Origin of the sequence: Polynucleobacter wuianus, from assembly GCF_001659725.1 — a bacterium.
GTDB lineage: Bacteria > Pseudomonadota > Gammaproteobacteria > Burkholderiales > Burkholderiaceae > Polynucleobacter > Polynucleobacter wuianus.
Map to the genome: position 1 here is coordinate 226,445 of NZ_CP015922.1, position 56,384 is coordinate 282,828.

Sequence of the window (56,384 nt, forward strand, 5' to 3'; positions counted from 1 at the left end):
GACGTGGGTAATGTGAAGTTGGTTACTTCGGGCGCTGGGGCAGCCGCTTTGGCTTGCTTGGATCTATTGGTTGATCTGGGCATTCCCCGTAAAAACATTTGGGTAACTGACTTAGCAGGTGTTGCATACAAAGGCCGTAAAGAATTGATGGATCCAGAGAAGGAGCCATTCTGCCAAGAGACTGATTTGCGTACTTTGGATGATGTAATTGCTGGCGCCGATATTTTCTTGGGCCTTTCTGCTGGTGGTGTATTAAAGCAAGACATGGTCAAGAAGATGGCGGATAAGCCATTGATCTACGCCTTGGCAAATCCAACCCCAGAAATTTTGCCAGAAGAAGTAAAAGCGGTTCGTCCTGATGCAGTGATGGCTACTGGCCGTACTGATTATCCAAACCAAGTCAACAACGTTCTGTGTTTCCCATTTATTTTCCGTGGTGCGCTTGACGTTGGTGCAACCACCATTACACGCGGCATGGAAGTAGCAGCCGTTAAAGCCGTTGCTGAACTTGCGCAAGCTGAGCAGAGTGAAGTGGTGACTTCGGTTTACGGTATTGAGAACCTATCTTTTGGTCCTGAGTATTTAATTCCAAAACCCTTTGATCCACGATTAATTACAGTAATTGCGCCAGCAGTTGCTAAGGCGGCGATGGATGATGGCGTTGCATCTCGTCCAATTAAAGATTTCGATGCCTATCGCAATCAGTTGCAGCAATTTGTTTATCACTCTGGTACTTTGATGAAGCCCCTCTTCAGTATTGCAAAGAGGGTGCCTGCAAATCAGAAACGCATTGTCTTTGCTGAAGGCGAAGATGAGCGTGTATTGCGTGCAGTACAAATCATTCTTGATGAGCACTTGGCAACCCCAATCCTAATTGGACGCCCAGCGGTTATTGAGCATCGCATTGAGAAGTTTGGCTTGCGCATGAAAACGGGCGATGACTTTGAAATTGTGAACCCAGAGAATGATTCGCGCTTCCGTGATTTCTGGCAAACCTACCTGGCTCTCACTGAGCGCAAGGGAGTAACACAGTCATTTGCCAAACTAGAAGTGCGTCGTCGCAATAGCTTAATTGGTAGCTTGTTAATCCAAAAGGGTATGGCAGACGGCATGATTTCTGGCACGGTAGGCAACATCGCTACCCATCTGAAATACGTTGATGAAGTAATCGGTCCAGAACCTGGCGCCAATGTTTATGGTGCAATGTCTGGATTGATTCTTCCGGGCCGCCAGGTTTTCTTGGTTGATACCCATATCAATATTGATCCAAGCGCATGCGAATTAGCGGAGTTAACTTTAATGGCTGCTAGTGAAATGCGTAAGTTGGGATTGGTTCCAAAAGTGGCTTTACTGTCTCATTCCAATTTCGGTTCTAGCAATGCTCCTTCTGCGGTGAAGATGCGCGAAGTATTGGCCCTTCTCCAAAAAGCGGATCCAACCTTAGAGGTTGATGGCGAGATGCATGGAGACAGTGCCTTAGATGCAAGTATTCGTGAGGGTGCAGTTTCTTCATCAACATTGAAGGGTGATGCCAATCTCTTGGTGCTCCCAAATATTGATGCGGCTAACATTTCCTACAACTTGTTAAAAACTGCCGCAGGCAATGGGATTGCGATTGGGCCACTGCTGTTGGGTGTAGCTAAGCCAATTCATATTCTGACTCCAGCTGCTACGGTCCGTAGGATTGTGAATGTGACCACTTTGGCGGTAGTTGAGGCTGCTAGCAACGCAAGAGGCATTTCCTAGACCCCTATAATTTATGTAAGTTAGCAATAGCTTACATAAATTAATATTATATAAATCAATGGTTTATATAATTAGCGCTGTATTTGGGCTTGATTTGATGGCGTGTTAAGGGTAACCTAGCACCCATCATGAATAATCGCTCTGAAAACACCAATACAGCCAGTTTCGAAGAACATAGCCGCGCTGAAAGTTGGGATAGCAATGATCGACTGGAAACAGAATCGTCTGCTGCCAATGTTTATGCTCAGGGCGGTTTATCTCGTTTACAAACCTATGCAGCAAATCAAGTTTCGGGGAAAAAAGTGACAGCTTCTTGGCGTGCCGCTTTGGCCGTTCGTGATGCCGGACCACCGGCCATGTTGCGCAGCGTGCGCACTAACATCGTGCAATCTATTCGTGCTTTCCGAACACCAGATTTACAGGAAGCAGCTACTGAACTCGGTCAACATTTTATCTACGCCAATTGCACCAACGCAATGACTAAAGGTGAAGTTCTCGAGGCGATTGCTATTGCTTATTCTTTTACTAAGCAGCAAGCAAAAAACTTTGATCCTTTATTGGATGCTTTGACTACAACTACAGATAAAGCAGGTCAACAACCTGGATTTGTAGTGGTGCTCGAAGGCTTGCCTTGCACGCAAAAATTTGACAAAGAAGCTCGTGAGACCTTGTTAGATGTCTTCCGTGATGCTGTTGACTATTGGGCCGAGCGTCGCACACCCTATCGTGTGTTCTACTCTTTTGCTTAATCGCAAAACACACTGAAGTTCCTGAAATCGCTTCTATTTGAGGCGATTTTGCATTTCAGGGTTCCATACGCTGTGTACGGCCGTGATGGCCACAACACCTGCTGTTTCGGTGCGAAGCACCCGCTCCCCTAGTGAGACTATTTGATAGCCTGCAGCCTCTGCTTGTGCTTCCTCTGCAGGCGAATGACCTCCTTCAGGTCCAATCATTAAGACAATATCTTGTGGGTCACTTTCTATTAAAACTGAATACATGCTTTTAGTAGCATCTGGACTTAGCAGTAATTTCAGTGCTGGTTTTGGCTTCGCTTTTAGGTAGTCCTCAAAAGTTTGGATGGGCTCAAGCTTCGCCAGTACTGTTCTGTCACATTGCTCGCATGCGGCTTGAATGATTCCTTCCCAATGAACTAGACGCTTTTGGGCACGCTCTTGATCGCTTGAACGTGTGAGTTTGATGATGGAGCGTTCGCATTGCATTGGCGCAATAATTTGAGCGCCTGTTTCAACTGCTTTTTCAACAATCCAATCCATTTTGTCGCCACCGGCCAAACTCTGAGCCAAGGTAATGGCATAAGTGGTCTCTCGGTGGGTATCCCTGCGAATGTCGCTAAGTTGCGCTAAACCGCTTTTTCCGCTCAAAGAAAGCAGCTCCGCTATAGCAATTTGCCCATTTCCGTCAAATACTGGGAAAGACTCTCCAGTCTGAATGCGCCTGACACGCAGATGGTGGGCAACCTCTGGGGTGAGGGAGGTGGGCTTTTGGGATTCCCATGGTCCGGGAAGATAAAATTGAGGCATTACTGAAATATAGCCAATTTATTTTCTTCGAGACCACTTTTACGATGTCAAACCTTCAAATTCGCATGGCCAATGCCATTCGCGCCTTATCCATGGATGCAGTTCAGCTGGCAAACTCAGGTCACCCTGGTATGCCGATGGGAATGGCTGACATCGCTGTTGGATTATGGAATGAACATTTAAAGCACAACCCTACAGATCCACATTGGATTGATCGTGATCGTTTTGTTTTATCTAATGGTCATGGATCAATGTTGTTGTATTCACTCTTGCATCTTTCTGGCTATGACTTGCCGATTGAAGAGTTAAAAAATTTCCGTCAATTACATAGCAAAACTCCAGGACATCCTGAGTACGGAATTACGCCTGGTGTAGAAACAACTACTGGCCCACTTGGTCAAGGTATTTCTAATGCAGTCGGTATGGCACTCGCAGAGAAATTACTTGCTGAAGAATTTAATCGTCCTGGCTTCAATATTATTGATCACTACACCTATGTATTTTTAGGTGATGGTTGCTTGATGGAAGGTATTAGCCATGAAGTGTGCTCATTGGCTGGCACATTAAAACTGAATAAGTTAATTGCACTATGGGATGACAACGGCATCTCTATCGATGGCAAAGTGGTTTCTTGGTTTAATGAAGATACTCCGAAGCGTTTTGAAGCTTATGGCTGGAATGTCATTCGCGATGTCGACGGTCATGATGCCGAAGCTGTATCTAAGGCGATTACTAAAGCTAAAAAAAGCGATAAACCAACGCTGATCTGCTGTAAAACCGCTATTGGCCAGGGTTCGCCAAATATGGCTGGTAGCGATAAAGTTCATGGTTCACCATTGGGTGCCGCTGAAATTGCAGCAACTCGTGTTGCATTAAATTGGCCATATGCCCCATTTGAAATTCCGAAAGATATTTACTCTGCTTGGGATTTTAAAAAGCGCGGCCAAGCTGCTGAGCATGAGTGGAACAAAGAATTCCAGAAGTATAAAAACAAGTTCCCGGAGCTTGCTTCAGAATTGCAGCGTCGTATGAGGGGTGACTTGTCAAATGATTTTTCATCCACACTAAATGCCTATCTAAAAGCTTGCCAATCAAAAGCAGAAACTATTGCTACTCGCAAAGCAAGTCAAAATGCGATTGAAGCATTAGCACCAGCTTTGCCAGAATTTATGGGGGGCTCTGCAGACTTAACGGGTTCAAACCTGACCAATTGGTCGACCTGCAAACCTGTGCGCGGTGATCAGTGGGGTAATCATATCAATTACGGTGTGCGTGAATTTGGTATGAGCGCCATCATGAATGGAATTGCTTTGCATGGTGGATACATCCCATTTGGCGGCACTTTCTTAACTTTCTCTGATTACAGTCGCAATGCTATTCGTATGGCTGCATTGATGAAGTTGCGTAGCATTTTTGTCTTTACCCACGACTCTATTGGTCTGGGTGAAGATGGCCCCACCCACCAGTCTGTAGAGCATGTAGCTAGCTTACGCCTGATCCCAAATCTCATGGTCTGGCGTCCTTGCGATACAACTGAGAGCGCTGTTGCTTGGGGCGCAGCGCTTGAGCGCAAAAATGGCCCAAGCGCTTTAATCTTCAGTCGTCAAAATTGCCCGTTTGTTTCTCGTAATAGCCAACAAATTAAAGATATTGCTCGCGGTGGCTACGTCTTGCGTGATCCAAAGTCTGGGAAGATTGATGCAGTCATTATTGCCACTGGCTCTGAAATTGCACTAGCATTACAGACAGCAGAACGTTTAGAAAAAGAGAGCTCAGGCAAGATTGGTATTCGTGTTGTATCAATGCCTTCGACTACGGTATTTGATCAGCAAGATGCCACCTACAAAGCAAAAGTATTGCCAGCCAATATTCCACGTGTTGCCATTGAAGCGGGCGTGAGTGATTTCTGGTGGAAGTATGGCTGTGCAGCTGTTCATGGCGTGGATACCTTCGGTGAGTCTGCGCCTGCTGGGCAGCTGTATGAATACTTTGGTTTAACGGTCGACCAAATTGCAAAGACTGTTAAGCAATGCATCGCTCAGAAGTGATAAGTCATTCGAATGCGAAATAAATTCAATATTAGTAAGGGGAAATAAATGACAATTCGTGTCGCAATTAATGGTTATGGACGTATTGGCCGCATGGTATTGCGTGCCTTGTATGAAGATCAAGTCAATGGCAAGCCACGCCGTGATATCAAGATCGTCGCGATTAATGCAATGGGCGATATTGCTATCAATGCCCATCTAACCCAATATGACTCTGCCCACGGGCGTTTCCCTGCAGAAGTCTCTGTGGATGGCGATTGCATGGTTGTTAATGGCGACCGTATCAAAATGTTTAGCACACGCAATCCAGCGGAAACTCCTTGGGGCGAGCTTGGCGTGGATTTGGTTTTAGAGTGCACTGGCAAGTTCACCTCTAAAGAAAAAGCGATGATTCATATTCAACAGGGTGCCAAGAAGGTATTGATTTCTGCCCCGGGTGAAAAAGATGTAGATGCAACGATTGTTTATGGCGTGAACCAAAATGTTCTTAAGCCAACTGATGTAGTTGTTTCTAACGCAAGTTGCACCACAAACTGTTTGGCGCCACTGGTCAAGCCACTGCTGGAAAAAATTGGTATTGAGTCTGGATTAATGACAACCATCCATGCATTTACTAATGACCAAGTATTGACTGATGTGTATCACAAGGATATGCGTCGTGCACGTTCCGCTGTAACCAGCATGATTCCGACAAAGACTGGAGCAGCAAAAGCTGTTGGACTAGTTTTGCCAGCATTGGCGGGACGCTTTGATGGTTTCGCTATGCGCGTTCCAGTAATCAATGTTTCTGTAGTTGACCTCACATTTGCAGCTAGCCGTGAAACTAGTGTTGATGAAGTAAATTCGATTCTGAAGACCGCCAGTGAGGGCGAGCTTAAAGGTATCTTGGGCTTTAACACTCTACCTTTGGTTTCGATCGACTTTAACCATGATCCACGTCCAAGTATTTATGACGCGTCCCAAACTCGTGTTTCTGCTGACGGTAAATTGGTCAAGGTATTGGCTTGGTATGACAACGAATGGGGTTATTCGGTCCAGATGCTCAATGCAGCCGAAGCATTAATGGCGGTAAAGTGATTAAAAGTCGCTAACTGTTGTTAAAAAACAGTAAAAAACAAAAAAGACCTCAAATTAAGGTCTTTTTTCTTGTCTGGAGCCCTAAAAGGTGGCTTAAAAGCTTAGAAAAGCGCTTATTTTTGCTTATTTCGGCAGTTTTTCTTCTGACAATGCCCATACATGGCCAAAGAGTGCTCTTGGAGCTTAAATCCAAGGTTTTTAGCAATATCGCGCTGACGCTTCTCGATAGCCTCATCCACAAACTCCTCGACATGCCCACAGTCTAAGCAAACCAAGTGGTCATGGTGGCGACCTTCGTTGAGCTCGTAGATAGCACGGCTATCACCCTTGCTGGACTCAAAATGACTACGCAGCAAAAGGCCTGCCTGCTCAAACTGGGTGAGCACCCTGTAAACAGTAGCCAGGCCGATTTCTTGATCATCCTTGGCAAGAGCCATAAAGACGTCTTCAGCGCTAAAGTGGGTACCTCCATTTTGATGAAAAAAATCAAGGATTTTCATACGCGGACCGGTGGCTTTTAGGCCAATATCGCGCAAATTTTCAGGAGTGGGGTTTTGGTTCGTATTCATGGCTTTGCGAGCTAAAATCAATGTCTTAATGATACGGCCAGCCATGCAAAATTGCCTTGAACTTTTTAGTCGCTTTTTGAACCCGCTTTTGAGGGGTATTTGTACATTCTCCCGTGGGGGATTACTGGCAGTTGCTTTAATTAGCCTACTTGGAGTTGCTGGGTGCTCTACTGCAGTTGATGAAACTCAGCGCGCCTGGATGAACAAAATCTTCCAGCCATATGTTCCCGACATTGTTCAGGGAAACTTTATCTCCAGTGAGCAATACGCCAAATTGCAGTTAGGGATGACACGTGAACAAGTTCGTCAAATATTAGGTACCCCATTGCTAGCAAGTTACTTCCATGCCAATCGTTGGGATTATGTATTTGAATTTAAACGTGCTGGCCAACGTGTAGGCAAAGAGCGTCATGTCACAGTATTTTTTGACGGCGATAAAGTGGTGAAGTTTGAGGGCGATGCTTTGCCGACAGATGTCGAGTTGGTTGCCGAGATTGATAATTACGCTAAAACAAAACGTTCATTTTGGGATGTGATGACTGGCTCAAACAAGCCGCCAGTCACACCACCTTTGCAGCAACCCGAATTAATGGTGCCAAGTCCAACGGATAACTTATCTAAGGGCGCCGCTGTTCCGCCGGTTCCCGCTGCAAGTACAGGCTCCTTCTGGGACTACTTTACTTTTTCAAAGTCGGCAGATGGTCAGGTGGTGCAGCCCGAACCTTTGGGGCCTGGCGCCATCAATGCTGCGCCGGCAACTGAAAAAAAGCAGTAGAAATTTTTGTCAGCAATGACCTAAGGTCTGGCATTGCTAGTAACTTTTAATAAGAAGCGAAGAAACACATGATGAAGATTGCAATTGCTGGAGCAACTGGGCGTATGGGTAAGATGTTGATTGAGGCAGTCCTCAATACATCAGATGCTCAGCTCGTTGGTGCACTTGAACATACATCTTGCCCGCAACTGGGTGAAGATGCTGGATCATTCTTGGGTAAGAAGACGGGCGTGCAAATTTCATCAGATGTGGCTGCTGTATTGGCAAATGCTGAGTTTCTGATTGACTTCACAAGACCAGAGGGCACCATGGCACATTTAGCTATGGCTGAAAAAACGGGCACCAAGATGATTATTGGTACCACTGGCTTAAGCGCAGACCAAATCACTAATCTGAAAAAAGCTTCTTCAAAATTAGCGATTGTGTTTGCACCCAATATGAGCGTGGGCGTTAATGCCACATTCAAATTGCTGGAGATTGCAGCCAAAATGCTTAATCAAGGATATGACATTGAAATTATTGAAGCCCACCATCGTCATAAGGTAGATGCGCCATCTGGTACTGCTTTGAAAATGGGTGAAGTCATAGCCGATGCTCTTGGTGAGAGGCTAGATGACGTTGCTGTGTATGCACGCGAAGGTCATACTGGCGAGCGTAAAGAAGGGTCTATAGGTTTTGCGACTATTCGCGGCGGCGATATTGTAGGCGACCACACTGTGCTCTTTGCTGGAGATGGTGAGCGCATTGAAATTAGTCATAAATCTTCAAGCCGCCAGTCTTATGCTCAGGGATCTTTACGCGCAGCTCGCTTCTTACAAACCCAAAGCTCAGGGCTTTATGACATGCAAGATGTTCTTGGCTTGCGCAAATAAATATATTAATAAAAGTTAAATCAGAAAAGAGTTGTTTTGAATGAGTAAGGATTACGACTACCGCAGTATTGAAGCGGCAGCGCAAGCTGATTGGGAAAGTGCGCAAGTCTATCAAGTTGCTGAAAACGCAGTGGGCGCAGACGGCAAGAAAAAACCAAAGTATTACGCTTGCTCAATGTTGCCTTACCCATCGGGTAAGTTACATATGGGTCACGTACGCAACTACACCATCAATGATGTGATGGCTCGACAGCTCCGCATGCAGGGCTATAACGTTTTGATGCCAATGGGCTGGGATGCTTTCGGTATGCCCGCTGAAAATGCGGCGATTCAGAATAAAGTACCGCCAGCCAAATGGACCTACGACAATATTGCTTATATGAAAAAGCAGATGGCGGCGATGGGTTTGGCAATTGATTGGTCAAGAGAAGTGGCGACTTGCAGCCCTGATTATTACCGTTGGAACCAATGGCTTTTTCTGAAGATGCTCGAAAAAGGCATTGCTTATCGCAAGACTCAAGTAGTGAACTGGGACCCAATCGATCAAACGGTTTTAGCAAATGAGCAAGTGATTGATGGTCGTGGATGGCGTTCAGGTGCCTTAGTTGAAAAGCGTGAGATACCAGGCTACTACTTCAACATCACTGCCTATGCAGAGCAATTGCTCTCTGGTTTAGATGGCTTAGGTTGGCCAGAGCGTGTCAAAACCATGCAACACAATTGGATTGGTAAAAGTCGGGGTGTCCGCTTTGCCTTTAAGCATGAGATTGCTGATGCGCACGGCAACTTTATTCAGGATGGTTTGTTATATGTATTTACGACCCGTGCTGACACCATTATGGGCGTTACTTTCTGTGCGGTTGCCGCAGAGCATCCTTTGGCTGCTAAAGCTGCAGAAAATAATGCAGCCTTGGCCGCTTTTATCGAGAAGTGCAAAACCGGTAGCGTGATTGAAGCGGACTTAGCTACTCAAGAAAAAGAGGGCATGTTTACTGGTTTGTATGTCATTCATCCATTGACGAATGAGTCGGTGCCAGTTTGGGTCGGCAATTATGTTCTGATGTCATACGGTGATGGCGCTGTGATGGGTGTGCCCGCCCATGATGAGAGAGATTTTGCTTTCGCTCTTAAATATGACCTTTCAATCAAACAAGTGATTGCACTTAAAGGTGAATCGCCGATGTTTAATGCGACGCATTGGCAAGATTGGTACGCTCAAAAAGAAGACGTTGTTTGTTTCAATAGTGGCAAATACGATGGGCTCTCGCATGAGGAAGCCGTGAGTGCTGTTGCTCAAGATTTAGAGAAGATGGGTATCGGAGAAATCAAGACGACCTATCGTTTGCGCGACTGGGGTATTTCACGTCAGCGCTATTGGGGTACGCCGATTCCGATCATTCATTGTGGCGATGAGGCTCATCCTGGTTGCGGCGCAATTCCGGTACCTGAGACAGACTTGCCAGTAGTGTTGCCAGAAGACTGCGTGCCAGATGGGAGTGGCAATCCTTTAAATAAGCGTGCCGACTTTTTAAATGTGAAGTGTCCGAAGTGTGGCAAGCCCGCACGACGTGAGACTGACACGATGGATACCTTTGTAGATTCTTCTTGGTATTTCATGCGCTACACCGGTCCTGATGCGAAGACGATGGTTGATAAGCGCAATGAATATTGGATGCCAATGGATCAATATATTGGCGGCATTGAGCATGCAATCTTGCATTTGCTATATGCGCGTTTTTGGACCAAGGTCATGCGTGATCTAAATCTGATTTCGTTTGATGAACCATTTCAGAATCTATTGACACAAGGAATGGTTCTCAATGAGACCTATTACTCAGAAGAAGCTTCGGGGAAGAAAACTTGGCTTAATCCTTTAGATGTTGAGTTAGACCTTGATGAAAAAGGTCGCCCACAAGGTGCAAAGTTAAAGGGCGATTCCTCTGGTACACCAGTCATTATTGGTGGCGTTGAGAAGATGTCAAAGAGTAAGAACAATGGCGTAGATCCACAGGCTCTGATTGATCAATACGGCGCTGATACCGCTCGTTTATTTGTGATGTTTGCAGCCCCGCCAGAGCAGCAGTTGGAATGGTCTGGTGCTGGCGTAGACGGCGCCTCTCGCTTTTTGCGTCGCGTATGGATGTATTCAAGTGGTCAGGCAAATGCTGTTCGCGAGGCGCCAGATGTTATCCCGAGTAATTTGAACGATGCCGAGAAAGAGTTGCGTCGTGAAGTGCATTCCATTTTGAAGCAAGCTAATTTTGACTATCAACGTCGTCAGTACAATACGGTTGTGTCTGCAGCTATGAAGATGCTGAATGTTCTTGAACCAATCAAATTAGATCAAGGTACTACGATTAGTGCGACAGTTTTACGCGAGTGCCTCAGCATCTTATTACGTGTACTTTACCCGGTTGTACCGCACCTCACTCATGTGCTCTGGAAAGATATGGGATATGCCAAGACCTTTGGCTCCTTATTAGATGCACCATGGCCTTCTATTGATGAAGCCGCGCTGATTCAAACTGAAATTACCTTGATGTTGCAAGTCAATGGCAAATTGCGGGGAGATATTAAAGTGCCGGCAGAGGCTAACAAAGAGCAAATTGAAGCTTTGGCATTAAAGAGTGAGCCTGCATTGAAGGCGCTTAATGGTGGCGCACCCAAAAAGGTAATCGTGGTCCCCAGTCGTTTGGTTAATATCGTTGTATAGCTACAAAATTATTCGAGAATCTAAGGATATGAGCGCAAACCTATTTAGACGTGCAATGCTTGGCTTAATTGTCAGCGCGCCAGTAAGCGGTTTGATTGCTTGCGGCTACCGCTTGCGCGGCATGGTGGATTTGCCCTATAAAGCAATTGCCATTACCGGGAACCCTTCACCACCATTGCGTGCTGATATTCAAACGGCTATTTTGCAGAGTACGGATGTAAAAATTGCAATTAATCCTAAGGACGCTGATTTAATCTTAGAAATTACAAACGATCTTAGCGGGCGCGAGATTTTGGCATACAACTCTGCTGGCCAAGTTTCTGCATATCGTTTGAATATTCGTGTGGGCTTTCGTGCTTATGACGTTGCAGGAGCAGAAGTTATCCCTGATAGTGAAATCTATATGACTCGCGATATGGACTTCTCCAACACAACCGTGTTGGCAACAGATGTTCAGCAACAGCAATTTCTGTCTTTGATGCGTAAGGATCTGGCGATTCAAATATTACGCCGCGTTTCTGCTGCAGCCAAAGCACCTCGAACTAAATCCTTCTAAAGATAGATAAAGACTCGCATGGTCAAAGTTGATGCCCTGCAAGTGCACCTCAAATCCTTGAGTTCTGGAGGTGCAATGCTTCCCCTCTATGTCTTTAGTGGTGACGAGCCATTGTTGATGATGGAGGCGATGGATCAATTACGTATTGCTGCTAAGAAGCTTGGTTTTACTGAGCGCGAGGTCATGTTGCAAGAACCCGGATTTGATTGGAGTGCTCTGATGAGTGCCGGTCAAACAATGTCTTTGTTTGGGGATAAGCGTTGGGTGGAGTTGCGGATCCCCACTGGCAAGCCTGGGCGTGATGGGGCGGACGCTTTAAAACAATTTGCCACTCAAATCGAATCACAACCAAGTTCTCCTGATGGTCCCGACACTGTGGTGTGTATCGTGCTACCAAGATTAGATGCGAAAACTAAGGCTTCTGCTTGGTTTAGTGCTTTAGACGATGCGGGCATGGCAATTCAGGTTGATTCTTTAGATCGTAGTCATTTGCCTAGATGGATTGCTGGTCGACTGAGGATGCAGGGGCAAGAAGTTGAGGGTGAACCTGAAGGTCAACGTGCACTAGAGTTCATCGCTGACCAGGTGGAGGGAAACCTCATTGCTGCTCATCAAGAAATTCTGAAGTTAGGTTTGCTTTATCCCACAGGCGTTTTAACTGAAGAGCAGATACGGTCGTCAATCTTAAAAGTGGCTCGTTATAACGTATTTGAATTAACTGAAGCGATGCTTGCGGGCGATTTACCTCGGCTTAATCGGATGTTGGATGGCCTAAAAGGCGAAGGTGAGCCTTTGGTTTTGATTCTATGGAGCGTGACTGAAGAGCTTAGGCTACTATCTAAACTAAAGGTAGCTAGCGATGCTGGGGAGTCTGTGCAGCAACTGATGCGGGCGAATCGAATCTGGGGCAATAAAGAGCGTTTATATCCAGCCGCATTAAGAAGAGTGCAGCCGCTGAAGTTACGTAGGGCGATGCAGGTTGCGGCAGGCCTTGATCGACAAGTTAAAGGGCTTTCTGCAGCAGAATTACCAGGTGATCCTTGGGATGGCCTGCGTTTAGTTGGAAATTTATTGCGGTAATGGAAGAGTAGAAGAATAGTTAGACGGTTATTTAGAGAACAAAGTAAATGAGCGTAGAGATTAAAGACATGATGCAAGACATTGGTAAGCGAGCACGCAGTGCATCGCGTGCTATGGCTCGAGCATCTAGTGAGCAAAAGAACCAAGCTTTATTGCATATTGCAAATTTAGTGCGTCAAAAAGCAGGCGAGATTCAAAAGGTGAATCAAGTCGATGTCGAGCGTGCTAAAACCAATGGACAGGATCCTGCATTTATTGATCGCCTTGCAATGACCGCGAAGACTATCGAAACCATGGCATTAGGTTTAGAACAGATTGTTTCTTTAGAAGATCCTATTGGAAAAACGACCTCCTTGAAAAAGCAGGCCTCGGGTATTGAGCTCGGTCAGATGCGTGTTCCATTGGGTGTCATTGGCATCATTTATGAGTCACGGCCAAATGTCACAATTGATGCAGCAGCCTTGTGTTTAAAGTCTGGTAACGCGGTAATCTTGCGTGGCGGATCTGAGGCGATTGATTCTAATACCCTCTTGGCTCAGATTATTCAAGACGGTCTTGCAGCTGCTGGTTTGCCTAAAGATGCAGTGCAGGTTGTGACAACGACGGATCGCAGTGCCGTCGGCGAAATGATCACGATGACCGAATATATTGATGTGATTGTCCCACGTGGTGGCAAGAGCCTCATTGCTCGTCTGATGGCGGAGGCCCGTGTCCCTATGATTAAGCATTTGGACGGCATTTGTCATACCTATATAGATGCGGATGCTGACTTAGCGATGGCTATCAAGGTTTGCGATAACGCCAAGACACAGCGCTACGCACCTTGTAATGCAATGGAAACCCTTTTAGTTAATCAAGCGATTGCCTCTAAGGTTTTGCCACAGCTTTGCAAGATTTATCAAGATAAGGGTGTTGAGTTACGCGTAGATGCTTTAACACGATCAACACTCGAGGCTAGTGGATTTAAAAATTTGGTAGATGCTACAGAAGAAGATTGGCAGACAGAGTACTTGGCTCCAATTTTATCGATTAAGACGGTCGCTGATATTGATGAGGCGATGAATCATATCGAGCGCTACGGCAGTAAGCATACTGATGCCATCATCACGAATAACAAAGCACAAGCAGATCGTTTTTTACGAGAAGTGGATAGCGCTAGTGTGATGGTGAATGCCAGCACTCGTTTTGCCGATGGCTTTGAATACGGCTTAGGTGCTGAAATTGGTATTTCGAATGATAAGCTTCATGCTCGTGGCCCTGTTGGCTTGGAAGGCTTAACCTCACTGAAATATATCGTCATGGGTCATGGCGAGATCCGTAATTAGTTGAATTAAATAAACCATGATGAATGCTTACCTCTGGGTTAAAACCTTTCATATTGTGCTGATCACCTCTTGGTTTGCTGGTTTGTTTTATCTTCCGCGAATTTATGTGAATCTGGCGGATGAGAAAAATCCAGAGGCTTATGCTCGTCTCTTGGGGATGGCTGATCGCCTCTTCCGATTTATGACCATATTGGCCGTGCCAGCAGTCTTGTTGGGCTTAATACTTTGGCTAGTTTTTGGAATTGGTGCTGGCGAGGTATGGATGCACGCCAAATTATTTTTCGTGATTCTAGTTATTGGTTATCACCATGCCTGCTTTACTTTATTAAAGAAGTTTCGCGCTGGTATCAATACTAAGTCTGGTGTTTGGTATCGCTGGTTTAATGAAGCCCCAGTCATCTTATTATTGGCAGTTGTGGCATTAGTAATTTTTAAGCCATAAGCACGAAATAACTATTCTGAATTTCTTTATTTGTCTTTCCCTTATTTGAGACTGTTAGCCCCATGAGATTTTTTGTTGTTTGCCCAGGCGGTTTAGAAGTTCCGCTTGCACAGGAGCTCGCAGAGATTGCCAAGCGTCCCGATTCCAAAGCATTAGGCGCATGGGTGATTGATCCAACCCCGACCAGTCCTACTGGTGGTATCGGGCTTGCCGGACCACTCTCTGCCGCAATGGCTTTAAATCTCCACTCCAGAATTGCCAGCCGCGTGTTGTTGCAAATGGCGCAAGCCCCATACAGGCAGGAAGATGATCTCTATAAGTTAGCCAGCGGTTTAGCTTGGGAGGATTGGTTTACCTCTAAGCAAACATTACGGGTGGATGTAACGGCACATCGTTCGCCTTTAAAGAGTCTCAATTTTGCAACTCTGAAGATTAAAGACGCCATTGTGGATCGCTTACGTGATGTCACAGGGGATCGTCCGAATATTGATACTGCATTTCCGGATATTCGGGTTCAGGCGCATTTAACGGCAACGCAAGTTACTATTTATTTAGATACATCTGGTGAGGCTTTATTTAAACGCGGTTGGCGAGATGAAAAGGGTGATGCCCCTTTAAAAGAAAATTTAGCCGCTGGTATTCTGTCCATTACAGGCTGGAAGCCGGGGCAGACTTTATTTGATCCCATGTGCGGTAGCGGTACCTTCTTGATTGAGGCTGCGCAAATGGCTTTAGCTATCCCGCCTGGCGGGATACGGGCAGGAATGTATGGCGATGACGCGAAGCCGAGTAGATTAGCTTACCGCCCATTAATGACATCGGCCCATGGTTTTGGTTTTCAGAGACTAAAACCTTTTAATGAAGCTGCTGAACAAAAGCATTGGGCTGGTTTAAAAGAATCGTCTCTTAATGAAATTTTAGAGAAACGTAAGCAAAATCCTCATGCTGAATCTCTGGGTATTAGCGGAAGTGATATTAATGAAAAGTTGGTTGCTATGTTCAGGGGTAATTGGCAGCGAGCTCAATTGCCAGATCAACCGATTGTGCGCCAGATTGATGCCATGGCAAGTAAGCCGCCAACCAATAACAAAGGAGGCGTCATGCTATTGAACCCTCCTTATGGAGAGCGTTTGGTTATCAAAGGGGGCAGAGGTCAGGAAAAAGATGGGCGTGATGCTAGTTATGAAACTGCAGAACCTGAAAATCGTTTTGAACTCAATCTAGAAACGGGGCGTCAAAGCGCTAAGCGTTCAAGCCGTGAATCTCTCAAGAAGCTTCAAGCCCAGGAAGAGCAAGACCCGAAGTTTGTTGAGTTCTTGCGCCAGTTCGGACAACACCTCAAAGATGCATTTAGTGGATGGAATGTGTTTGTGTTGACTGCAGATATGGCCTTGCCAGGTCAATTGCGGATTAAAGAGTCAAAGCGGACACCTTTGTTTAATGGTCCACTGGAGTGTCGCTTATTTAAGTTTGAGATGCATGCAAAGCGGCCTGCATCCACAGAATCAGAAGATTGATTAGCGCTTTAAAATAGAAATGCGAGATACGGTGATCCGTAAGAAGAGTGGAGAATAAGACGATGGAATTTAAAACCTATATGTGTTTGATTTGCGGTTGGGTTTATGACGAAGCCGCTGGTTTGCCTGACGAAGGAATTGCTCCTGGAACTCTTTGGAAGGATGTGCCGATGAATTGGACCTGCCCAGAGTGCGGAGCGCGTAAAGACGATTTTGAAATGATGGCGATTTAATCGCCAAGCAATCCCTAGATATAGACAAAAAACGATTGAGGTAAAAGTGAGTCAAAACGATGTTTTATTTGTGCGGGCACAAAAGAGCATTCCAGGCGGAGTGAACTCTCCTGTACGCGCATTTCGTCAGGTTGGTGGCACACCTCGTTTTGTCACCAAAGCTAAAGGCCCTTATTTTTGGGATGCTGACAATAAGCGTTATATTGATTTAATTATGTCTTGGGGGCCCATGATCGTTGGTCATGCAAATCCCGAAGTAGTTGAAGCAGTCCAAAAAGCTGCTGAAACTAGCTTTAGTTATGGCGCGCCTACCGAAGGTGAAATTGAGTTAGCAGAGCGTATTTGTGCTTTGATGCCAAGCGTTGAGCAAGTACGTATGGTTTCTAGCGGTACAGAGGCAACGATGAGTGCCTTGCGCCTAGCGCGTGGTTACACCGGTCGAGACTTGATCATTAAATTCGAAGGTTGTTATCACGGCCACGCTGACAGCCTTTTGGTTAAAGCAGGCTCGGGTTTACTAACCTTTGCAGACTCCACGCAAAATGCGCCATCGTCTGGTGGTGTGCCTCAGGATTTGGTGAAGCATACTCTAGTTCTGCCCTATAACGATGTTGATGCAATCGAAGAGGTATTTAAAAAGCAGGGCGATCAAATTGCTGCAGTCATCATTGAACCGATTGCTGGCAATATGAATTTGATTCAGCCTTCAAAAGAATTTTTGGGGGCTATTCGCAATCTCACAAGTAAGCATGGCAGCGTTTTGATTTACGACGAAGTCATGACTGGTTTTAGGGTTGCGCTTGGTGGTGCCCAATCATTGCAAGGCATTGTTCCCGATTTAACTTGTCTTGGAAAAGTCATGGGTGGAGGCATGCCAATGGCAGCCTTTGGTGGCAAAAAGGAAATCATGTCTAAGTTGGCGCCCTTAGGAAATGTCTATCAAGCAGGCACCTTATCTGGTAATCCAGTTGCTGTTGCTGCTGGCCTGAAGACTCTTGAGATTATTTCAAGAGAAGGTTTCTATGAATGCTTAACAGGGCAAACAGAGAAGTTGATGAAGGGCTTAAAGCAGTCTGCAGACAAAGCCAATATCCCATTTGCAGTTGATAGTGTTGGCGGAATGTTTGGTTTCTATTTTGCAAATACGGTACCAAGCTCATATGCGGCTGTGACGAAAACTGATATTGAGGCTTTTAAGAGGTTCTTCCATTTAATGCTGGATGAAGGTGTTTACCTAGCGCCATCAGCCTACGAGGCCGGCTTCACATCTATCGCTCATGACAATGCTGTGTTGGATGCGATTATTGCCGCAGCTGATAAGTCATTTCAGAAGCTGAAATAAAACAATTTTCTTAATTACATTCTTAGCGGATGGTCATAGCCATCTACTTGAATAATCTCAGACTTCTTCAAGTCTTTGTTGGTGTCTGAAATCTGCATAGCGGTAAGTTTTCCTCCCCACACGCAGCCAGTATCTAGTCCTACAACGTTGTGCTGACGCAGTAAGCCCAGAGTGGACCAGTGGCCAAAGTAAATCAAGGTATCTCGGGTTTTCCTTTTGGGAACTTTGAACCAGGGGATATAGCCTTTTGGACCATTTTCTAGACCTTCTTTGCTTTCAAACTCCATTTGTCCGCCTGGGGTGCAAAAGCGCATTCTGGTCAATGCATTGGTAATGACTCGTAGGCGCTCGTAGCCTTTTAGGGAGTTACTCCATTTATTGGGCGTATTGCCATACATATTTCCCAGAAACTCTTTATAGGATTTGCTACGTAAAGCCTTCTCCACTTCTTGCGCACATTCGATCGCTTGCTGTAAATCCCATTGTGGGAGAACACCAGCATGCACGGCCAGTAGTTTTCCATTGCTGAGCGCCATAGGGCGCTTGCGTACCCAATTAATGAGCTCTCTGCGGTCTGGTGCTTTGAGAATTACTTCCACTGTATCAAGGCTTTTGGTTTTGCGAATTCCAGCATCAATTGCCAGAAGGTGAAGATCGTGATTGCCCAGAATGCATTCAGCTCGACCGGATTCTTGAAGTTTTTTGAGTTGACGCAACGCGCTAAGTGAGTTGGGACCGCGATTGACTAAGTCACCCAAAAAAATCATTTTCGACTGTTTGGGAAGCTTCTTAACGAGGGCTTTGAGTGATGGTGCACATCCTTGAACGTCACCAACAGCATAGATCTTGCTCATGCCCTATCTTAAAGCGGATTGATAAGTTATTAGTAGTCTTAGCCGACTTTTTTAACAACGCTATAACGTACTAAGGTCTTCTTGCGTGCCTCGTCGTGATCGACTACAGGTAGCGGATAGTCTCGCCCCAGTACGATGCCTGCAGCCTCAAGCTCAATATGACCTACTTTCCATGGGGCATGAATCGATTTCTTAGAAAGTTTTTCCAATTGCGGCAAGTAACGGCGTATAAATTTTCCTTCTGGGTCAAATTTTTCTGATTGAGTAATGGGGTTAAAGATCCGGAAGTAGGGTTGGGCATCGCAACCTGAAGAAGACGCCCATTGCCAGCCGCCATTATTGGATGAGAGCTCAAAGTCATTGAGATGTTCTGCAAAATAGGCTTCACCCCAACGCCAATCAATTCCTAAGTCTTTCGTCAAAAAGCTCGCCACTACCATGCGCAGGCGATTGTGCATATAACCACTTTGATTAAGTTGATGCATTGCTGCATCAACTAATGGGTAGCCAGTTTTACCTTCGCACCATGCCTTAAATAATTTTTTAGCATGAACACCTTCTTCCCAAACAATATTGTCATAGTCTGGTTTGAATGAGGCACCATCCACTAAGCGTGGATGATTGGCCAGAATCATGAAATAAAAATCCCGCCAAATGAGCTCACTCAGCCAAATGGTAGCGCCCATGCTGCCTGCCAACATTCTGCGATGGGCCTCGCGTACTAGGCCCCGAATCGAAAGCATGCCAAAGCGAAGATGGGTAGATAGATAGCTCACACCTTTGATAGCTGGGAAATCCCTGCCGATTTGATAGTGATCAATACGGGACAGAAAGTCTTCTAAAAAGGCCTGTCCTCCCGCTGATCCTGGCGGTAAGTAGGCTTCAATACCGGTGGGACAAAAGCCCATAGACTCAAGCGATGGAAATGGCAGATCTAATTTTTTGGGAATTGAGGCTAGTTGTCCTGGTTTAGGATTGCACTCGTAGAAAGCAAGATCTTTTTCTTGAAGTGTCTTTAGCCAATTATTTTTATAAGGCGTGAAGATGGAAAAGACGGTATTGGAGTTAGTGAGAATTTCTTTCTTCTCAAAAATTACCTGGTCCTTGAAGCTTTCGAATTGAATACCAAGTTTTTCTAATGAGGTTTGAACAATTTCATCTCTAGCAATCGCAGAGGGTTCATAGTCGTGGTTAGTGAAAACGGTTTCAACACCGAGTGCTTTAGCGATTTCTGGAATGCATTCGGTGGGCTTACCAAAGCGCGCAATCAGGCCTCCGCCCAGTTGCTTGAGTTCATCATCAATCTGCATTAGCCCTTGCCAAATGAAATCGACTCGACGGTCATGTTTTAAGCCTTTTGAATCAAGCTCGCCTTGTTTCAGGGGTGTCAGAATGTCGGTGTCAAATATGAAAGCTACCCAGATCTGCTCACTTTCTTTAAGAGCGTGATGAAGTGCCGCATTGTCATAAAGGCGGAGGTCGCGGCGGAGCCAAACTAGAGCTTTTTGCATAGCCCCTATATTAGGGCTAATTGGCAGAATTTGTTGAGGGAAGCCCCGCCCAAAAGGGTTAAGATCATTACTAATGATGGATACGATCTTTTTTATTCTTTCGAAAGCAGTGCAGTTCTTTATAGAGCCACTTAATTGGGTTATTGTTTTTATTGTCCTGAGCTTGTTATTTCTGTCGCTCAGAAAGCCCGATTTATGCAGGCGCTTTTTACTCCTTGCTTTACTTGATATGCTCGTAGTGGGGTGGTTGCCCACTTCCGAATTAGGTCTCAGAGGTCTTGAGGATGCAATTCCTAAAACATCCTTAGCAAATCTCTCCGAAGGCGATATCGGCGGAATCATCATATTGGGTGGCGCGATCGAGGGTGGTCAAATATCCGTGGATCGTGGAGAAATCTCAATTTATTCATCTGCCGAAAGGGTGACGAAAGCTTTTGAGTTAATTCGTATATATCCCGATTTACCGTATATTTTTAGTGGGTACTCAGGCCGCATCAATCCTAAGGGATTATCTGAAGCAGATGCATTTAAGCAATTGATTGCGGAGCAGGGCTTGAGCGAAAAGATGGCCCATTACGAAAATCAGTCTCGCAATACCTATGAGAATGTTCGGTATATGAAGCCAATGATTCAGGAATTCGGGCTAAAGAATGAGACTGGAGGTTCAAAACCTTGGCTTTTGATTACCTCAGCCAGCCATATGTATCGCTCAGCGAAAATATTTGAAAAACAAGGTATTGCTGTTATTCCAATACCCGTTGATTATCAGACTGCAAACCACCTCAATTGGACCTCATTTGACCTAGAGGACGGCATTCAAAACTGGAATAAATTAGTTCATGAGGTAGTCGGTATTCTTGCTTATTGGATTACTGGAAAAATCTAGATATTCGGTAAAATAGTTACATGACTTCGGCCAATCAAGCCCCCCATAATTCAGATCCAGGGTCTTTAATCTCCTATTCAGCCGATCATTTAGCAAATCAGTTCCTCATCGCCATGCCAGGCATGGTTGATCCAAATTTTGCAAACTCTGTTATCTATTTGTTTGAGCATAACGAGCGAGGGGCAATGGGTTTGGTGGTCAATAAGCCTACTGAGGTTGATTTAGTTACTCTTTTTGAAAAGATTGAACTCAAGCTCGAAATTGCTCCTTTGCTAGAGCAACCTGTTTATTTTGGTGGGCCCGTTCAGGTTGAACGTGGGTTTGTCCTTCATGAATCAAATCCTCATCTTTCCTATAGTTCATCCTTAATTATTCCCGGCGGTCTTACGATGACTACCTCTAAAGATATTCTTGAGGCTGTAGCTATTGGCAATGGCCCTAGAAAATTCTTGATGACCCTTGGTTACGCGGGTTGGGGCGCTGGTCAACTTGAAGAGGAAATTACTCTCAATGGCTGGATGAATGTTCCTCTCGCGCGCGATCAAATGATGGAGATTATTTTTAATACCCCATCAAGTCAGCGTTATGAAAAGACAATGAGTCATCTTGGCTTTGATTTGTCATCTCTCTCTGGTGAAGCAGGGCACGCCTAATATGAGCGCACTCACTGTAATGGCTTTTGATTACGGTACACGTCGCGTTGGTATTGCAGTAGGTAATTCAGTAACGCAAGCGGGGCAAGCATTAAAGACAATTGCCGCCCCTAATATTGATGTGCTTTTCCAGGAAATCCAGATTCTTGTAGATGAGTGGCAACCCAATCAACTTGTGGTGGGTCGTCCAGTTCATCCTGATGGTGAAGAACATGAAATGACTGCCAAGGCAACCCGATTTGGGAATCAATTGCGTGGAAGGCTAAATTTACCTGTTACCTGGGTCGACGAGCGCTTTACATCTGCTATTTTGGAGGCGGACCCTAAGTTGCGGGACAATCTAGATGCGCATTCTGCAGCTTTAATTTTGGAGCAGTATTTTGCAGAACGGCCGCCGGCTTAAATGGAATCGAATCGAGAAGTGTTGGAATACAAATGAACGCTGAATTGTTATACGGAAAACTAGTTGATGCATTGCGCAATAGAGCGCAGGAAGGTTCTTTTGAGCTTGCCGGTTTAGCAATGGGCGGTGCCTGGATTGCAGAGCGTTTAGCTAAAGATTTGAGCTTACCTCATTATGGCGTGATTAATGTCGCTTTTCATCGAGATGACTACGCTGAAAAAGGCATGACTGCTCTGCGAACTGCGAGCACCATGACAACATATTTACCTTTTGATGTGAATGGCGCCAACATAATTTTGATTGATGATGTTTTGCTTACTGGTAGAACAGTACGAGCAGCCCTGAATGAACTTTTTGATTTTGGTCGCCCTGCATTAGTTGAGTTGATGGTTCTTGCGGACCGTGGCAATCGTGAGCTTCCCATAGGTGCAAACTTTGTGGGTGAACAAGTGCATGTTTCCGACAACCAAATTTTAGTTTTAGAAAAGAATGAAGCGGGTAAATTTAGCTTTCAGCTTGAGGAGCGCGAATAATGGGTTCAGGGGGCAACTTAGTGAATCAATTTAATGCCGCTGGAGAGCTAACACATCTTTTGACCTTAGAGGGTTTGCCAAAAGAACAGATCCTTCATATTCTTGATACTGCTCAGCAGTTTGTGAGCGTGACCGATCCGTCCAGAGAGGTAAAGAAAGTTCCTCTATTAAGAGGCAAAAGCGTTTTCAACCTCTTTTTTGAAAACTCTACACGTACTAGAACTACTTTTGAGATTGCTGCTAAGCGCTTATCAGCTGATGTCATTAACTTAGATATCTCTACCTCTTCTACTGCTAAGGGTGAAAGCCTTCTCGATACGATTGATAACCTTGTAGCAATGCAGGCAGATATTTTTGTGGTACGCCACAGCGTATCAAAAGCCCCGATTGAAATTGCTAGTCACGTACCAGCGCATGTACACGTTGTTAATGCTGGTGATGGTAGCCATCAACATCCAACCCAAGGTTTGCTGGATATGTATACGATGCGTCACTTTAAGCAGAATTTCAAAGGCTTAAAAGTAGCAATTGTTGGCGATATTGTGCATAGTCGTGTTGCTAAATCAAATATTCATGCGCTTACCACTTTAGGCTGTGAAGACATTCGTGCAATTGGCCCCGAGAGCTTACTACCTGGCGATCTCGATATGCTGGGTGTAAAAGTCTTTCATAATATGGAAGAAGGCTTGAAAGATGTTGATGTCGTAATGACCTTACGCATTCAAAAAGAGCGCATGGAAGTAGGGCAAGTGCCAGAGGGCGATGCTTTCTTTAGGCAATATGGTTTAACAACAACACGCTTGGCACTTGCTAAATCGGATGCAATAGTAATGCACCCAGGCCCCATGAACCGGGGTGTTGAGATTGATTCTGCTGTAGCTGATGGACCTCAATCAGTGATTTTAAATCAAGTCACTTTTGGTATTGCAGTGCGCATGGCGGTAATGTCGATCGTTGCTGCTAATTAATTTAGCCTATCGGAGTCTTACGTGAGTATCTCTATTCCACGTGTAACTGAAAAAAAGCGTTGGCTGATTATTTCCCACGCTTTCAATATGGATGGCCGCGCTGCTAGTCTTACGATTACCGATAAGATCCCTTATTTTCTAGATGCTGGCGTAGAGCCAATTGTATTGAGTGCGATCACAGGCCTAAAAGATGATCGTTTTCCTCACTTTCAATACATAGCTTGGGGGCCATCAGGATTTCGATTCGATTTTCGACACTGGATTGCAAACAAGTATGGTCGCGGCTGGTTTTATAAGCTAACAACCCGAACAGTTTCAATTTTGCTTGCCCCATTGATCGCAATTGAAAAGCTTTGCTTGGGCTACTCGAGTCAATGGTCGTGGTCTCTGCCAGCTTTTTTTCATGGTTACAGGTTAATTCGTGCTGGCAAGGTGGATGTTGTGCTTTCTGTTGGTAGTGCGTGGTCCGCTCACTTAGCTGGTGTTTGGCTTAAAAAGGTAACAGGAATCGAGCTTATTTCAGAGGTTCATGATCCCTTAGTAATTCGCAAAAATCCAAACGATCAAGGCTTTAATAGGCCAAAGAATCGTGATGCTCGCTTTAGGCACTATTTAGAAAATCAACTCACACGGTTCCCAGATAAGGTCTGGTGGTTTACCGAAGGTGCCTTGCATTACGCTAAAGTACGCAACCCCAATTTAAATACCCTAAATAATGCTCATGGTTTCGTAGTGACGCCAGGTGCTCAGCCCCCTGGTAGTCTTAACAATAATCAAGCACACCAATATACGGATACATTAAATTTATGTCATTTTGGTTCGTTGGCGAATGATCGCTCCCTATCAACTATTCTTAGGGCTTTGATCCCTTTATTTCAAAAGCATCCTGAGGCGCGCGATTTAATACGAGTTCATGCTTACGGAGCACCATTAGATTCGCTAACAGTTGAGGCAATTGAAAAATTTGGATTTAGTGATGTGCTATTAGCGCATGGCCGCCTAGAGATTGACCCTCTCACTGGCAAGTCTGGTCGGCAGCGTGTGGCCGAAAAAATGCAAGAGGCCGATATATTGATATTACTGCACGGTAATGATGAGTGGTGCGCTGAATATATTCCTTCGAAGTTTTATGACTACCTATGGACGGGTAGACCTATTTGGGGAATAACCCATCGTAACCCTCAGCTTGATCAGATGCTGCTAGAGCGGGGCGCTTATTTAAGCGCTGAAGGCGATTCCGAAGGCATTGCTATGGCATTAGAGAGAATTTGGTTAGACTGGCAAGCCAAGCAATTAATTGAACCAATTTGGAAGCCGATTGGCGTAGATCAGGCAGTAAGTACTATATTGACCCATGTGCAAATTCGATAGAAATCATCACAGGAAAATCGCTTGAAAGATTTTGTTCTCTACTGTAAATCCTATGCACGAGATTTCTTGCGCCTAAAGCGGCTGCTGGAGTCTATCAATCAATTCAATTCTGATCGCTTAGATTTTTATATTTCCACCCCAAAAGCGGATAAAAATTTATTAGAGGAATCACTCGGTAAGAATGGTTACATTTGGATTGCAGATGAGGAAATTGTTGCTGCTAACCCTCACGCAGATCTAGAAAAATATAAGGCTATGCCTGGAAGCTTATCTCAGCAAATTATCAAATCAGAATTTTGGCGATTAGGTTTTTCTGAAAACTATTTATGCTTAGATTCAGATAGTTTCTTTATTCGAACCTTCTATAAGTCTGACTTCTTATCAAGCGATGGTGTACCCTATACGGTGCTGCATCAAAATAAAGAGTTGTTTCAACTTGCCGCTGATCGCGGACATGAAAAGGTTGGAAGAGATCTAAAACTAGAAGCGGAGCGTGTCAAAGCGTTATTTCATCGTAAAGGGCCAAATTTTTATTGCGCGCCAGCGCCATTTATTTGGTCGGCTAAAGTTTGGCAGTCATTAGCCGCAGAGTATCTCGAGCCTGAGGGCATTAGCTTATGGGACTTTATCAGTCCAGACCACCCAGAGACTTTAATTTATGGTGAAACGCTTCAACGGTATCGTGCCATTCCATTGATTGCAATTGAACCCTTATTTCGTACCTACCACTATGATTGGCAGTATTTCTTAATGAGGCGTTTAGGTGAAACTGAATTCAAAGTTGCTCAAAATTATTTAGGCATTATTTATCAGTCTGCTTGGGAAGCTGAGCTCAATCTTGGTCAATCGCAAAAATCCCTACCTTCACAATTGCTTAAGCGTATCAAGCGTTTTGGCCGTTACTTACAAAGCTTTATTTAATGACCCATTCTGCATCAAACCCATTGATCAGTGTTTTAATGCCAGCTTTTAATGTTGAGGACTATGTTGGACCCGCAATTGAAAGTATTCTCAATCAAACATATACCAACTTTGAGCTCATCGTCTTGGATGATGGCTCTAGCGATGGCACTGTGGGAATTATTGACGCCTATTCGGATCCGCGCTTAAAGAAAGTATTTCTCCCAGAAAACAAAGGCCTAGTGAGCGCCAGAAATGTCTTGGTGGGAATGGCACGGGGAGAATTTATTGCTTTTCTAGATTCAGATGATTTAGCGGATCCAAGGCGCCTTGAGTTGCAGTTGCAATATCTTCGATCTAATCACTTAGATCTATGTGGCACAGATCATATAGTTTTACATCAGAAGTCGGGCAAACTGAAATTCTCAAAGCAACGGCATTCGGATGCAGATATTAGGGCGATGATTACAGTGTGTAGTCCGCTGTGTAATCCATCAGTGATGGGGCGGTCAGAAGTATTGAATTTAGTACCTTATCTCCCAGGCAATGATGGTGCTGAGGATTACGTTATGTGGGTCAACCTGGCTCTAGCAGGTTGTAAGTTTGGAAATGTGCCAAAAAACTTAATCACATATCGCGTACACGACAATCAAATCAGTAAAGTGAAAAATGCTAAGGTGAATAATATTTTTGATAAACGTAGAAAGCAATATCTTAACACTCTAGGGATTAGCGATATTCTTATCCCAAGAAGGCTACCTTTGAAGGAAAGGTTAAGTTTGGCACCCCGTTTTTTATTTGCACTAAATAAAAAGATTCCAGGAATTTCTATCGGTGCCAATTATCAAATTTATTCTCGCTATCAGTTCAGGGGGAATGGTATTTGGACGCCGTTTACGCGTCTAGAGCGCGTGATTGTTGCGGCAGTTGCCTCTATTTGTGGGATGCTCACTAGTTAGACTGGTTTTAGATTCTTTGCCACTGTGGTGGCAATAGGTCATGCCAATATTTTTCGCGATCGTTCGTCCAGTGTTTCGGTGCTATCACCATAGGTGCTGGGCTATTGCTAAGCCATGCGCCCCACCAGCTCAAAGAGCTATTTGCGATCAAATGCTTTTGACAGCGGTTCATTAGAAAAAGCTCTTGTACGGGCGAACTATTTTCATTGGAGCTTTCAATAAAGCAGATTCTGTCTTGGTGAGGTAGGTTGGCTTTAGCCCAATCAAGATCGTCAGAGAAAACAAAAAATTGCGGATTGGAATCGGCAGCTAAAAGTAAATCCATACCTTTTTGGTAGTACTCTAGCCCTAAAAATCCGTGCACTTTTGCTGCATTAGGCAGATGTACATAATCGCCTCTGCGAATATGAATCATTGCAGAACGGCTACCCTCAATTTTTTCTAGATAATTTTGGTAATGGGTTGACAGAGGGGTAATAGGCTTAATCTCATCAATCAGATCTTGGCGAATTGACTCAAAGTAGTTAAAGGATTGCCAATATCCCATTAGATAGACATCTTGGCTGGCATAAGGCTTAAATGTATTAAGAGTCTGATTGAAACGAAATGGCCTATCCCTAAGCACGTATGGACTTAAAGGTAAGAATTTTTGGGCAATTCTACGCCACCTCTTTGGAGATTTAATGGCGGGACCTTGTTGTGCAATTTGGTAGTTAAGCCTGAGTTCTTGTAATAAAAAGTGCCTTGGCGTCACATCATCCCAGCCATGATTAAACCAGTCAATATCCAAAAGTAGTGACCCTTTTAATCTATTGCTAAGGGCTTTTCCAGTGGCATATTGGAAGAGTTGATTTCCAAGGCCGCCTTGAATTTGGGTTGTGATATTCATATCCCTATAATTAAAACATTAGATGGGGCATTGTTCTGGAATAGTGCTATTTAGGCCGAATTATTTTTTAAATGAATAGGTAATTTATGTTAACTGGCAGTATTTATGGGTGGGAGAACGGTCAGGACGATATTTTTAATCCACAGAGCTCTCGCAACCGTGATGATTGCCTAGAACCTATGCGTTTGATGTCTGCGGTAGCGCGTCAAAATGGCATCGAGCTTCATACTGCTGATGTAAATGCTCAAAAGCATTTAACCCCTGATTTTTCGCTTTATGTTGAATCAATCGATTTTGTTCCTTGCGGCGCCAAGAAAAACTATCTTATATTGTATGAGACACCGCTTACTATTCCCAGAAACGCTGATAGCTGGTATTTAAATCAGTTTGACCGAATCTTCACCTGGAATAAAGATCTGCTTCACAATGGTCTTCAAGATTATCATGGCGGTATGGTAATGCGCGATCGATTTGTGCAGATTCAATACCCAAATCCCATTCCCAAAGAATGTAGTGGGGATTTTCAAGGCCCTACATATACCCAGCGTCAAGATTTTGTTTGTTTGATCGGTAGCAACCGCCATGCTAATTTGGTAGATGAGCGCGAGTTATATTCCCAGAGAGTTAAGGCTATTCAATGGTTTGAAAAAAATGCGCCTTTGGACTTTAAGCTTTACGGTAATGGTTGGAAAGTTCCACAAAAAAGATTGGGTAGTTTAGGTAAGCTACGTTATCGCATGGAAAAGGCTATACCTTTTTTACTAGGAAAACCGGTTTTTAAGAGCTATCAGGGGCCTGCTAAAACAAAGTATGAAGTTCTAAGTAAAACCCGGTTTTGTATTTGCTTTGAAAATGCTCGCAATATTGATGGCTACATCACTGAAAAAATATTTGATTGTTTTTTTGCTGGATGTATTCCGGTCTACTGGGGTGATGTTGGTATTGCAAACTATATTCCAGCTGAATGCTTTATTGATTTCCGCCAATTTGCTTCTTACTCAGATCTTTATCGATATCTCAAGAGCATGACTCCAGAACGGTTTGCTCAATACCAACAGGCCGCTAGAGAATTTTTATTGAGCAATCAATTTACCCCATTTTCTTCGCAAAATTTTGCTGATACTATCATTGGCCAAATCAAGGATGATTTTGCATTGGCCTAGCGCCTTATGAAGAACCTAGTTCCGTGTAAGATGTCTTATGTCTTTAATTAATCTATTTAAAAAGTCGAGAAAACCGATTGCCGAGTCGACCATTTTGTTGGCGGGGCCGGTACGAAATGCTTCTGCTCAAATTGAGAATGATTTGCGACATTTGCTGGCTAGCTTGGGTGGGTTTAAGAAGGTCTATTGCTTTGTTGTTGAGAGCGACTCTAGTGATGACACTGTCGCTAGGCTGGAAAAATTCTCAAAAACCTTTTCGAACTTTGCTTATGTGAGCGTAGGGGAGTTAAGCAAAAAGCTATCCAAGAGAACAGATCGTATTGCTTATTGCCGTAATCTCATTATTGATGCTGTTGCCAATAATACTCAATATGCACAAGTTGATTACATTGCTATGGCCGATATGGACGGTATGAATGGATTAGTTACCCGTGAAAAGATTGCTCAGTGCTGGGAGGTTCATGAGCCATGGGATGTTATTACTGCTAATCAACTTGGCGAATACTATGATGTCTGGGCGCTAAGTCATCCCTACTGGAACCCAATGGACTGTTGGGAGCAAAAACGTAAATTGGAAAACATTCTAGGTGATAAAGCTGCACAAAAGATTGCTGTAGGTTGTAAGCAGTCTCCAATTGACCCGCGTGCAGATTTAATAGAGGTGGACTCTGCATTTGGAGGTTTGGGTATTTACTCTCGCGAGGCTTTTTTAGCGGGACGATATGCTGGAACGGATGACCAAGCGGGTGGAATTGATGTGGCTGACCACATCCCTTTTCATCGAGATCTCAAAAAAAGGGGTTACCGCATCTTTATTAACCCGGCCCTAATTAATTGCGATAAAACCCCTGGGGGTGCAACTGAGGAACTTGCGCTCCCAAAACCAATAGGCGTTTTAAAATTATTTCAGATATTAGGTATTTTCTTATTTGGGAAGAAGCGTTTTAATAAATATCTTCGAATAATGCAAACGCCATAGATTTCAATTCTTAAAAACCAATTAAATTAAAACAATGATCTTAGTAACAGGTGGAGCAGGATTTATCGGTGCAAACTTCGTTTTGGGTTGGCTTTCCTCTTCCGAGGCTGAGGGTGTTATTAATTTAGACAAATTAACTTACGCCGGTAATCTTGCCAACTTGCAAAGCCTAAAAGTAGATCCGAGGCACATGCTTGTTCATGGAGATATAGGCGATAAAGGATTGGTTAGTAACTTATTATCTAAATATCGTCCACGCGCTATAGTAAATTTTGCCGCAGAAAGTCACGTAGATCGTTCCATTCATGGTCCAGCAGAGTTTATTCAAACAAACATTATTGGAACTTTTAATTTATTGGAATGTGCGCGAGAGTATTGGGCATCCTTGCGGGATTCTGAAAAAGAGGAGTTTCGGTTTCATCATGTTTCCACTGATGAGGTCTATGGTTCACTAGCACCCTCTGATCCCGCTTTTAAAGAAAGCAATCCCTATGAACCCAATAGCCCCTATTCCGCATCAAAGGCTGCATCAGATCATTTAGTACGCGCTTGGTTTCATACCTATGGCTTCCCGGTAGTGACAACCAATTGCTCAAACAATTATGGTCCTTATCATTTCCCAGAAAAGCTGATTCCTTTAGTGATCTTGAATGCATTGAATGGTAAGCCTTTGCCTATCTATGGAGACGGGCAGCAGATTCGAGATTGGTTATTTGTTGGCGACCATTGCTCTGCGATTCGCGAAGTATTGGCCAAAGGAAGATTGGGTGAAACCTATAACATTGGTGGCTGGAATGAAAAAGCCAATCTAGAGGTAGTCAATGCAATCTGTGCAATTTTGGATGAGTTAAAACCTCGTGCTGATGGTAAGTCGTATGCTGACCAAATTACGTTTGTAAAAGATCGTCCTGGTCATGATCGTCGCTATGCTATTGATGCTAGCAAGATTGAAGAAGAATTAGGCTGGCGTCCTGCCGAAACATTTGATACCGGTATTCGTAAAACGGTCCAGTGGTATTTAGATAATCCAGATTGGGTTCAAGGTGTAGTAACAGGCTCTTATCGGGACTGGCTTGAGAAGCAGTATCACAACTAATCTTATTGACTTATGGATATCCTTGTTTTTGGAAAAGATGGTCAACTAGGAAGAGCTTTTCAGGGGCAGTTGAACAATTCATCATTCCAAGCGGGTGGCAATGTTCTTTTCGTTGGTCGAGGTGAATGTGATCTCAGTGACTTAAGCCAAGTTAACGATATATTGATTAATATTAAGCCTCAGCTGATTATTAATGCGGCTGCCTATACTGCTGTAGATAAGGCTGAAACCGAGTCAGAATTGGCATTTGCGATTAACGCAAGCGCTCCAGAAGTAATGGCCAAATATGCTGCGGAACATGATGCAACGTTGCTCCATTTTTCTACTGACTATGTATTTGATGGGTCTAAGAAGGGTGCATATTCAGAGCTAGATAAGACGAATCCATTAAGTATTTATGGAAAATCCAAAGAAGCTGGAGAGCAGGCAATATTCAAAGCTTTTGCTAGCAATAGTAATAGTAATGGCAAGTATGCGGTTCTGAGGACTAGCTGGGTTTATGGTGATGGCCGCAATTTCATTAAAACCATTTTGCGATTGGCAAAAGAGCGCTCAGCTCTTCAGGTGATTCAGGATCAATACGGTGTGCCTACTAGCGCTTCTTGGCTTGCAGAGCTCGGGATTCATTTGGTATTTGATGAGGGTCAACTAAGACCATTCGCCTCAGGTATTTATCATGCAGTTCCTCAAGGAGAAACAAACTGGCATGGCTTAGCCTGTCTAGCTGTGCAGGCTGCCTTAGATGCAGGCCAAAAGTTGCCAACTTCTCTCGCTACCATTATCCCCATTCCAGCATCGGAGTACCCTCTACCAGCCCCGAGGCCGATGAATTCTCGCCTTTCCACTCAAAAGCTCCAACTTGAGCTAAAGCGCTTGGGTCTTGTGTCAAAATTACCCCATTGGGATACATCATGGAATGAGCAAGTAATTACATACGTTAATCAATTAACTCAGAATTAACGATTTGCTTCATCCTGGCAAATAGGGATAGAGATGGCAAATAGCATTACAAAAAATCGCAAGGGAATTATCTTGGCTGGTGGGTCCGGTACTCGCCTATATCCGGTTACTCAAGCTGTTTCTAAGCAGCTCATGCCTGTCTACGATAAGCCGATGGTGTATTACCCGCTGACTACTTTAATGTTGGCAGGCATAAGGGACATCTTAGTAATCTCCACTCCACATGACACGCCACGTTTCACAGAGCTGCTAGGTGATGGGTCTCAGTGGGGTCTCAATATTCAATACTGCGTACAACCTTCGCCAGACGGCCTGGCTCAGGCATTTACTTTAGGAAAAAGCTTTATTAATAACCATCCAAGTGCGTTAGTGCTTGGGGATAATATTTTTTATGGAGATCACCTAAAGGGTAATCTAGAGCGGGCTGATGCACATGTAAATGGAGCGACAGTATTTGCCTATCATGTGACTGATCCTGAGCGCTATGGCGTTGTGGAATTTGATAAAAGCCACAGGGCAATTTCGATTGAAGAAAAGCCAAACGAGCCAAGAAGTAATTATGCAGTGACGGGCCTGTATTTTTATGATAACCAAGTATGTGATATTGCTAGCTCAATCAAGCCTAGTGCACGTGGTGAGCTAGAAATCACCGATGTTAATCGTATTTATCTAGAAAAAAATCAATTAAGTGTTGAAATTATGGGCCGTGGTTTCGCTTGGTTGGACACTGGAACGCATGATTCTTTATTGGATGCAGCTGGTTTTATTGCCACTCTACAAAAGCGCCAGGGTCTTATGGTTGCTTGTCCTGAGGAGATTGCCTATCGTCAGGGTTGGATTAACGCCGAAGCAGTTCAAAAAGTAGCTTCTCAGTTATGTAAAAATAGTTATGGTCAGTATCTCGAAAAAATTCTGAATGAAATGAAGAGTGGATCACAACCGATCTCCTTATCGCCTAAAAAAGCTAATTAATGTCAGGTTCAAATCAGCCCCTTAAGATTGCAGTAACGCCAACCGCTATTGCGGATATTCTTATTATTGAGCCGAGGGTATTTGGTGATGAGCGCGGATGGTTTACTGAGTCATTTAATTTACAAGAGTTTTCACAGGCGACGGGCCTTAATGTCAACTTTGTCCAAGATAACCACTCTTTTTCACGTCAATCTACATTGCGTGGAATGCATTATCAGTTGGAGAAAACGCAAGGCAGGTTAGTGCGAGTTGTCTCGGGAAGTGTCTTTGATGTGGCGGTAGACTTACGAAAAGACTCTCAAACTTATAGAAAATGGGTTGGGGTAGAGTTGAGCGCAGAAAATCATAAGCAAATCTGGATTCCACCGGGTTTTGCCCACGGATTTTTAGTACTTTCGCCAACGGCGGAGTTTTTATATAAAACTACTGACTACTATCACCCCCAAAGTGAAGTTTGTTTGGCCTGGGATGACCCATCAGTAGGCATTCAATGGCCACTATCGTTAGGAGTAGTGCCCAATCTCAATCCTAAAGATTCTGCTGGCCTATCTTGGGATCAAGCCCCTAAGTTTTAATGGCCAATCAAGACGCATCCCCAAAAATATTATTAGTAAAGTTATCCTCTTTGGGGGATGTACTCCATAATCTGCCTATAGTTTGGGATATTCGGGCGCGACTACCTAATGCACAAATTGACTGGGTAGTTGAGGAGGCTTACGTTCAACTCTTAATGCCACTCCTTAGTCGAGATGGTTTTAAGGGAATAGATCGTATTATTCCCTTTGGATTGCGTCGCTGGAAGAAAGCTTGGTTGATTAAAAAATCATGGCAAGAATTTTTTGCTTTTAAGGCCGAGCTACAAGAAGTAAGTTATGACATAGTCATTGAAACCCAAGGCTTATTGAAGTCTGCTTTAGTTTGTTCTCTAGCTAAAAAGAGTTCAAATGCCATAGTGTCAGGGTTTGCTAATGCTACTGAATTTTCTGGATATGAGCCAATAGCCAGAATTTTTTATAACCAGTTAGTCCAGGTTCCATTTCACTGCCATGCAGTAGATCGTTCACGTTACGTGGCTTGCTCAGCCTTAGATTTGCTGCTGATTAGTAGGGCAGACAAAGTTCAGTTTTATCCTGTAAGTTATGTTGAGTCTATTATTGATCCGAAATTAGCAGGACTGGAAAAGCCTTATATTCTGTTCTTTCATTCAACTGCGCGCGAAGCTAAGCGTTGGGCTAATATCAATTGGATCACCCTTGGCAAGAAGCTTTCAGCCCTTGGGTATCAAGTTGTTCTCCCATGGGGAAACTCAGCCGAGGAAAAGATTAGCAATGAATTGGCAGAGCAAATTCCAGGGTCTTTAGTGCCAAATGCTTTTTCTGTTCAAGAAGCATTTGCCGTGATTGCTAAATCAGCATTGGTGATTGGCGTTGATACTGGACTAACTCATTTGTCTGCGGTGTTGAACAAACCCACTATAGAGATTTACTGCGATTCCCCAAGATGGAAGACCGAGGGTTACTGGTCAGGAAGGATCCGAAATGTTGGGGACATTAAAGAGCCGCCAACAATTGATGAAGTTGCTAAAGCTTCTCTAGATCTACTTACTTGATTAAATTAACGCAACAAAGCATTAATTGCAATTAAGTCTTCATCAGTTAGTGCAGCAGCATGCGCCTTGAGTTTGATCGCATTGAGAATAGTGCTGTAACGAGCTTGCTGCAATTGTGATCTGGTGGTAATGAGGGTGTCGAGCGCAATTAAAACGTCAATATTAATCAGCGTTCCCACTTGGAATCCTAATTTGCTCGACTCCAGTGCTGAGCTAGATGAGCGCTCTGCTGCCTCATAGGCTTTTACGCTGGCTAAACCACCATAGAATCCCGTAAAGGCAGTGCGTGTGTTTTGAGCAGCAGTACGACGGGCATTATCGTAGTTAGCTTTAGCTGCATCTAGTAAGGCTGCATTTTGGCGAATAACTGAGCTGTTAAATCCACCCGACACTAGTGGAATGGTCATCAGCAATGCAACGGTATTATTGTAAACGTTGGTATTGGCAGGAGTGTAACTATTGGGTGTACCGTTTGAGGTGTTAAAGCCCGTTGTACCCACAAGATTCAGCGAAGGATAATTGAGTGCTTGAGAGGCTCGATAGGTACTCTCTGCAAGGCTGACAGTCAATTGTCCTGCAAGAACGTTAAAGTTCGCAGCTTCTGCTTGATTTATCCAATCATCTAAAGTTTGGCCTGGCGGCAATTGAGGGTTCACGCTTTCCGCAATCGGAATTCCTTTAGCATCTTTACTCTTTGAGCGTGGATCTTTTAAGACACCATCAATTTTGGCTTCTTTGACGAGTGGTCTTAGTGGGCCAACAGGTCGACCCACAAGTTGCTCTAACACTCCTCGCTTGACCACTAAGTCTGCTTGGGCACCTATTTCTTGTGAGTTCGCCAAATCCAGTGCAGCTTGTGCTGTATTGACATCAACAATCGTAGCCAACCCAGCATCAAACTTAGCCTGTGCAATTTCTAGTTGCTGCTTAATCAGACCTTTTTTGTTTCGATAAAGCTCAACATTATCTTGGCTGGTAAGAGCGTCAAAATAGGCTTGTGAGACGCGAATAATTAAATCCTGTTGCGCTAAATAAAAGCGCATATCTGCAATCTTGGTATTGAGGTCACCTTGCTTGAAAGCCTCGAGAGCACCTAAATTAAAAACAGGCTGCGTCAGTGTGACGGTGTAGCTCTTTTGGTCAAAGACTCGAGAGTTTCCGGGGCCTGCAGCAACTACTGTAGTTCCCTGGCCGTGTTGGTAGTAGCGCGTTCCGCCAGGAGTGGCATTAGCTTGCGGGAGCAATAAAGAAAGGCCTTGCCAATAAAGCTCTTTACTTGCCTGGTAATTGAAGCGGGCGGCATTTAAGACGGGGTCGCTAAAGGCAGCTTCTTGGTAGAGCTGAATCAAGTCTGTTAATTGCCCTTTTTGGTCATTAGCACTATTAACGCTAGAGGGCGCAGATGAGCTTGGTAAAGCAGTCTTGCTTGGCAGCGGGGCAATTTGAGGAGGTTGCTCTAGGCCAAGTAATGAAGATGGGCTGATGGTGGTCGGTAAAGCTGATTTTGCCGCGGCATTAGGGCTTTGAGCAAAAGCAGTCGTATTCCAAGAATTCAGCCCGAGCGCCTGGGCCAAGACTAAACCGAGGACGGTCAATCTAGAGAGGTGAAAGCGGGCTGGGTTCATCAAATTCATCTAATTTAAGGTGCATGAAGTTTAAGGCTAAATGGGTTTAGATGGGTATTTAGGCTCAATTTTGCCAAATAAGCTCGGTAATTTCAGATGCCTATAAAATTTGCCCCATGGATCTAATATTGTTACTAAAAGTAGTTATTCTCGGGGTAGTAGAGGGCTTCACAGAGTTTTTGCCTATTTCCAGTACGGGGCACCTTATTTTGGTTGGCGATTTGCTGGATTTTAATGATGAGCGAGGCAAAGCCTTTGAAGTCATTATTCAGTTTGGCGCTATTTTGGCTGTCTGCTGGGAGTTCCGAGAAAAGCTCCTTAAGGTAGTACTTTCTGCAGCGAAGAGCGCTAGCTCCCGTCGTTTCATTTTGAATCTGTTAATCGCTTCGGCCCCTGCTATGGGATTGGGTTTTGTGTTTGGCAAACATATTAAGGCGGTGCTGTTTTCACCAATTCCAGTTGCTACTGCCTTTATCGTTGGTGCGTTCATAATTTTTTGGGCCGAGCGACGTCAAGAAAAGACCAGCACCATTAGTAGTCGGATCCATACAGTGGATGACCTTTCATATTTAGATGCCTTGAAAGTAGGCATTGCTCAATGTGCTGCATTAATTCCCGGCACCTCTCGTTCAGGCGCGACAATTATTGGTGGTATGTTGTTTGGTTTGCCCCGTGCTGTAGCTACTGAGTTTTCATTCTTTCTGGCGATTCCAGTCATTGGCGGCGCAACTGCCTATGAGTTATTAAAGCTTTGGAAAAATCCGATCCCAATCTCTGGAGAATTTAGCGTTGCTATTGCGATTGGTTTTGTAGCTGCCTTTATTTCAGCCTTTGTTTGTGTGCGCTGGTTAATTCATTATGTGGCGCACCATAATTTTATTCCTTTTGCTTGGTACCGAATCGTGTTTGGATTGCTGGTTCTTATAACTTCGTATAGCGGCTTGATCGCCTGGTCACATTAATCATTCAAGGATATAGAGAGTTGAGTATGGATGTATCAATAGACGCAATTACGAACAATATTCAATTGGCTTTAGCACCAGTGTTCTTATTGACTGCTGTCGCAACCCTAATTAATGCTATCTCTGGTCGTTTGGCGAGAACGGTTGATCGGATGCGCGCAATTCAGAATGCATTGTTCGAAGGCAAAATTAAAGATGAAGAAGCTCTTAGGCATATGGAGATCGAAGCCAATGAAGCTAAGATCCGCGGCCGTCTTTGCACTGCCGCCATCTTTTTTGATGTTCTCAGTGGCGTATTCATCTCATTAACTGTCCTTGAGTTGTTCTTCTTTCAGGCGGGAGCAGTTCGTTCATTGCAAACTTCCTATGTAATTTGGACCTTCGTTCTAGGTCTGATATCCTTCATGACATCACTATCGATTGTTTTAGCTGAAGTCGTTTATGCCTATAGATCGGCTGGCTGGCGAGCCCCAAGAAACTATTAATACATCTTTGAATATAAATATATGAACAAAATTCTCATTACAGGCGGTGCCGGTTTTTTGGGTTCACATCTTACCGAAAAGTTACTCAAAGAAGGCAACGATGTATTAGTGGTGGATAATTATTTCACTGGATCTAAAGTCAATTTGGCACATTTGTTGCCTAATCCTAATCTAGAGCTGATGCGTCACGATGTGACTTTTCCGCTCTATGTAGAGACCAATCAAATCTACAACTTGGCATGCCCTGCATCACCTGTGCATTATCAGTACGACCCAGTGCAAACAACCAAGACAAGTGTGCATGGTGCCATCAATATGCTCGGCTTAGCTAAAAGAACGCGGGCGCGTATCTTGCAAGCTTCAACCAGTGAGGTCTATGGTGACCCAGAGGTGCACCCTCAGCCAGAGGAGTATTGGGGCAGGGTTAATCCAATTGGTATTCGCTCTTGCTATGACGAAGGTAAGCGCTGTGCTGAAACTTTGTTCTTTGATTACAACCGTCAACACAATTTAGATATAAAAGTCGTTCGTATCTTTAACACCTATGGTCCTCGCATGCATCCTTATGATGGTCGTGTGGTGAGTAACTTTATCGTTCAGGCCTTACAAGGTAAAGACATCACGATTTATGGTGATGGCCAGCAAACCAGAAGTTTTTGCTATGTGGATGATTTGATCGATGCCATGGTGAAGATGATGAATTCAGAACAAGGTTTTACTGGACCAGTAAACATCGGCAACCCGGGTGAGTTCACGATGCTACAGTTGGCTGAAACTGTTCTCAAGCTGTCTGGTAGTAAATCGAAGATTATCTATCAACCACTACCTTCTGATGATCCTAAGCAGCGTCAGCCCAATATTGAATTAGCAAAAGCCAAGCTTGGTTGGCAGCCAAAGGTCAATCTTGAGGATGGCCTCAAAGAGACCATTGCCTATTTTAAAAAGGTTGTGGGTTAAGTTGACCCAACAAGCGGAGAATAAAGAGGCAAAGCGATTTGAGCGCATTCGCTCATTTGTATTAAGGGCCGGAAGAACTACTGCAGGTCAGCAGCGCGCAATCGATGATTTAGGGCCACGCTTTCTGATTCCTTATCAAGAAAAGACGCTTGATTTAGTAAGTACATTTTCTGGATCTACAAAGTCCAAGATTCTGGAGATTGGTTTTGGTATGGGGGAGACCACCGCCAAAATCGCTTCTTTACGAAATGAAGATGACTTTCTGGCGATTGAAGTTCACCCTCCTGGGGTGGGGGCGCTTTTAAAGTTGATTGGCGAAAATAATCTCACCAATCTACGTCTCATTCGCCATGATGCAGTTGAGGTTCTCGAGAATATGATCGGTCTAAATTCTTTGGATGGCATTCACATTTACTTTGCAGACCCTTGGCACAAGAAGCGTCACCATAAACGCCGCCTTATTCAAGCAGAATTTGTTAGCTTGTTAGCTTCTCGATTGAAGGTCGGGGCTTATTTACATCTCGCGACTGATTGGCATAACTATGCAGAGCAAATGCTCTTAGTTCTCAATGCAGAACCGACCCTTCAAAATACCTCAAGTCAGAAAATCAAGATCGAAACTTTTACTGCTGAAGATATCAATAAGCCAGAGATGGCTGGAAAAGAATTAAATGAATTTAAACCCAGTGCCGAGCAATTAAGGATGTTGCACTTGGGTTATGTAGAGCGACCAAGCTATCGCCCAGTGACTAAGTTTGAAAACCGTGGCATTAAGCTAGGCCACGGTGTATGGGATTTGGTTTATCTCAAAAAGTAATTATTGAGAACACTTGAAGTATTAAAGCGTGATGCAGACGTACTTTAGCTCTAAGTATTCATCCATGCCAAAGACGCTACCCTCTCTACCCAAGCCAGATTGTTTTACCCCGCCAAATGGCACCACTTCATTGGCGATGATTCCGCTGTTGACGCCAACCATGCCATACTCCAGTGCTTCTGCAACCTTCCAAATACGGCCGATATCACGGCTATAAAAGTAAGATGCTAGGCCATACTGACTGTTGTTAGCTAGCTTCACTACCTCTTCATCACTTTCAAAGCTAATAATTGGCGCAACCGGTCCGAAAGTTTCTTCGTAAGTGATGAGCATGTCATTGCTAACATTGTCTAGAATGGTAGGCTCGTAGTAAGTCCCGCCTAAAGGAGATGGTTTTCCGCCTGTGACTAACTTCGCGCCTTTGCTCAGTGCATCGGCGATATGACGCTCCACCTTTTCGAATGCCGCTTGATCAATCAGAGGCCCCTGAGAGATCCCAGCTTCCATGCCATTGCCAACTTTAATTGCTTGAACAGCTTTGGCAAATTTTTCGACAAAGACATCATGGATTTTTTGATGAACATAAATGCGGTTTGCACATACGCAGGTTTGACCAGAGTTACGATACTTAGATGCAATGGCTCCTGCGACGGCAGCATCAACATCAGCATCATCAAAGACAATGAAAGGGGCATGACCACCCAATTCTAGGCCAAGCTTCTTCACGGTTGGCGCGCACTGTGCCATGAGAATGCGACCCACCTCAGTCGAGCCTGTAAAGGAAAGATGCCGAACTGTTGGTGATGCGCATAGCACTTTGCCGATAGCAATCGATTGATCGGCATCTGCTGTGACAATATTGATGACGCCTTTTGGGATGCCTGCTCTTACTGCAAGCTCTGCGAGTGCTAGGGCCGACAGTGGTGTTTGCTCGGCTGGTTTGATGACAATCGTGCAGCCCGCTGCCATAGCTGGCGCAATTTTGCGGGTGATCATCGCATTCGGAAAGTTCCAGGGTGTAATGGCTACACAAACACCTACAGGCTGTTTCAGAACCATGAAGCGCTTATCACCCCAAATCGTGGTTGGTATCGTTCCTGAAACTCGTTTGGCTTCCTCTGCATACCATTCGATAAAGGATGCACCGTAGACTACTTCACCAGTGGATTCAGTGAGTGGTTTGCCCTGTTCCAAAGTCATCAAGATGGCAAGATCTTCTTTATTTTGCAAAATGAGATCAAACCACTTGCGCATGAGGCCAGCACGTTCTTTGCCGGTCATGGTTTTCCATTTCGGCAGGGCTTGATCGGCAGCGGATATGGCTTTCTCTGCATCCGCAGCACTTAAGTTAGTAACCTGGGCAATGATCTCGCCAGTGGCTGGATTATTTACTGGGAAAGAGGTATCCGCGCTTGATTTAACCCATTCGTTATTAACAAAGGCCTGCTCTTTGAATAGGCTCGGGTCTTTTAGACGATTACGAATATCAATTTTTTGCATGATGAACTTTTCCGATCAGAGGGGTATGCATTATTCAGAATGATTTTATCCCTAGAAATAAAAAAGCCCCACAAGCTATAGCTCGAAGGGCTTATCACTCCAGATGACAAAATTACAGGATCTAGCCTGCTTGTGTCTCGGCAGTACGTAGCTTCTGTGCCAAGAGGTCTAAAACGCCATTAACGTATTTATGACCATCGGTGCCACCAAATGTTTTAGCAAGCTCTACAGCCTCATTAATCGCTACCTTATATGGCACTGAGAGGTCGGCAGCTAATTCATAGGTGCCGATCAGCAGGGCAGCATGCTCTACTGGCGATAGCTCATTTATAGGTCGGTCAAGCGCAGGGGTAATGATGGCTTCTAATTCATCGGTACGATCTAAAACGCCCTGAAAAATACCATTAAAAAGATCAAGTTGACAACGCTTGAAGGCTGGGTCTTCTGCCAATTGTTTGGCAATAGCTGCGCTATTCGGTAGGCTGCCTGCACGACGCACAACTAGACTTTGATATACGCCTTGAAGGGCGTATTCACGAGCGCGACGACGTGGCGTCAGAGAGCGCTTTGGTGCCGCGGGCTTACCATCGCTACTATTTTTAATAGCATGGGATGGGTTCAGAGTTGATTTAGTCATATTTACTCTTCACCATCGCTCATTTCGAAATCAATATCGGGAGTTAGTGCTAACGCAAGATTGGCCATTTCTACAACAGCCTTGGCACAGTCGGCGCCTTTCACATTCACTCGTACTTGTGCTTGCTCATCGGTATCGCAGGTTAATACCCCGTTGGCAATTGGCAAACCAGAGTCGATTGAAATGCGAGTAATGCCTGAAGCGGATTCGTTGGAAACCAATTCAAAATGGTAAGTCTCACCACGAATCACGGCGCCTAAAGCAACAAGCCCATCAAACTCGCCTGTTTCAGCTAGCTTTTGAAGTGCAAAAGGAATTTCAAGTGCGCCGGGAACGGTAACCAATTTAATGTCTGATTGAGAGACGCCCAAAGTAATTAATTCGCTGATACAGGCATTTGTCAGGGCAATGCAATGATCTTTATTGAAGCGAGCCTGCACAATGCCAATGCGTAAATCTTGGCCATTCAGGTCTGCCTCTAGTACGCCTACAAAATTATTGTTGGAATCGGTCATGATGATCTTGTAATAAGAAAAATATTATTTAGGCTCTTACTTGGGTTGATACGGAGTGTAGCCAGTAACCTCTAGTTTGTAACCTGAAAGGCTAGGTACAGGACTTGAGTTAGCTAGCAAGCGCATTTTGCCAACGCCGATATCTTTTAAGATTTGGGCGCCAATACCGTAACTACGGAAATCGGTTTTACGAGCAAGGGGTTTTTTTACTTCATCAGTTGACTGGTTTAGTTTTTGAAACTGCGCCAGCCAATCTTCGACATTAGGCGCTGCAATACCCGAGGCATTGAGTAGAACTGCAACCCCTGCTGGGGCGACAGCGATTTGCTGTAGAGCCTGTGCCAACGGCCAAGAGTGGGTGCTGACATTGGAGTCTAAAAAGTCAAGAACGGTGACGGGCTCATGAACACGCACTAAAGTTTCTTGTTCTTCGGAGGGTTTGCCGTGAACAAGCGCAATATGAATGCATGAGCTTGGAGTATCGCGATAAACAATGCCCTCAAACTTGCCCCATGGAGTGATGAATTCACGAACGCCTTCTCGCACCACAATGCTTTCGTGTTGACTTCGGTATTTAATCAAATCAGCAATACTGCCAATTTTGAGTTGATGCTCTTTTGAAAACTCTAACAAGTCCGGCAAGCGAGCCATGCTGCCATCATCTTTCATGATTTCACAAATTACAGATGTTGGAGAGCAGCCTGCCATTGCGGCAAGATCACATCCCGCTTCAGTATGGCCAGAGCGAATGAGTACGCCGCCTGGTTGGGCCATCAAAGGAAAAATATGACCTGGTTGCACTAAGTCGTTTGGTTTTGCATTGGGCGCTACAGCAGTCTTAATAGTGAGGGCGCGATCTGCTGCGGATATGCCAGTGGTTACGCCAGTTGCAGCCTCAATCGAGACTGTGAAATTGGTTCCCATTGAGGTACCGTTATCACGCACCATTAAAGGTAAATTGAGCTGCTGGCAGCGTTCACGAGTCAAAGTAAGACAGATGAGTCCTCGTCCGTGCTTGGCCATGAAATTGACTGCTTCTGCATTTACATGATCAGCAGCCAAGACCAAATCACCTTCATTTTCCCGATCTTCTTCATCGACGAGAATGACCATTCGGCCGGCACGTAGCTCGGCAATGATTTCTTCTGTAGAGGCAAGGGTATTTGGCATAGCCTTCTATTTTAAGCTGAGCAGGCAATTGTCGTTAGCCCCGCTGGCAGTCCCTTACCGCAATTTTCTCCTTTTCTGACGGCAAGAGCCTCCAAGTCCTGTTTTAGTCCTTTTGAATGCCCTAGAAAATGTCGTATGCGCTTTGCTACCCCAAATGTACCAAACGGTTTCATCTTATTAGAGGTTTTGGTGGCCATGAGCCTCATTTTGGGTGTCTGGATGACCTCAATTGGGGCTTATCAAGGATTAGCTCTTCGCTTAGTCCAGCAAGAAAACAAACGGTTGCAACTTAGGCAAACGTTTGATTCGTATGAACTTACTGAGCAAGCGAGAGTCAATATTTATTCTAGGGCTATTAAGCATGAATCTTCTCGAGTGTCTGGTCGGAATCGCTCTTTGCACCCTACTACTAAATCCACTGTTAAAAACTAGTGCTGATTTATTGACTAAACAAATTCAATATGAAAAAACGCATGCCCTCATTTCGGAAGCAGAGCGCGCACTAGAGTTAATTGGTCGCGCAATTCGAATGGCGGGTTATCAAAATGTGAAGTCCATCCAACTAGTTGGCAATCAGAAAAATATGAATTCTCCAATTGAGATTCGTAAAAGAAGCGGTTACCAGGGGTCTGATACTTTAGTAGTTAGGTATGAGTTATCGGATAGCGTGGACTTTGATTGTATTGGCAATGTTTTAACAAGTGATCGAACAAAACAAAATTTGGCCCTCCAAGGTTTTCAGGTAGATAGGCAGGCTGGATTGTCAAAGGGTATAAAAGTAAATGGGGGATCACTCATATGTCAGTCATTAGATCGACAAGGACGAATACAAAATACAACCCTGATGAATGGTGTCAATGCCCTAAAAATTGATGAGTTACAACCCCTTATGGATCAAGGTCGGAGGGCCTTTAGGGTGAAACTAGAGATGACCGATGGCGTCTCTATTCAGAAAGAATTCGAGCGAACCTTCACTACCAGAAATCTCCCATGATTTTGGCGTGGGTGATTTCATTATTACTTTTGTGCTCATCATTGATTATGTATCTAGAGCGATTAACAGTATTACGCGTGATGGAGGTAAAAACAATTGAGCATGCACAAGATCGATTTATGGCCACAGAAAAATCGGTTCTTCAGTGTGAGGAAAATATTACTAATTTATCTTTATTAACAGAAAATCATTGCTTCATTCAGCCAGCCGGAAAGAATCAGTGGCTGATTTCTAGTAAAGAAAAACCAAGCATTCAAATACATGTGCTTTTGAATGAAAAATCAGGTGTAGTCACTCGACTAAATTGGCGTCAAGCATTTGAGTAAAAATGTCTATGGTGAGTCAGGCACAAGTTTGCTGGAATTGATGGCGGTAGTTTTAATTACTGCGATTACCTCAACAGTCGCAATGCCATTGCTTCAAGAGCAAATTGCCATCCGTGAAATAGAATTTGTTGCACGACGGTTTATTGCTCACAATCATTTTGCTCGTCAGCAAGCATTGCATTTGGGTGAGCCCGTGAGGCTGGAGCCACGCTTGAGTGGCGAATGGGAGTCTGGATGGATTATTACTAGCGGCTGCGTAGGCAAGACCAGCAAACCCTCATGCATGAATAAGATATGGTTTTCTCAGGATGGGACCAAGCCTATTTTCTTTAAGGGTGGGGGCAGGCACTTTACTGATCCACACACAGGCAAAGTGGGGATTCTGTTTAATCCTGCAGGTGCAGCCAAGACGGCTCAGGGCGGATTTGTGGCGAACCGCCTGATCTTGGGTCATAGCAGGGCTCCATACTTGGAGCGCCAACTGATATTGGCTAGTGGTGGGCGTTGGCGTATCTGTGATCCCTCTAGAGATGCAAAGCGTTGCCATTGAATGGTTTAATAGACCCATGTACACCGCTCTTGATCGCCAATGGATGAGCGAGGCTTTAGCCGAGGCTCAAAAAGCACTTTATTTAGCTAACCCTAACCCTCGGGTGGGCTGTGTCATTGTGAAAGATGGTCAAGTCATTGGGCGAGGATTTACGCAACAAGTTGGTGGGCCTCATGCTGAAATTCAGGCCTTAGCCAATGCAAAAGCTATCGGAAAAGATCCTACAGGATCGACAATCTATGTCACCTTAGAGCCATGTTGTCATACTGGCCGAACGCCACCCTGTGTTGATGCCCTGATTGCTGCAAAGCCAGCAAAAGTGATTGCTGCAATGGATGATCCAAACCCATTAGTTGCAGGAAATGGTTTGGAAAAATTAAAAGTTGCTGGTATTGAAGTGCAATGCGGCTTAATGGCATCGGAAGCTCAGGCTTTAAATCGCGGATTTATATCTAGGATGACTCGTGGTCTACCATGGGTGCGTTTGAAGATTGCTGCAAGCCTTGATGGAAAAACGGCTCTGCCAAATGGCGAGAGTCAATGGATTACTGGATCCCTCGCCAGGGCAGACGGACATCATTGGCGTGCTCAAGCTTGTGCAATCCTGACTGGAGTAGGCACTGTTAAAGAGGATGATCCCATCCTTAATGTGAGAGACGTTCAAACACAACGTCAGCCGTGGCGAATTATCGTAGATTCTAAATTGGAGACTCCATTAACAGCAAAAATTCTGAATGATGTTGATCAATCTGGCGTCATCATTGTTTGCGCAAATGTAGATAGTCTAGATAGTCAACAAAAAGCCAAAGCTTTCGAAGCTCGTGGCATTGAAGTAATCGCCATGGCCAACAATTTTGGAAAAGTCGATCTACCAAAACTCTTTGCTTATCTAGCAAAAGAGCTTGAGATGAATGAGATCCATGTTGAGTCTGGCTTTAAGCTTAACGGTTCGATGCTCAGAGAAGGCTGCGTAGATGAGCTTTTGCTCTATTACGCCCCATTCTTTATCGGTGAAGGTATTGGTATGGCAAACGTGCCCAACCTAAATTCACTAAACTCGCGCCAAGACTGGAAAGTCATTGATCAATGCTTGATTGGCGATGATTTCAGGCTCAGACTGATAAAGCGTTAAATACAAACTAAAATCGTCACATGTTTACTGGAATCATCACTGCCATAGGTCAAATCAAAAGCGCTCAAACTAAGGGCGACGGCCTGCACTTGATCATTGAAGTACCATCAGGTTATTTGGATGATGTTGCGCTAGGCGACAGTATTGCAATTCAGGGCGCATGCATGACGGCAACCCAGTTTGATGGCAATACTTTTGCTTTAGATATTTCTCGTGAGTCTTTGAATAAAACGGTTGGTCTAGATAAAGTTGGCCCAGTTAATTTAGAAAAAGCGCTTCGACTTAATGATCGACTTGGGGGTCATTTAGTTAGTGGTCACGTTGATGGTGTGGGTGAGGTAGCGCACTTTGCACCAGTGGCTCAAGATTCCTACGGTTCTTGGCTATTGAGAATCGAAGCCCCAAAAGAATTAGCCCCATTCTTAGCTTATAAGGGTTCTATTGTTGTGAATGGTGTTTCGCTCACTGTTAACAAAACGGAAGAGAGTGCTAATGCCTGTATTGTTGATATCAACTTAATTCCACATACCCTGCAAAGCACAACACTGGGTAATCTCAAGCAAGGTGATGCAGTGAATCTAGAGGTAGATTTGATTGCACGCTACGTTGCACGCATGCTTGAGACTCAGGCTAAGTAAACCCCAACGATTGCTGGTTTATTGGTTTTTACGATAGCGAGTGGGATCGCTTACATTGGCTTGCTTAAAGCCGGCTTGCCTAAGGCGACATGACTCGCATTCTCCGCAGGCTTCACCTAAATCATTCGCTTGATAGCAAGATACGGTCTGGGAGTAATCCACCCCAAGGGTGCTGCCTAGCTGAATAATTTCTGCTTTGGTAAGGCTAATAATTGGAGCATGAACTCTGAAGCGATTTTCATTGTTAATAGCTTCTACGCCAGCCTTTGTGGCTAGGTTAGCCATAGCTTCAAAAGAGGCTACGTACTCAGGACGACAATCTGGATACCCAGAGTAGTCTACCGAGTTCGCACCGTAAAAAATATCTAAACCACCTAATGCTTCTGCCCAACCTAAAGCAAGTGATAACAAAATCGTATTGCGAGCAGGTACATAAGTGACAGGGATTTCTTGATCATTGCTTGGGACGATTGGAATGGCAATCGATGAGTCGGTTAATGCTGAACCACCAAAACGCGTCAAATCTAGATTAACGACTTCATGGCGAGCAACACCAACTTGCTTGGCAATATGTTTTGCTGCAGCCAATTCAGATGAGTGACGCTGGCCGTAGCCTACTGACAGAGCATAAGGGGTGTATCCCAAGTCTTTGGCAAGTGCTAAGACTGTTGTTGAGTCTAAGCCGCCTGAAAATAGAATCACCGCAGGCGCACCAGGTATGCGTGGTGCTAGATTTTCAAAAGCGGCAGACAGCTTAGACATGAAGTAGGTGTTGCTTACTTAGTGGCAGCAAGAAGTTGTTGCGCATCTTTAGCAGCTTCAGTATCAGGATACTTTGCAACGATCTCGCTGAACGTCTTTTTGGCAGCCGCCTTATTGCCACTCTCAAGTTGAGAATTGCCTAAGGTCACCATTGCTGCAGGAACACGTGGATGATTTGGGTAGCGCTTAATCAGACTTTGGAGCTGGCTGATCGCACCAGCGCAATCTTTATTAGCGTACTTGCTGTTGCCGCTCCAGTAGAGCGCGAGTGGTAGGTAAGGGCTTTTAGGGTATTTGGCAGTGAAGGCAGCAAAACTATCTTCAGCCTTTTTCAAGTTGCCCGCCTGAAATGCTTTGAGCGCATCGTCGTAGGCTTTTTTCTCACCAGGCTGAACTGTGCCGCTCACCCCTTCAATGGTGATTGTGCGTGGTTCAAAATTGCCAAGGCGAGTATCTAAATCTTGGTAATAAGTCTTCTGGCTAGAAGAGATATCTTCCCCTTGCTTTTCAAGCTCTTCTACTTTTCCGCGAAGTTCTGCATTCTCAGTTTTGAGTTTGTCGATTTGGCTTTGGAGCTCAAGTTGCGTAGTGGCTAAGGATTTGCGCAAGTCCAGAATGGCTTTGCGGGCTTCGTCGTCTGAGAATAATGCCCATGCGCTATTGGATGCGCCTAAGCAAATTAGTGCGGCACTTAAACAAAACGCTCGTGAGAGCGTTTGTTTAAAAGGGTGTGAAGAAATCTGCATTTAGTTCGTAATGTAAACAATGTCAGCACGACGATTTTCAGCCCAAGCTGATTCGGTGTCACCTTCAGCTTTTGGTTTTTCTTTACCAAAACTCACCGCTTCCATTTGGTCATCAGAAACGCCCATCAAGTTCAATGATTTACGGACAGCATCTGAACGACGTTGACCTAAGGCCAAGTTGTATTCTGCGGTACCGCGATCATCGGTGTTGCCTTGAATAATGATCTTTTGTTTTGGATTTGCTTTTAAGTAGCTAGCGTGCGCAGACAGCATCTTTTGATATTTAGTCTGCACTGTGTACTCATCAAAGCCAAAGTAAACGCTCTTCTCAAAGAGTGGGCTCTTAGGATCGTTCCATGGTTGTGAGCCAAAGCTACCACTACCACCGCTTCCGTTAGCGCCGTCAGTGTCGTCTAACTTAACGCTTGAACAAGCCGCCATCAAAAATGCAGTAGCGCCAATCAGGGCAAACGTGGCTGCACGGCGTGCGATAGAAACTTTCATGATTTTCCTTTTCCTACAAATTCAGTAATGAAATTGATCTGTAAATCAGTGGGCATATAGCCAATAGCTAATATTATGCCCTCAAGAGCATCAAAAATGCCTATTTCACCCTCAAAAAGGGTGTTTTTAGTCCATGAAGGGACCCCAGGAAGGCTGACGTACATCAGATCCTGGAATGCTCAATACCTGCTTAGAGTTGCCATCTACCGAGACTGCTGCTAAGACGCGTTTGCCACCTACTTTCGTTGAGTAGAGAACATAGCGTCCATTTGCAGCAAAGGATGGGGATTCATCACTAGTGCCATCGGTTAATGCTTGAGAGTCACCAGTAGCCAAATTTAGAATATAGAGGCGATAGGCACCACCAATATTGGCGATATAGGCTAAATATTTTCCATCTGGAGAAATTCGGGGTGAGGTGACAAAACCTTGTTTAAAAGTAACGCGTTTTGCACCTTCAACTTGTTCACCCTCGGCACTCATGCGATAGATTTGTGGATTGCCGCCACGATCACTCGTGAAATAAATATAGCGACCATCTGCAGAGTATTGTGGTTCGGTATCAATGGTGCTGCCTCGGGTCAAACGATGTAAACCAGTTCCGTCAGCATTGATACCGTAGATTTGAGTATTGCCGTCTTTTGAGAGTGAGACTGCTAACTTTCGACCATCAGGTGACCATGCTGGCGCACTATTGTTTCCCTTTTGATTGGAAAGCGAAATTCGACGTCCGGTGGCGAGCTCATGAACATAGATGACTGGTTTGCGATCTTCGAAAGAAACGTACGCCACTTTCTTGCCATCAGGCGACCATGATGGGGAGATGATAGGTTCTCCGCTATTCATAGCATTGCGAATATTTTGGCCGTCAGCATCAGAGATAACCAAGCGATAGCGCTTACCATCCTTGATGACATAAGAGAGACGGGTAGAGAAGACGCCGCGTTCACCTAAAAGTTTGAAAATAATATCGTCTGCAATTTTGTGCGCTGCTGCGCGCAAATTATCCGCGCTCAAGTTGATATTTAAGCCGCCTAAGCTTTGTGATTTACGAACGTCAAAGAGTTTGTAACGAATTTCATATTGGTCATTACCAGTTTGCATCACTGAGCCTACTACTAAAGCATCAGCCCCGCGCGCTGCCCAGGATTTGTAGTTTGGCGTACCATCGTCGCCCTCAACCGCATTACCGTTTTCAGTATTTTTGAAGTAACCGCTGCGCGCTAAGTCTTGACGAATGATTTCAGTAACGCTTGTGGGTAATTTGTTTTCATCTTTAAATCGCATGACAGCGATTGGATAAAGCGATTGACCAACACCAGTGATTTCAATATTCATTTGCGCGAATACTGGACTGACTACCCCAAGAGTTAAGGTAGTAATTACAATGCCTAAGAAACGTAATTTCAAAACTATTCTTTTGATCAACTGCAACATGCTTTAGTCCTTAGGTTTAAAGGTCAATTTGACTTCGCGTTGGGGAATTTTGCCATTGTCATCTTTAGGCAGGCTTTCTGCACGAGAAAGGGCTAGAAGCACAGCTCGATCCCAGCCTGGATTACCACTGGAAGTTAAAACGCTCGTACTCAGAATGACACCATCTGGCGCAAGGTTGACCTGAATGACCGCTGCAGGGTTGCCGCTGATAGATTCTGGATTGAAGACGATGAGGGGTTTGACCTTCTTAATGACTTTGTCAGTCCAGCCTGGGGGCGCATTCCCACCGCCACCAACGCCACTACCGACTGTGCCTCCACTGCCACCCTCAGCGCCAGCAGCAGCTCTTAGCCGTGCCAATTGATCAGCACGAACTTTTTCCGCTGCTGCATTTGCTTTGGTTTCTGCAGGTGACTGTGCTTTAGGAGGCTCTGCTTTTTTAGGTTCTTCCTTCTTTGGCTTTTCTTTCTCTTTTGGTGGAGGAGGCTTCACTGCTTTAGGTGTTTCTACTTTTTTTAACTGCGCCTCTTTTTTGGGAGGCTCTTTTTCAACTTTCTTTTTCTTGACTGCAATATCCGCAGCCTCTTCTTTAACAACTGTTTTGAGTTCTGGCTCTGGTGGAGTCTCAACTTGAGGAGCAGAATCCCAGAGCTCAACTTCAACTCCAGATGGAGTGCTGTTATTCCAACTAATACCAATCACTAAAAATGCGAGCAAGCCTAAGTGAGCAATTAACGAAAAAGTAAATGCGCGTTTTGTGCTTTCCTCTTTGGTAAAGCGTCCTCTCTTAAATGGAGAAAGAGATGATTGAACAGTAGATGCGCTATTCATAGATGATCTGAGCGAGTCTTACGCCTTACTGACTCTTGACAGCAAGACCCACACGCTTGACGCCATTCTCTTTGAGTTTAGACATGACGTTCATCACAGTTTCATATTTGATAGATTTGTCTGCGGCAAGTACTACGGGTTGCTCAGCAGATTTCTCTGCTTGCGTTCTTGCAAAGGCGCCGAGCTCAAATTGGTTTAGGGTTTGGACGGGCTCGCCATCTTTACGAACGATGACATTCTCGTTGGCGTCAATCGTTAGAAAGACGGGTGGTAAGGATTGCACCTTGGCGCCGCCAACGGTTGGTAGATTAACAACACCAGGATTAACCATCGGTGCGGTGACCATGAAGATCACCAGCAACACCAACATGACATCGATGTAGGGAACGACGTTGATGTCGGCCATTGCCCGACGTTTTGATTTGCGCATTGTGGAGCCAGCCATAAGGTTCTCGATTAGCGCCCTGTTTGACGTTGCAAGATATTAGTGAACTCTTCAATGAAAGTTTCAAAGCGAATTGCAAGACGATCTACATCGGTTGCTGCGCGGTTGTAAGCAACTACTGCTGGGATCGCTGCAAACAAACCAATCGCAGTTGCAATCAGCGCTTCAGCAATACCAGGAGCAACTGCAGACAGCGTTGCATTTTGTACGTTCGCTAAACCGCGGAATGAATGCATGATTCCCCAGACAGTTCCAAAAAGACCGATGTATGGAGACACCGATCCTACAGATGCCAGAAATGGCAGGTTTGCTTCAAGCGCATCCATTTCACGTTGGTAAGTTGCCTTCATTGCGCGACGGGCGGCATCGATTTCACGAACTTTCATGAACTCTTGCATGCCTGCTTCAAAAATATGCTCTAGGACCGCATCGCTACGGGTATTACGCTGGGCTGACTCCAGCAGGGTATTGAGATCTCCGCCCGACCAAAAGTCGCGCTCAAAACGCTCCGTATCTTGTCTGACCCCCCTCAGAACAGCTGTTTTCTTGAAAATGATGGTCCAAGAGGCGATGGACATCCCCAGTAATAACAACATTACCAACTGTACTAATAGGCTGGCATTGAGGACGAGGGAGAGGAATGAGAGGTCTTGTGTAGTAGCCATGGTGGATTTTGTATGATGTAGGTTGATTTTACTAAGTTAATTAACTCAGCAATCCAACTTCTTCAGGATTTTTAACATGTTTGACCGTCAGAATACTTTAGCCAAAACCGATCCCCACTTGTGGGAAGCCATTCAGAATGAAAATAAGCGTCAAGAAGACCATATTGAGCTCATTGCCTCCGAGAACTATACCTCGCCAGCAGTCATGGAAGCCCAAGGCTCCCAATTGACCAATAAATATGCTGAGGGCTACCCTGGCAAGCGCTATTACGGTGGCTGTGAATTTGTGGACGTTGCTGAGCAGTTAGCGATTGATCGCGTGAAGACATTGTTCGGTGCAGAAGCAGCAAACGTACAGCCCCATTGCGGTGCATCTGCAAACCAAGCCGTTTTCTTGGCCTTCCTAAAACCGGGTGACACTTTTATGGGAATGAGTCTGGCTGAAGGTGGTCACTTGACTCACGGTATGGCATTGAACATGAGTGGTAAATGGTTCAATCCTATTGCTTACGGTTTAGATAAAAATGAAGAAATTGATTACGACCAAATGGAGCGTTTGGCTCGTGAGCACAAACCAAAATTGATTATTGCTGGTGCTTCTGCTTACTCAAAGAAAATTGATTTTGAGCGCATTGGTAAATTGGCAAAAGAAGTGGGGGCGATTTTCATGGTCGATATGGCTCACTATGCAGGCTTGGTTGCAGCTGGTGTTTATCCAAATCCAGTGCCTCATGCAGACATCGTTACCTCCACTACACACAAGAGTTTGCGCGGTCCTCGTGGCGGCATTATCTTGATGAAGGCTGAGCACGAAAAGGTGATTAACTCTGCAGTCTTCCCAGGCCTACAGGGCGGTCCTTTGATGCACGTGATTGCTGCTAAAGCTGTGGCATTCAAAGAGGCGCAAGAATCAAGCTTTAAGGATTATCAAAAGCAAGTTGTCGCCAATGCAAAAGCTTTGGCAGAGATATTAATTTCCCGTGGTTTGCGCATTGTTTCTGGTGGAACAGATTCACATGTGATGTTGGTGGATCTGCGAGCAAAGAAAATGACTGGTAAAGAAGCTGAGCGCGTATTGGGTGAGGCACACATTACTTGCAACAAAAACGGCATCCCAAATGATCCAGAAAAGCCAATGGTCACCAGTGGTATTCGTTTGGGTTCACCAGCTATGACAACGCGTGGTTTTAAAGAGGCGGAAGCGCGCCAAGTAGGCAATTTCATTGCGGATATTTTGGATAATCCAAATGATCCAGAAAATATTGCCAAGGTGCGCGCACAAGTTGCTGAATTAACTAAACGCTTCCCGGTTTACGGGTAATCTCAGAAACGAAAAAGAGCTTACATTGCGCTGCCCTTTTTGCCATAACGACGATACTCAGGTTCTCGATACCCGTGTATCAGATGAGGGTGATACGATCCGCCGCCGCCGCCGTTGCGCTAAGTGCGATAAGCGTTTTACAACTTACGAGCGGGTTGAGTTGGCATTACCAGCAATTGTGAAAAAGAATGGCAGCCGCGTGGAATACAGCCACGACAAGCTAGCAAGCTCTATTAAGTTAGCCCTCAGAAAGCGTCCTGTGTCATCGGATTCTGTGGATGAATCGATTGCGCGTATCGAAGAAAAGTTGCTGAGTTTGGGTGAAAAAGAAATCCCGAGTGAGCGCGTAGGTGAGCTTGTCATGCGAGAACTCAAGCGTCTCGATAAAGTGGCGTATATTCGATTTGCTTCTGTTTATCGCAGCTTTGCAGACATTGAGTCTTTTGAAAGCGCTTTAAAAGAACTGAAGTGATGTTGACTCATGTTGCTTAAGTCACATAAATAACAAGACCTCCATTTTTGAATACTAAAGACTATTTGAGTTAAACGGTTTTGTGTATACTGTAACCAATTGATTACAATTTACGCATGTATGAGATTAAAAAAACCGTTGAATTTGAGAATTGGTTTAACAGCATTCGGGATTCGTTAACTAAACGACGATTGGCTACAAGGTTGCGTAAGGTGGCCTTGGGAAATTTAGGGGATGTGAGTCCAATTGGAGCGAGGGTATGGGAAATGCGCGAACATTTTGGGCCCGGTTGGCGAATGTATTACATTGAACATTGCAATGTCATTGTTGTGATGTTGGGTGGTGGCTGCAAAGCAACCCAGGCGGCAGATATCAAAGCAGCTAAAAAATTAGCACAATTCTTGGAGGATTAAATGACAAAGAAGAAAAAAATAAAAATTAGCGAGCTACCTAATTTTGATATTGTTGACTATCTAAAAACAGATAAAGATATTGCTCAATACCTTACGGTTGTACTTGAGGACGGCGATCCTGCTCTATTTGTAGCAGCTATAGGCGATATTGCTAGGGCTAAGGGAATGAGTGAAATTTCTAAAAAAAGCGGAGTCACTCGAGAATCGCTTTACAGAGCGTTAAAGGTTGAAGCCCGACCAAGATTTGAAACTGTTACTAAGGTAATTCATGCGCTTGGCATGAAATTAAGCGTGCATGCCTAAGTATTGATCAGATTGCTTTTGCTTTTTCAGCGCACATCATCCTAATAACACCATCGATATCAGTAGGCTTATTCCACCCTAGAGCCTTAATCGCTTTCTCAGGATTACCTACGCTAGAAACAATTTCATTGGGGCGGAAGAAGCTCGGTTCAATTTCCACATACTTTTGCCAATCTAAATCAAAGTATTCAAAGGACTTGGCTACAAAGTATTTGAGTGATTCTTTCCTGCCAGTGGCAATTACAAAGTCATCTGGCTGATCCAATTGCATCATCAGCCACATCGCCTCAACATACTCTGGAGCCCAGCCCCAATCACGAGAAATATCTAAATTACCCAGTTGTAATTTATCAAGTTGCCCCGCCTTGATCTTGGCGGCACCCGCAATAATTTTTTGCGTAACAAAACGCTCGGGTCGCAATGGGGATTCGTGGTTAAACAGAATCCCAGTGCATGCGTAGAGTCCATAAGACTCACGGTAGCTATTGATGAGCCACTTAGCGGTGGACTTGGCTACTGCATAAGGGCTACGGGGGGCAAATGGTGTTTGTTCGTTAGCAGGTGTATCGCCTGTATCGCCAAAGCACTCACTTGAGCCGGCATTGTAAAAACGCACAGGCTTATTCAGTAGTCGAATAACTTCCAAAATATTAAGAGTGCCAATCGCAATGCTCTCAATAGCCTCAACAGGTTGATCGAATGAGAGTCCTACAGAGGTTTGGCCGGCGAGATTGTAGATCTCATCAGGCCCCGATTCTTGAATGGCATTAAAGACGCTTCTAAAGTCATTAATCGAAACGGAGATTAATTTGACTTGCGAGCGAATTCCAAGGGCATTGAGATTATTGAAGGACGATGCCATCACATCACGTGATGAACCCGTTACTTCATACCCTTTAGATAAGAGATGCTTCGCTAAATAAGCACCGTCTTGCCCGGTAATCCCAATGATTAGGGCTTTTTTAGATGCCAATTTACATTAGAACAGCAAAGATTGAAGTAGTAATGTCTTCGACACTGCCCGTACCACTCACCTTGCGATAGACGGGCGCTTTTACTTGATCGCTTGAGTTAGCTTGCGCTGCCCATGAGGAGTAATACTCCACCAAAGGACGGGTTTGGTCATCATAGACTTGTAAGCGCTTGCGAACCGTTTCTTCTTTGTCGTCATCGCGCTGAATCAGTGGATCGCCTGTCAAATCATCTTTACCTTCAACCTTGGGTGGGTTGTATTTAATATGGTAAGTGCGACCAGAAGCGGGGTGAACGCGACGTCCACCCATGCGATCAATAATCGCGTCGAATGGAACATCAATTTCTAAAACATAATCAATTGGAACGCCAGCATCTTTCATCGCTTGCGCTTGAGGAATCGTTCTTGGGAAGCCATCAAACAAATAGCCTTTGCTGCAATCTGGTTGAGTCAGGCGATCTTTCACTAAGCCAATGATAATGTCATCGGAAACAAGGCCACCTGCATCCATAATTTTTTTAGCAGCAATGCCCAACTCTGTTCCAGCTTTGACAGCGGCGCGCAACATATCCCCTGTAGAGATTTGTGGAATGGCAAATTTCTCGCATATAAACTGAGCTTGTGTGCCTTTACCAGCACCAGGTGCACCGAGCAGAATC

61 protein-coding genes (2 of these 61 running past the window's edge) are annotated in these 56,384 nt (G+C 44.6%); 42 read left to right on the forward strand and 19 right to left on the reverse strand.

Annotated elements, in window-relative coordinates:
- Both A8O14_RS01210 and A8O14_RS01215 read left to right on the forward strand, forming a co-directional pair.
- On the forward strand, nt 1-1,746 hold the 3' portion of the coding sequence (locus A8O14_RS01210; RefSeq protein WP_068947842.1) for an NADP-dependent malic enzyme. The gene continues 576 nt to the left of window position 1, outside the view; only the last 1,746 of its 2,322 coding nucleotides appear in the window; the start codon falls outside the window, past its left edge; its stop codon occupies nt 1,744-1,746.
- A 128-nt stretch (nt 1,747-1,874) separates the two neighbouring features.
- On the forward strand, nt 1,875-2,495 hold the full coding sequence (locus A8O14_RS01215) for a barstar family protein (RefSeq protein WP_068947843.1): 621 nt from the start codon (nt 1,875-1,877) through the stop codon (nt 2,493-2,495).
- A 33-nt stretch (nt 2,496-2,528) separates the two neighbouring features.
- Here A8O14_RS01215 and A8O14_RS01220 read toward each other — a convergent pair whose 3' ends face one another.
- On the reverse strand, nt 2,529-3,290 hold the full coding sequence (locus A8O14_RS01220; protein WP_068947844.1) for a 16S rRNA (uracil(1498)-N(3))-methyltransferase: 762 nt from the start codon (nt 3,288-3,290) through the stop codon (nt 2,529-2,531).
- Nucleotides 3,291-3,334: 44 nt separating this feature from the next.
- On the opposite strand from A8O14_RS01220, the gene tkt reads away from it, so the two are divergent.
- Together tkt and gap are read left to right on the forward strand one after the other, a co-directional pair.
- Entirely contained in the window at nt 3,335-5,338 is a 2,004-nt protein-coding gene (gene tkt, locus A8O14_RS01225; protein WP_068947845.1) for a transketolase, read from the forward strand.
- Nucleotides 5,339-5,386: 48 nt separating this feature from the next.
- Entirely contained in the window at nt 5,387-6,415 is a 1,029-nt protein-coding gene (gene gap, locus A8O14_RS01230) for a type I glyceraldehyde-3-phosphate dehydrogenase (protein WP_068947846.1), read from the forward strand.
- Nucleotides 6,416-6,528: 113 nt separating this feature from the next.
- Here the strand turns inward: gap and fur are convergent, their stop codons facing one another.
- Entirely contained in the window at nt 6,529-6,984 is a 456-nt protein-coding gene (fur, locus tag A8O14_RS01235; RefSeq protein WP_068949652.1) for a ferric iron uptake transcriptional regulator, read from the reverse strand.
- Nucleotides 6,985-7,027: 43 nt separating this feature from the next.
- On the opposite strand from fur, the gene A8O14_RS01240 reads away from it, so the two are divergent.
- The 10 genes from A8O14_RS01240 to hemL all read left to right on the forward strand — a co-directional run bounded on the left by A8O14_RS01240 (nt 7,028) and on the right by hemL (nt 17,839).
- Nucleotides 7,028-7,759, forward strand: coding sequence for an outer membrane protein assembly factor BamE (locus A8O14_RS01240; protein WP_068947847.1), 732 nt, complete (start codon nt 7,028-7,030; stop codon nt 7,757-7,759).
- A gap of 71 nt (nt 7,760-7,830) precedes the next feature.
- The gene (gene dapB, locus A8O14_RS01245) at nt 7,831-8,631 is read left to right on the forward strand and encodes a 4-hydroxy-tetrahydrodipicolinate reductase (RefSeq protein ID WP_068949653.1); all 801 of its coding nucleotides are present in this window, start codon (nt 7,831-7,833) and stop codon (nt 8,629-8,631) included.
- A 40-nt stretch (nt 8,632-8,671) separates the two neighbouring features.
- Nucleotides 8,672-11,344 (forward strand): leucine--tRNA ligase, encoded by a 2,673-nt coding sequence (gene leuS, locus A8O14_RS01250; RefSeq protein WP_068947848.1) that lies wholly within the window; start codon nt 8,672-8,674, stop codon nt 11,342-11,344.
- A gap of 28 nt (nt 11,345-11,372) precedes the next feature.
- Nucleotides 11,373-11,900 carry an LPS-assembly lipoprotein LptE gene (locus A8O14_RS01255; protein ID WP_068947849.1) on the forward strand — a complete coding sequence of 176 codons (528 nt, stop codon included), beginning with the start codon at nt 11,373-11,375 and terminating at the stop codon, nt 11,898-11,900.
- Nucleotides 11,901-11,918: 18 nt separating this feature from the next.
- On the forward strand, nt 11,919-12,980 hold the full coding sequence (gene holA, locus A8O14_RS01260; RefSeq protein WP_068947850.1) for a DNA polymerase III subunit delta: 1,062 nt from the start codon (nt 11,919-11,921) through the stop codon (nt 12,978-12,980).
- Between the two features lie 47 nt (nt 12,981-13,027).
- Nucleotides 13,028-14,305, forward strand: coding sequence for a glutamate-5-semialdehyde dehydrogenase (locus tag A8O14_RS01265; protein WP_068947851.1), 1,278 nt, complete (start codon nt 13,028-13,030; stop codon nt 14,303-14,305).
- 16 nt (nt 14,306-14,321) lie between these two features.
- Nucleotides 14,322-14,747, forward strand: coding sequence for a CopD family protein (locus A8O14_RS01270; protein WP_068947852.1), 426 nt, complete (start codon nt 14,322-14,324; stop codon nt 14,745-14,747).
- A gap of 62 nt (nt 14,748-14,809) precedes the next feature.
- The gene (locus tag A8O14_RS01275; protein ID WP_068947853.1) at nt 14,810-16,264 is read left to right on the forward strand and encodes a THUMP domain-containing class I SAM-dependent RNA methyltransferase; all 1,455 of its coding nucleotides are present in this window, start codon (nt 14,810-14,812) and stop codon (nt 16,262-16,264) included.
- A gap of 62 nt (nt 16,265-16,326) precedes the next feature.
- The gene (locus A8O14_RS01280; protein WP_068947854.1) at nt 16,327-16,497 is read left to right on the forward strand and encodes a rubredoxin; all 171 of its coding nucleotides are present in this window, start codon (nt 16,327-16,329) and stop codon (nt 16,495-16,497) included.
- 46 nt (nt 16,498-16,543) lie between these two features.
- A complete protein-coding gene (gene hemL, locus A8O14_RS01285; protein WP_068947855.1) occupies nt 16,544-17,839 on the forward strand; it encodes a glutamate-1-semialdehyde 2,1-aminomutase in 1,296 nt (431 codons plus the stop codon).
- A 14-nt stretch (nt 17,840-17,853) separates the two neighbouring features.
- Here the strand turns inward: hemL and A8O14_RS01290 are convergent, their stop codons facing one another.
- Entirely contained in the window at nt 17,854-18,693 is an 840-nt protein-coding gene (locus tag A8O14_RS01290) for a symmetrical bis(5'-nucleosyl)-tetraphosphatase (protein WP_068947856.1), read from the reverse strand.
- 38 nt (nt 18,694-18,731) lie between these two features.
- Nucleotides 18,732-20,204 carry a cryptochrome/photolyase family protein gene (locus tag A8O14_RS01295; protein WP_068947857.1) on the reverse strand — a complete coding sequence of 491 codons (1,473 nt, stop codon included), beginning with the start codon at nt 20,202-20,204 and terminating at the stop codon, nt 18,732-18,734.
- A 73-nt stretch (nt 20,205-20,277) separates the two neighbouring features.
- Here A8O14_RS01295 and A8O14_RS01300 point away from each other — a divergent pair, with 73 nt between their 5' ends.
- From A8O14_RS01300 to A8O14_RS01335, 8 genes are all read left to right on the forward strand, one after another.
- Nucleotides 20,278-21,090, forward strand: coding sequence for a YdcF family protein (locus A8O14_RS01300; RefSeq protein ID WP_228385088.1), 813 nt, complete (start codon nt 20,278-20,280; stop codon nt 21,088-21,090).
- A 113-nt stretch (nt 21,091-21,203) separates the two neighbouring features.
- Complete coding sequence (locus A8O14_RS01305) at nt 21,204-21,743, forward strand: YqgE/AlgH family protein (protein WP_068949654.1); 540 nt, start codon at nt 21,204-21,206, stop codon at nt 21,741-21,743.
- 1 nt (nt 21,744) lies between these two features.
- Nucleotides 21,745-22,146, forward strand: a complete 402-nt coding sequence (gene ruvX / locus A8O14_RS01310) for a Holliday junction resolvase RuvX (protein ID WP_068947859.1) — start codon at nt 21,745-21,747, stop codon at nt 22,144-22,146.
- Between the two features lie 32 nt (nt 22,147-22,178).
- Nucleotides 22,179-22,679: a bifunctional pyr operon transcriptional regulator/uracil phosphoribosyltransferase PyrR gene (gene pyrR, locus A8O14_RS01315; RefSeq protein ID WP_068947860.1), complete on the forward strand. Its 501-nt coding sequence runs from the start codon at nt 22,179-22,181 to the stop codon at nt 22,677-22,679.
- Nucleotides 22,679-23,647 carry an aspartate carbamoyltransferase catalytic subunit gene (locus A8O14_RS01320; RefSeq protein ID WP_068947861.1) on the forward strand — a complete coding sequence of 323 codons (969 nt, stop codon included), beginning with the start codon at nt 22,679-22,681 and terminating at the stop codon, nt 23,645-23,647. The genes pyrR and A8O14_RS01320 overlap by 1 nt, the downstream gene beginning before the upstream one ends.
- A 21-nt stretch (nt 23,648-23,668) precedes the next feature.
- Complete coding sequence (locus A8O14_RS01325; protein WP_228385089.1) at nt 23,669-25,018, forward strand: glycosyltransferase family protein; 1,350 nt, start codon at nt 23,669-23,671, stop codon at nt 25,016-25,018.
- 21 nt (nt 25,019-25,039) lie between these two features.
- A complete protein-coding gene (locus A8O14_RS01330; protein WP_068947862.1) occupies nt 25,040-25,939 on the forward strand; it encodes a DUF6492 family protein in 900 nt (299 codons plus the stop codon).
- A complete protein-coding gene (locus A8O14_RS01335) occupies nt 25,939-26,877 on the forward strand; it encodes a glycosyltransferase family 2 protein (RefSeq protein ID WP_068947863.1) in 939 nt (312 codons plus the stop codon). Before A8O14_RS01330 ends, A8O14_RS01335 begins: the two co-directional genes overlap by 1 nt.
- A gap of 7 nt (nt 26,878-26,884) precedes the next feature.
- Here the strand turns inward: A8O14_RS01335 and A8O14_RS01340 are convergent, their stop codons facing one another.
- Nucleotides 26,885-27,766 carry an alpha-1,2-fucosyltransferase gene (locus tag A8O14_RS01340; protein ID WP_068947864.1) on the reverse strand — a complete coding sequence of 294 codons (882 nt, stop codon included), beginning with the start codon at nt 27,764-27,766 and terminating at the stop codon, nt 26,885-26,887.
- Nucleotides 27,767-27,852: 86 nt separating this feature from the next.
- On the opposite strand from A8O14_RS01340, the gene A8O14_RS01345 reads away from it, so the two are divergent.
- From A8O14_RS01345 to waaC, 7 genes are read left to right on the forward strand one after another with little or no spacing between them, the layout of a single operon-like run.
- Nucleotides 27,853-28,929, forward strand: a complete 1,077-nt coding sequence (locus tag A8O14_RS01345; RefSeq protein ID WP_068947865.1) for a glycosyltransferase family 10 domain-containing protein — start codon at nt 27,853-27,855, stop codon at nt 28,927-28,929.
- Nucleotides 28,930-28,966: 37 nt separating this feature from the next.
- Nucleotides 28,967-29,908, forward strand: coding sequence for a glycosyltransferase family 2 protein (locus A8O14_RS01350; RefSeq protein WP_068947866.1), 942 nt, complete (start codon nt 28,967-28,969; stop codon nt 29,906-29,908).
- A gap of 34 nt (nt 29,909-29,942) precedes the next feature.
- Nucleotides 29,943-31,004, forward strand: coding sequence for a dTDP-glucose 4,6-dehydratase (gene rfbB / locus A8O14_RS01355; protein WP_068947867.1), 1,062 nt, complete (start codon nt 29,943-29,945; stop codon nt 31,002-31,004).
- Between the two features lie 12 nt (nt 31,005-31,016).
- Entirely contained in the window at nt 31,017-31,964 is a 948-nt protein-coding gene (rfbD, locus tag A8O14_RS01360) for a dTDP-4-dehydrorhamnose reductase (protein WP_068947868.1), read from the forward strand.
- Between the two features lie 33 nt (nt 31,965-31,997).
- The gene (rfbA, locus tag A8O14_RS01365; protein WP_068947869.1) at nt 31,998-32,936 is read left to right on the forward strand and encodes a glucose-1-phosphate thymidylyltransferase RfbA; all 939 of its coding nucleotides are present in this window, start codon (nt 31,998-32,000) and stop codon (nt 32,934-32,936) included.
- On the forward strand, nt 32,936-33,511 hold the full coding sequence (gene rfbC / locus A8O14_RS01370) for a dTDP-4-dehydrorhamnose 3,5-epimerase (RefSeq protein WP_191904664.1): 576 nt from the start codon (nt 32,936-32,938) through the stop codon (nt 33,509-33,511). Before rfbA ends, rfbC begins: the two co-directional genes overlap by 1 nt.
- On the forward strand, nt 33,511-34,545 hold the full coding sequence (gene waaC / locus A8O14_RS01375) for a lipopolysaccharide heptosyltransferase I (protein WP_068947870.1): 1,035 nt from the start codon (nt 33,511-33,513) through the stop codon (nt 34,543-34,545). Before rfbC ends, waaC begins: the two co-directional genes overlap by 1 nt.
- A gap of 5 nt (nt 34,546-34,550) precedes the next feature.
- Here waaC and A8O14_RS01380 read toward each other — a convergent pair whose 3' ends face one another.
- The gene (locus A8O14_RS01380; RefSeq protein ID WP_068947871.1) at nt 34,551-36,170 is read right to left on the reverse strand and encodes a TolC family protein; all 1,620 of its coding nucleotides are present in this window, start codon (nt 36,168-36,170) and stop codon (nt 34,551-34,553) included.
- Nucleotides 36,171-36,286: 116 nt separating this feature from the next.
- On the opposite strand from A8O14_RS01380, the gene A8O14_RS01385 reads away from it, so the two are divergent.
- Genes A8O14_RS01385 through trmB form a run of 4 tightly spaced genes read left to right on the forward strand, consistent with a single transcriptional unit; the run spans nt 36,287 to nt 39,391 of the window.
- Nucleotides 36,287-37,132 carry an undecaprenyl-diphosphate phosphatase gene (locus tag A8O14_RS01385; protein ID WP_068947872.1) on the forward strand — a complete coding sequence of 282 codons (846 nt, stop codon included), beginning with the start codon at nt 36,287-36,289 and terminating at the stop codon, nt 37,130-37,132.
- Nucleotides 37,133-37,158: 26 nt separating this feature from the next.
- Nucleotides 37,159-37,617: a DUF2721 domain-containing protein gene (locus tag A8O14_RS01390; RefSeq protein ID WP_068947873.1), complete on the forward strand. Its 459-nt coding sequence runs from the start codon at nt 37,159-37,161 to the stop codon at nt 37,615-37,617.
- A 21-nt stretch (nt 37,618-37,638) separates the two neighbouring features.
- Nucleotides 37,639-38,574 (forward strand): UDP-glucuronic acid decarboxylase family protein, encoded by a 936-nt coding sequence (locus A8O14_RS01395; RefSeq protein WP_068947874.1) that lies wholly within the window; start codon nt 37,639-37,641, stop codon nt 38,572-38,574.
- A 1-nt stretch (nt 38,575) separates the two neighbouring features.
- A complete protein-coding gene (gene trmB / locus A8O14_RS01400; protein WP_068949657.1) occupies nt 38,576-39,391 on the forward strand; it encodes a tRNA (guanosine(46)-N7)-methyltransferase TrmB in 816 nt (271 codons plus the stop codon).
- Nucleotides 39,392-39,412: 21 nt separating this feature from the next.
- On the opposite strand, the gene A8O14_RS01405 is transcribed toward trmB, so the two are convergent.
- The 4 genes from A8O14_RS01405 to ribBA form a co-directional block, all read right to left on the reverse strand.
- Complete coding sequence (locus A8O14_RS01405; protein WP_068947875.1) at nt 39,413-40,891, reverse strand: NAD-dependent succinate-semialdehyde dehydrogenase; 1,479 nt, start codon at nt 40,889-40,891, stop codon at nt 39,413-39,415.
- Between the two features lie 121 nt (nt 40,892-41,012).
- A complete protein-coding gene (nusB, locus tag A8O14_RS01410) occupies nt 41,013-41,528 on the reverse strand; it encodes a transcription antitermination factor NusB (protein WP_068947876.1) in 516 nt (171 codons plus the stop codon).
- A gap of 2 nt (nt 41,529-41,530) precedes the next feature.
- A complete protein-coding gene (ribH, locus tag A8O14_RS01415) occupies nt 41,531-42,043 on the reverse strand; it encodes a 6,7-dimethyl-8-ribityllumazine synthase (RefSeq protein ID WP_068947877.1) in 513 nt (170 codons plus the stop codon).
- 36 nt (nt 42,044-42,079) lie between these two features.
- Nucleotides 42,080-43,213, reverse strand: coding sequence for a bifunctional 3,4-dihydroxy-2-butanone-4-phosphate synthase/GTP cyclohydrolase II (gene ribBA, locus A8O14_RS01420; RefSeq protein ID WP_068947878.1), 1,134 nt, complete (start codon nt 43,211-43,213; stop codon nt 42,080-42,082).
- Between the two features lie 361 nt (nt 43,214-43,574).
- Between ribBA and A8O14_RS01430 the strand changes: the two genes are divergently transcribed.
- Genes A8O14_RS01430 through A8O14_RS01450 form a run of 5 tightly spaced genes read left to right on the forward strand, consistent with a single transcriptional unit; the run spans nt 43,575 to nt 46,853 of the window.
- Complete coding sequence (locus A8O14_RS01430) at nt 43,575-44,207, forward strand: hypothetical protein (RefSeq protein WP_082913065.1); 633 nt, start codon at nt 43,575-43,577, stop codon at nt 44,205-44,207.
- A complete protein-coding gene (locus tag A8O14_RS01435; protein ID WP_068947881.1) occupies nt 44,204-44,533 on the forward strand; it encodes a hypothetical protein in 330 nt (109 codons plus the stop codon). The genes A8O14_RS01430 and A8O14_RS01435 overlap by 4 nt, the downstream gene beginning before the upstream one ends.
- Nucleotides 44,526-45,083 carry a GspH/FimT family pseudopilin gene (locus A8O14_RS01440; RefSeq protein ID WP_228385090.1) on the forward strand — a complete coding sequence of 186 codons (558 nt, stop codon included), beginning with the start codon at nt 44,526-44,528 and terminating at the stop codon, nt 45,081-45,083. The genes A8O14_RS01435 and A8O14_RS01440 overlap by 8 nt, the downstream gene beginning before the upstream one ends.
- A gap of 16 nt (nt 45,084-45,099) precedes the next feature.
- Nucleotides 45,100-46,215 carry a bifunctional diaminohydroxyphosphoribosylaminopyrimidine deaminase/5-amino-6-(5-phosphoribosylamino)uracil reductase RibD gene (ribD, locus tag A8O14_RS01445; RefSeq protein WP_068949659.1) on the forward strand — a complete coding sequence of 372 codons (1,116 nt, stop codon included), beginning with the start codon at nt 45,100-45,102 and terminating at the stop codon, nt 46,213-46,215.
- Between the two features lie 20 nt (nt 46,216-46,235).
- Nucleotides 46,236-46,853 (forward strand): riboflavin synthase, encoded by a 618-nt coding sequence (locus A8O14_RS01450; protein ID WP_068947882.1) that lies wholly within the window; start codon nt 46,236-46,238, stop codon nt 46,851-46,853.
- 18 nt (nt 46,854-46,871) lie between these two features.
- Here the strand turns inward: A8O14_RS01450 and queC are convergent, their stop codons facing one another.
- The 7 genes from queC to tolQ form a co-directional block, all read right to left on the reverse strand.
- Complete coding sequence (gene queC, locus A8O14_RS01455; protein WP_068947883.1) at nt 46,872-47,615, reverse strand: 7-cyano-7-deazaguanine synthase QueC; 744 nt, start codon at nt 47,613-47,615, stop codon at nt 46,872-46,874.
- Nucleotides 47,616-47,629: 14 nt separating this feature from the next.
- Nucleotides 47,630-48,361, reverse strand: a complete 732-nt coding sequence (ybgF, locus tag A8O14_RS01460) for a tol-pal system protein YbgF (protein ID WP_082913066.1) — start codon at nt 48,359-48,361, stop codon at nt 47,630-47,632.
- Nucleotides 48,362-48,865: a peptidoglycan-associated lipoprotein Pal gene (gene pal / locus A8O14_RS01465; RefSeq protein WP_068947884.1), complete on the reverse strand. Its 504-nt coding sequence runs from the start codon at nt 48,863-48,865 to the stop codon at nt 48,362-48,364.
- Between the two features lie 126 nt (nt 48,866-48,991).
- Nucleotides 48,992-50,302: a Tol-Pal system beta propeller repeat protein TolB gene (gene tolB, locus A8O14_RS01470; RefSeq protein ID WP_068947885.1), complete on the reverse strand. Its 1,311-nt coding sequence runs from the start codon at nt 50,300-50,302 to the stop codon at nt 48,992-48,994.
- 3 nt (nt 50,303-50,305) lie between these two features.
- Nucleotides 50,306-51,133 carry an energy transducer TonB gene (locus A8O14_RS01475; protein ID WP_068947886.1) on the reverse strand — a complete coding sequence of 276 codons (828 nt, stop codon included), beginning with the start codon at nt 51,131-51,133 and terminating at the stop codon, nt 50,306-50,308.
- A 25-nt stretch (nt 51,134-51,158) separates the two neighbouring features.
- Complete coding sequence (gene tolR / locus A8O14_RS01480) at nt 51,159-51,578, reverse strand: protein TolR (RefSeq protein ID WP_068947887.1); 420 nt, start codon at nt 51,576-51,578, stop codon at nt 51,159-51,161.
- Nucleotides 51,579-51,589: 11 nt separating this feature from the next.
- On the reverse strand, nt 51,590-52,243 hold the full coding sequence (gene tolQ / locus A8O14_RS01485) for a protein TolQ (protein WP_068947888.1): 654 nt from the start codon (nt 52,241-52,243) through the stop codon (nt 51,590-51,592).
- A 76-nt stretch (nt 52,244-52,319) separates the two neighbouring features.
- Between tolQ and glyA the strand changes: the two genes are divergently transcribed.
- The 4 genes from glyA to A8O14_RS01505 all read left to right on the forward strand — a co-directional run bounded on the left by glyA (nt 52,320) and on the right by A8O14_RS01505 (nt 54,752).
- The gene (glyA, locus tag A8O14_RS01490; RefSeq protein ID WP_068947889.1) at nt 52,320-53,564 is read left to right on the forward strand and encodes a serine hydroxymethyltransferase; all 1,245 of its coding nucleotides are present in this window, start codon (nt 52,320-52,322) and stop codon (nt 53,562-53,564) included.
- A 25-nt stretch (nt 53,565-53,589) separates the two neighbouring features.
- Nucleotides 53,590-54,036 (forward strand): transcriptional regulator NrdR, encoded by a 447-nt coding sequence (gene nrdR, locus A8O14_RS01495; protein WP_068947890.1) that lies wholly within the window; start codon nt 53,590-53,592, stop codon nt 54,034-54,036.
- 116 nt (nt 54,037-54,152) lie between these two features.
- Nucleotides 54,153-54,449: a type II toxin-antitoxin system RelE/ParE family toxin gene (locus tag A8O14_RS01500; protein ID WP_068947891.1), complete on the forward strand. Its 297-nt coding sequence runs from the start codon at nt 54,153-54,155 to the stop codon at nt 54,447-54,449.
- Nucleotides 54,450-54,752 carry an addiction module antidote protein gene (locus A8O14_RS01505; RefSeq protein WP_068947892.1) on the forward strand — a complete coding sequence of 101 codons (303 nt, stop codon included), beginning with the start codon at nt 54,450-54,452 and terminating at the stop codon, nt 54,750-54,752.
- A 7-nt stretch (nt 54,753-54,759) separates the two neighbouring features.
- On the opposite strand, the gene A8O14_RS01510 is transcribed toward A8O14_RS01505, so the two are convergent.
- Both A8O14_RS01510 and adk read right to left on the reverse strand, forming a co-directional pair.
- Complete coding sequence (locus A8O14_RS01510; protein WP_068947893.1) at nt 54,760-55,725, reverse strand: GDP-mannose 4,6-dehydratase; 966 nt, start codon at nt 55,723-55,725, stop codon at nt 54,760-54,762.
- 1 nt (nt 55,726) lies between these two features.
- Nucleotides 55,727-56,384 carry the 3' portion of an adenylate kinase gene (gene adk / locus A8O14_RS01515; protein ID WP_068947894.1) on the reverse strand. The gene runs 8 nt beyond the window's last position, so only the last 658 of its 666 coding nucleotides appear in the window; its start codon lies beyond the right edge, outside the window; its stop codon occupies nt 55,727-55,729.

Coding starts and splice junctions, on each gene's coding strand:
- A8O14_RS01345 (WP_068947865.1), top strand. CDS start 27,853: ATGTTAACTGGCAGTATTTATGGGTGGGAGAACGGTCAGGACGATATT.
- A8O14_RS01390 (WP_068947873.1), top strand. CDS start 37,159: ATGGATGTATCAATAGACGCAATTACGAACAATATTCAATTGGCTTTA.
- fur (WP_068949652.1), bottom strand. CDS start 6,984: ATGAATACGAACCAAAACCCCACTCCTGAAAATTTGCGCGATATTGGC.
- A8O14_RS01350 (WP_068947866.1), top strand. CDS start 28,967: ATGTCTTTAATTAATCTATTTAAAAAGTCGAGAAAACCGATTGCCGAG.
- rfbD (WP_068947868.1), top strand. CDS start 31,017: ATGGATATCCTTGTTTTTGGAAAAGATGGTCAACTAGGAAGAGCTTTT.
- holA (WP_068947850.1), top strand. CDS start 11,919: ATGGTCAAAGTTGATGCCCTGCAAGTGCACCTCAAATCCTTGAGTTCT.
- A8O14_RS01335 (WP_068947863.1), top strand. CDS start 25,939: ATGACCCATTCTGCATCAAACCCATTGATCAGTGTTTTAATGCCAGCT.
- ribD (WP_068949659.1), top strand. CDS start 45,100: ATGTACACCGCTCTTGATCGCCAATGGATGAGCGAGGCTTTAGCCGAG.
- A8O14_RS01320 (WP_068947861.1), top strand. CDS start 22,679: ATGGGTTCAGGGGGCAACTTAGTGAATCAATTTAATGCCGCTGGAGAG.
- A8O14_RS01475 (WP_068947886.1), bottom strand. CDS start 51,133: ATGAATAGCGCATCTACTGTTCAATCATCTCTTTCTCCATTTAAGAGA.
- queC (WP_068947883.1), bottom strand. CDS start 47,615: ATGTCTAAGCTGTCTGCCGCTTTTGAAAATCTAGCACCACGCATACCT.
- A8O14_RS01290 (WP_068947856.1), bottom strand. CDS start 18,693: ATGAGCAAGATCTATGCTGTTGGTGACGTTCAAGGATGTGCACCATCA.
- waaC (WP_068947870.1), top strand. CDS start 33,511: ATGGCCAATCAAGACGCATCCCCAAAAATATTATTAGTAAAGTTATCC.
- tolR (WP_068947887.1), bottom strand. CDS start 51,578: ATGGCTGGCTCCACAATGCGCAAATCAAAACGTCGGGCAATGGCCGAC.
- tolQ (WP_068947888.1), bottom strand. CDS start 52,243: ATGGCTACTACACAAGACCTCTCATTCCTCTCCCTCGTCCTCAATGCC.
- A8O14_RS01295 (WP_068947857.1), bottom strand. CDS start 20,204: ATGCAAAAAGCTCTAGTTTGGCTCCGCCGCGACCTCCGCCTTTATGAC.
- rfbA (WP_068947869.1), top strand. CDS start 31,998: ATGGCAAATAGCATTACAAAAAATCGCAAGGGAATTATCTTGGCTGGT.
- A8O14_RS01275 (WP_068947853.1), top strand. CDS start 14,810: ATGAGATTTTTTGTTGTTTGCCCAGGCGGTTTAGAAGTTCCGCTTGCA.
- A8O14_RS01405 (WP_068947875.1), bottom strand. CDS start 40,891: ATGCAAAAAATTGATATTCGTAATCGTCTAAAAGACCCGAGCCTATTC.
- rfbC (WP_191904664.1), top strand. CDS start 32,936: ATGTCAGGTTCAAATCAGCCCCTTAAGATTGCAGTAACGCCAACCGCT.
- A8O14_RS01505 (WP_068947892.1), top strand. CDS start 54,450: ATGACAAAGAAGAAAAAAATAAAAATTAGCGAGCTACCTAATTTTGAT.
- A8O14_RS01435 (WP_068947881.1), top strand. CDS start 44,204: ATGATTTTGGCGTGGGTGATTTCATTATTACTTTTGTGCTCATCATTG.
- tkt (WP_068947845.1), top strand. CDS start 3,335: ATGTCAAACCTTCAAATTCGCATGGCCAATGCCATTCGCGCCTTATCC.
- A8O14_RS01300 (WP_228385088.1), top strand. CDS start 20,278: ATGATGGATACGATCTTTTTTATTCTTTCGAAAGCAGTGCAGTTCTTT.
- A8O14_RS01500 (WP_068947891.1), top strand. CDS start 54,153: ATGTATGAGATTAAAAAAACCGTTGAATTTGAGAATTGGTTTAACAGC.
- A8O14_RS01265 (WP_068947851.1), top strand. CDS start 13,028: ATGAGCGTAGAGATTAAAGACATGATGCAAGACATTGGTAAGCGAGCA.
- A8O14_RS01215 (WP_068947843.1), top strand. CDS start 1,875: ATGAATAATCGCTCTGAAAACACCAATACAGCCAGTTTCGAAGAACAT.
- glyA (WP_068947889.1), top strand. CDS start 52,320: ATGTTTGACCGTCAGAATACTTTAGCCAAAACCGATCCCCACTTGTGG.
- A8O14_RS01270 (WP_068947852.1), top strand. CDS start 14,322: ATGATGAATGCTTACCTCTGGGTTAAAACCTTTCATATTGTGCTGATC.
- ruvX (WP_068947859.1), top strand. CDS start 21,745: ATGAGCGCACTCACTGTAATGGCTTTTGATTACGGTACACGTCGCGTT.
- A8O14_RS01240 (WP_068947847.1), top strand. CDS start 7,028: ATGCAAAATTGCCTTGAACTTTTTAGTCGCTTTTTGAACCCGCTTTTG.
- pyrR (WP_068947860.1), top strand. CDS start 22,179: ATGAACGCTGAATTGTTATACGGAAAACTAGTTGATGCATTGCGCAAT.
- A8O14_RS01430 (WP_082913065.1), top strand. CDS start 43,575: ATGAATCTTCTCGAGTGTCTGGTCGGAATCGCTCTTTGCACCCTACTA.
- rfbB (WP_068947867.1), top strand. CDS start 29,943: ATGATCTTAGTAACAGGTGGAGCAGGATTTATCGGTGCAAACTTCGTT.
- A8O14_RS01255 (WP_068947849.1), top strand. CDS start 11,373: ATGAGCGCAAACCTATTTAGACGTGCAATGCTTGGCTTAATTGTCAGC.
- A8O14_RS01380 (WP_068947871.1), bottom strand. CDS start 36,170: ATGAACCCAGCCCGCTTTCACCTCTCTAGATTGACCGTCCTCGGTTTA.
- gap (WP_068947846.1), top strand. CDS start 5,387: ATGACAATTCGTGTCGCAATTAATGGTTATGGACGTATTGGCCGCATG.
- ybgF (WP_082913066.1), bottom strand. CDS start 48,361: ATGCAGATTTCTTCACACCCTTTTAAACAAACGCTCTCACGAGCGTTT.
- A8O14_RS01450 (WP_068947882.1), top strand. CDS start 46,236: ATGTTTACTGGAATCATCACTGCCATAGGTCAAATCAAAAGCGCTCAA.
- pal (WP_068947884.1), bottom strand. CDS start 48,865: ATGAAAGTTTCTATCGCACGCCGTGCAGCCACGTTTGCCCTGATTGGC.
- A8O14_RS01395 (WP_068947874.1), top strand. CDS start 37,639: ATGAACAAAATTCTCATTACAGGCGGTGCCGGTTTTTTGGGTTCACAT.
- dapB (WP_068949653.1), top strand. CDS start 7,831: ATGAAGATTGCAATTGCTGGAGCAACTGGGCGTATGGGTAAGATGTTG.
- A8O14_RS01305 (WP_068949654.1), top strand. CDS start 21,204: ATGCCAGGCATGGTTGATCCAAATTTTGCAAACTCTGTTATCTATTTG.
- A8O14_RS01340 (WP_068947864.1), bottom strand. CDS start 27,766: ATGAATATCACAACCCAAATTCAAGGCGGCCTTGGAAATCAACTCTTC.
- A8O14_RS01385 (WP_068947872.1), top strand. CDS start 36,287: ATGGATCTAATATTGTTACTAAAAGTAGTTATTCTCGGGGTAGTAGAG.
- ribBA (WP_068947878.1), bottom strand. CDS start 43,213: ATGCCAAATACCCTTGCCTCTACAGAAGAAATCATTGCCGAGCTACGT.
- nusB (WP_068947876.1), bottom strand. CDS start 41,528: ATGACTAAATCAACTCTGAACCCATCCCATGCTATTAAAAATAGTAGC.
- A8O14_RS01280 (WP_068947854.1), top strand. CDS start 16,327: ATGGAATTTAAAACCTATATGTGTTTGATTTGCGGTTGGGTTTATGAC.
- A8O14_RS01220 (WP_068947844.1), bottom strand. CDS start 3,290: ATGCCTCAATTTTATCTTCCCGGACCATGGGAATCCCAAAAGCCCACC.
- leuS (WP_068947848.1), top strand. CDS start 8,672: ATGAGTAAGGATTACGACTACCGCAGTATTGAAGCGGCAGCGCAAGCT.
- tolB (WP_068947885.1), bottom strand. CDS start 50,302: ATGTTGCAGTTGATCAAAAGAATAGTTTTGAAATTACGTTTCTTAGGC.
- ribH (WP_068947877.1), bottom strand. CDS start 42,043: ATGACCGATTCCAACAATAATTTTGTAGGCGTACTAGAGGCAGACCTG.